The organism is Rhodococcus oryzae (genome assembly GCF_005049235.1).
Lineage (GTDB): Bacteria > Actinomycetota > Actinomycetes > Mycobacteriales > Mycobacteriaceae > Rhodococcus_G > Rhodococcus_G oryzae.
In genome coordinates this window covers 113,920-171,590 of sequence record NZ_SUMD01000002.1, presented here as the reverse complement: position 1 = coordinate 171,590, position 57,671 = coordinate 113,920, and the positions used below count along the sequence as shown (strand labels likewise).

52 protein-coding genes and 1 tRNA gene (2 of these 53 only partly in view) are annotated in these 57,671 nt (G+C 69.1%); 34 read left to right on the top strand and 19 right to left on the bottom strand.

The window, feature by feature from the left end; translation table 11 throughout:
* Positions 1-514, bottom strand: the 5' portion of a protein-coding gene (locus tag FCG67_RS04220) for a YqgE/AlgH family protein (RefSeq protein ID WP_097210777.1). 92 nt of this gene lie to the left of the window's left edge; the window shows 514 of its 606 coding nt (coding positions 1-514); it begins with the start codon at positions 512-514; its stop codon lies off the left edge, out of view.
* Positions 515-577: 63 nt separating this feature from the next.
* Positions 578-1,282 (bottom strand): TetR/AcrR family transcriptional regulator, encoded by a 705-nt coding sequence (locus tag FCG67_RS04215; RefSeq protein WP_136907442.1) that lies wholly within the window; start codon positions 1,280-1,282, stop codon positions 578-580.
* 137 nt (positions 1,283-1,419) lie between these two features.
* On the opposite strand from FCG67_RS04215, the gene FCG67_RS04210 reads away from it, so the two are divergent.
* Both FCG67_RS04210 and FCG67_RS04205 read left to right on the top strand, forming a co-directional pair.
* On the top strand, positions 1,420-2,367 hold the full coding sequence (locus FCG67_RS04210; RefSeq protein WP_136907440.1) for an NAD-dependent epimerase/dehydratase family protein: 948 nt from the start codon (positions 1,420-1,422) through the stop codon (positions 2,365-2,367).
* 99 nt (positions 2,368-2,466) lie between these two features.
* Positions 2,467-3,738: an MFS transporter gene (locus FCG67_RS04205; protein ID WP_136908057.1), complete on the top strand. Its 1,272-nt coding sequence runs from the start codon at positions 2,467-2,469 to the stop codon at positions 3,736-3,738.
* Between the two features lie 19 nt (positions 3,739-3,757).
* Here the strand turns inward: FCG67_RS04205 and FCG67_RS04200 are convergent, their stop codons facing one another.
* A complete protein-coding gene (locus tag FCG67_RS04200) occupies positions 3,758-4,312 on the bottom strand; it encodes a hypothetical protein (protein WP_425467792.1) in 555 nt (184 codons plus the stop codon).
* A gap of 64 nt (positions 4,313-4,376) precedes the next feature.
* Positions 4,377-4,985, bottom strand: a complete 609-nt coding sequence (locus FCG67_RS04195) for a TetR/AcrR family transcriptional regulator (RefSeq protein WP_211243123.1) — start codon at positions 4,983-4,985, stop codon at positions 4,377-4,379.
* A 162-nt stretch (positions 4,986-5,147) separates the two neighbouring features.
* On the opposite strand from FCG67_RS04195, the gene FCG67_RS04190 reads away from it, so the two are divergent.
* A complete protein-coding gene (locus tag FCG67_RS04190) occupies positions 5,148-5,522 on the top strand; it encodes a nitroreductase family deazaflavin-dependent oxidoreductase (RefSeq protein WP_136907434.1) in 375 nt (124 codons plus the stop codon).
* A 20-nt stretch (positions 5,523-5,542) separates the two neighbouring features.
* Here FCG67_RS04190 and FCG67_RS04185 read toward each other — a convergent pair whose 3' ends face one another.
* Genes FCG67_RS04185 through FCG67_RS04175 form a run of 3 tightly spaced genes read right to left on the bottom strand, consistent with a single transcriptional unit; the run spans position 5,543 to position 8,383 of the window.
* Positions 5,543-6,589 (bottom strand): alpha/beta hydrolase family protein, encoded by a 1,047-nt coding sequence (locus tag FCG67_RS04185; protein WP_136907432.1) that lies wholly within the window; start codon positions 6,587-6,589, stop codon positions 5,543-5,545.
* Entirely contained in the window at positions 6,582-7,784 is a 1,203-nt protein-coding gene (locus tag FCG67_RS04180; RefSeq protein WP_211243104.1) for a DUF418 domain-containing protein, read from the bottom strand. Before FCG67_RS04180 ends, FCG67_RS04185 begins: the two co-directional genes overlap by 8 nt.
* Positions 7,781-8,383, bottom strand: a complete 603-nt coding sequence (locus tag FCG67_RS04175) for a TetR/AcrR family transcriptional regulator (protein ID WP_077039947.1) — start codon at positions 8,381-8,383, stop codon at positions 7,781-7,783. Before FCG67_RS04175 ends, FCG67_RS04180 begins: the two co-directional genes overlap by 4 nt.
* A gap of 152 nt (positions 8,384-8,535) precedes the next feature.
* On the opposite strand from FCG67_RS04175, the gene FCG67_RS04170 reads away from it, so the two are divergent.
* A complete protein-coding gene (locus tag FCG67_RS04170; RefSeq protein WP_136907430.1) occupies positions 8,536-10,053 on the top strand; it encodes a glycoside hydrolase family 183 protein in 1,518 nt (505 codons plus the stop codon).
* 18 nt (positions 10,054-10,071) lie between these two features.
* Positions 10,072-10,794, top strand: a complete 723-nt coding sequence (locus FCG67_RS04165) for a hypothetical protein (protein ID WP_136907428.1) — start codon at positions 10,072-10,074, stop codon at positions 10,792-10,794.
* Between the two features lie 3 nt (positions 10,795-10,797).
* Here the strand turns inward: FCG67_RS04165 and FCG67_RS04160 are convergent, their stop codons facing one another.
* Positions 10,798-12,246: a CCA tRNA nucleotidyltransferase gene (locus FCG67_RS04160; protein ID WP_136907426.1), complete on the bottom strand. Its 1,449-nt coding sequence runs from the start codon at positions 12,244-12,246 to the stop codon at positions 10,798-10,800.
* A 93-nt stretch (positions 12,247-12,339) separates the two neighbouring features.
* Here FCG67_RS04160 and FCG67_RS04155 point away from each other — a divergent pair, with 93 nt between their 5' ends.
* The 5 genes from FCG67_RS04155 (at position 12,340) to FCG67_RS04135 (ending at position 20,860) form a co-directional block, all read left to right on the top strand.
* Entirely contained in the window at positions 12,340-12,897 is a 558-nt protein-coding gene (locus tag FCG67_RS04155) for an NUDIX hydrolase (RefSeq protein WP_097210765.1), read from the top strand.
* Complete coding sequence (locus tag FCG67_RS04150; RefSeq protein WP_136907424.1) at positions 12,894-15,284, top strand: glycoprotein; 2,391 nt, start codon at positions 12,894-12,896, stop codon at positions 15,282-15,284. Before FCG67_RS04155 ends, FCG67_RS04150 begins: the two co-directional genes overlap by 4 nt.
* Before the next feature lie 206 nt (positions 15,285-15,490).
* The gene (locus FCG67_RS04145; protein ID WP_136907422.1) at positions 15,491-19,414 is read left to right on the top strand and encodes a murein biosynthesis integral membrane protein MurJ; all 3,924 of its coding nucleotides are present in this window, start codon (positions 15,491-15,493) and stop codon (positions 19,412-19,414) included.
* A gap of 55 nt (positions 19,415-19,469) precedes the next feature.
* A complete protein-coding gene (sigM, locus tag FCG67_RS04140; protein WP_097210762.1) occupies positions 19,470-20,054 on the top strand; it encodes an RNA polymerase sigma factor SigM in 585 nt (194 codons plus the stop codon).
* A 56-nt stretch (positions 20,055-20,110) separates the two neighbouring features.
* Positions 20,111-20,860: a hypothetical protein gene (locus FCG67_RS04135; RefSeq protein ID WP_136907420.1), complete on the top strand. Its 750-nt coding sequence runs from the start codon at positions 20,111-20,113 to the stop codon at positions 20,858-20,860.
* 12 nt (positions 20,861-20,872) lie between these two features.
* On the opposite strand, the gene FCG67_RS04130 is transcribed toward FCG67_RS04135, so the two are convergent.
* The gene (locus tag FCG67_RS04130) at positions 20,873-21,439 is read right to left on the bottom strand and encodes a TetR/AcrR family transcriptional regulator (RefSeq protein ID WP_136907418.1); all 567 of its coding nucleotides are present in this window, start codon (positions 21,437-21,439) and stop codon (positions 20,873-20,875) included.
* Positions 21,440-21,533: 94 nt separating this feature from the next.
* Here FCG67_RS04130 and nox point away from each other — a divergent pair, with 94 nt between their 5' ends.
* Positions 21,534-22,739: a 4,4'-dithiodibutanoate disulfide reductase gene (gene nox, locus FCG67_RS04125; RefSeq protein WP_136907416.1), complete on the top strand. Its 1,206-nt coding sequence runs from the start codon at positions 21,534-21,536 to the stop codon at positions 22,737-22,739.
* 8 nt (positions 22,740-22,747) lie between these two features.
* On the opposite strand, the gene FCG67_RS04120 is transcribed toward nox, so the two are convergent.
* Entirely contained in the window at positions 22,748-23,038 is a 291-nt protein-coding gene (locus FCG67_RS04120) for a hypothetical protein (protein ID WP_136907414.1), read from the bottom strand.
* Positions 23,039-23,318: 280 nt separating this feature from the next.
* On the opposite strand from FCG67_RS04120, the gene FCG67_RS04115 reads away from it, so the two are divergent.
* The 4 genes from FCG67_RS04115 to FCG67_RS04100 all read left to right on the top strand — a co-directional run bounded on the left by FCG67_RS04115 (position 23,319) and on the right by FCG67_RS04100 (position 26,681).
* Positions 23,319-23,939, top strand: a complete 621-nt coding sequence (locus FCG67_RS04115) for a TetR/AcrR family transcriptional regulator (protein ID WP_136907412.1) — start codon at positions 23,319-23,321, stop codon at positions 23,937-23,939.
* Between the two features lie 44 nt (positions 23,940-23,983).
* Complete coding sequence (gene trxB / locus FCG67_RS04110; RefSeq protein ID WP_136907410.1) at positions 23,984-24,973, top strand: thioredoxin-disulfide reductase; 990 nt, start codon at positions 23,984-23,986, stop codon at positions 24,971-24,973.
* Positions 24,974-25,039: 66 nt separating this feature from the next.
* A complete protein-coding gene (trxA, locus tag FCG67_RS04105; protein ID WP_072753054.1) occupies positions 25,040-25,363 on the top strand; it encodes a thioredoxin in 324 nt (107 codons plus the stop codon).
* A 118-nt stretch (positions 25,364-25,481) separates the two neighbouring features.
* Positions 25,482-26,681 (top strand): N-acetylmuramoyl-L-alanine amidase, encoded by a 1,200-nt coding sequence (locus tag FCG67_RS04100; RefSeq protein ID WP_097210756.1) that lies wholly within the window; start codon positions 25,482-25,484, stop codon positions 26,679-26,681.
* Positions 26,682-26,713: 32 nt separating this feature from the next.
* On the opposite strand, the gene FCG67_RS04095 is transcribed toward FCG67_RS04100, so the two are convergent.
* The 4 genes from FCG67_RS04095 to rsmG form a co-directional block, all read right to left on the bottom strand.
* Complete coding sequence (locus FCG67_RS04095) at positions 26,714-27,391, bottom strand: GNAT family N-acetyltransferase (protein WP_136907408.1); 678 nt, start codon at positions 27,389-27,391, stop codon at positions 26,714-26,716.
* A gap of 234 nt (positions 27,392-27,625) precedes the next feature.
* Complete coding sequence (locus tag FCG67_RS04090) at positions 27,626-28,756, bottom strand: ParB/RepB/Spo0J family partition protein (RefSeq protein WP_136907406.1); 1,131 nt, start codon at positions 28,754-28,756, stop codon at positions 27,626-27,628.
* Positions 28,753-29,757: a ParA family protein gene (locus tag FCG67_RS04085; protein WP_136907404.1), complete on the bottom strand. Its 1,005-nt coding sequence runs from the start codon at positions 29,755-29,757 to the stop codon at positions 28,753-28,755. Before FCG67_RS04085 ends, FCG67_RS04090 begins: the two co-directional genes overlap by 4 nt.
* Positions 29,758-29,824: 67 nt before the next feature.
* Positions 29,825-30,496 (bottom strand): 16S rRNA (guanine(527)-N(7))-methyltransferase RsmG, encoded by a 672-nt coding sequence (rsmG, locus tag FCG67_RS04080; RefSeq protein WP_136907402.1) that lies wholly within the window; start codon positions 30,494-30,496, stop codon positions 29,825-29,827.
* A gap of 1,418 nt (positions 30,497-31,914) precedes the next feature.
* Here rsmG and FCG67_RS04075 point away from each other — a divergent pair.
* Together FCG67_RS04075 and FCG67_RS04070 are read left to right on the top strand one after the other, a co-directional pair.
* Entirely contained in the window at positions 31,915-32,118 is a 204-nt protein-coding gene (locus tag FCG67_RS04075) for a hypothetical protein (RefSeq protein WP_136907400.1), read from the top strand.
* Positions 32,119-33,333: 1,215 nt separating this feature from the next.
* The gene (locus tag FCG67_RS04070) at positions 33,334-33,747 is read left to right on the top strand and encodes a hypothetical protein (protein ID WP_136907398.1); all 414 of its coding nucleotides are present in this window, start codon (positions 33,334-33,336) and stop codon (positions 33,745-33,747) included.
* 107 nt (positions 33,748-33,854) lie between these two features.
* Here FCG67_RS04070 and FCG67_RS04065 read toward each other — a convergent pair whose 3' ends face one another.
* From FCG67_RS04065 to rpmH, 5 genes are read right to left on the bottom strand one after another with little or no spacing between them, the layout of a single operon-like run.
* Positions 33,855-34,436 carry a Jag family protein gene (locus FCG67_RS04065; RefSeq protein WP_136907396.1) on the bottom strand — a complete coding sequence of 194 codons (582 nt, stop codon included), beginning with the start codon at positions 34,434-34,436 and terminating at the stop codon, positions 33,855-33,857.
* 20 nt (positions 34,437-34,456) lie between these two features.
* Positions 34,457-35,539: a membrane protein insertase YidC gene (gene yidC, locus FCG67_RS04060; protein ID WP_077039935.1), complete on the bottom strand. Its 1,083-nt coding sequence runs from the start codon at positions 35,537-35,539 to the stop codon at positions 34,457-34,459.
* Between the two features lie 4 nt (positions 35,540-35,543).
* Positions 35,544-35,921, bottom strand: a complete 378-nt coding sequence (yidD, locus tag FCG67_RS04055; protein ID WP_136907394.1) for a membrane protein insertion efficiency factor YidD — start codon at positions 35,919-35,921, stop codon at positions 35,544-35,546.
* Entirely contained in the window at positions 35,918-36,295 is a 378-nt protein-coding gene (gene rnpA / locus FCG67_RS04050; protein ID WP_077039933.1) for a ribonuclease P protein component, read from the bottom strand. The genes yidD and rnpA overlap by 4 nt, the downstream gene beginning before the upstream one ends.
* A gap of 21 nt (positions 36,296-36,316) precedes the next feature.
* Complete coding sequence (gene rpmH / locus FCG67_RS04045) at positions 36,317-36,460, bottom strand: 50S ribosomal protein L34 (protein ID WP_077043345.1); 144 nt, start codon at positions 36,458-36,460, stop codon at positions 36,317-36,319.
* Between the two features lie 592 nt (positions 36,461-37,052).
* Here rpmH and dnaA point away from each other — a divergent pair.
* From dnaA to FCG67_RS25155, 17 genes are all read left to right on the top strand, one after another.
* Positions 37,053-38,633: a chromosomal replication initiator protein DnaA gene (gene dnaA / locus FCG67_RS04040; RefSeq protein ID WP_246044830.1), complete on the top strand. Its 1,581-nt coding sequence runs from the start codon at positions 37,053-37,055 to the stop codon at positions 38,631-38,633.
* 744 nt (positions 38,634-39,377) lie between these two features.
* Positions 39,378-40,562: a DNA polymerase III subunit beta gene (gene dnaN, locus FCG67_RS04035; protein ID WP_136907390.1), complete on the top strand. Its 1,185-nt coding sequence runs from the start codon at positions 39,378-39,380 to the stop codon at positions 40,560-40,562.
* Positions 40,563-40,596: 34 nt separating this feature from the next.
* Positions 40,597-41,508 carry a phosphogluconate dehydrogenase (NAD(+)-dependent, decarboxylating) gene (gene gnd, locus FCG67_RS04030; RefSeq protein ID WP_342775451.1) on the top strand — a complete coding sequence of 304 codons (912 nt, stop codon included), beginning with the start codon at positions 40,597-40,599 and terminating at the stop codon, positions 41,506-41,508.
* Positions 41,509-42,699, top strand: coding sequence for a DNA replication/repair protein RecF (recF, locus tag FCG67_RS04025; RefSeq protein ID WP_136907386.1), 1,191 nt, complete (start codon positions 41,509-41,511; stop codon positions 42,697-42,699).
* Between the two features lie 40 nt (positions 42,700-42,739).
* On the top strand, positions 42,740-43,327 hold the full coding sequence (locus tag FCG67_RS04020) for a DUF721 family protein (protein WP_136907384.1): 588 nt from the start codon (positions 42,740-42,742) through the stop codon (positions 43,325-43,327).
* Between the two features lie 104 nt (positions 43,328-43,431).
* Positions 43,432-44,331 carry a metal-dependent hydrolase gene (locus tag FCG67_RS04015; RefSeq protein WP_136907382.1) on the top strand — a complete coding sequence of 300 codons (900 nt, stop codon included), beginning with the start codon at positions 43,432-43,434 and terminating at the stop codon, positions 44,329-44,331.
* Between the two features lie 7 nt (positions 44,332-44,338).
* Complete coding sequence (locus FCG67_RS04010; protein ID WP_136907380.1) at positions 44,339-45,445, top strand: PDR/VanB family oxidoreductase; 1,107 nt, start codon at positions 44,339-44,341, stop codon at positions 45,443-45,445.
* A 16-nt stretch (positions 45,446-45,461) separates the two neighbouring features.
* Positions 45,462-46,415 (top strand): alpha/beta fold hydrolase, encoded by a 954-nt coding sequence (locus FCG67_RS04005; protein WP_136907378.1) that lies wholly within the window; start codon positions 45,462-45,464, stop codon positions 46,413-46,415.
* Positions 46,416-46,590: 175 nt separating this feature from the next.
* Entirely contained in the window at positions 46,591-48,600 is a 2,010-nt protein-coding gene (gene gyrB / locus FCG67_RS04000) for a DNA topoisomerase (ATP-hydrolyzing) subunit B (protein WP_136907376.1), read from the top strand.
* A 313-nt stretch (positions 48,601-48,913) separates the two neighbouring features.
* Complete coding sequence (locus FCG67_RS03995; protein ID WP_136907374.1) at positions 48,914-51,805, top strand: ATP-binding protein; 2,892 nt, start codon at positions 48,914-48,916, stop codon at positions 51,803-51,805.
* A gap of 38 nt (positions 51,806-51,843) precedes the next feature.
* A complete protein-coding gene (locus FCG67_RS03990) occupies positions 51,844-52,254 on the top strand; it encodes a roadblock/LC7 domain-containing protein (protein WP_077044018.1) in 411 nt (136 codons plus the stop codon).
* Positions 52,255-52,267: 13 nt separating this feature from the next.
* Positions 52,268-52,642: a DUF742 domain-containing protein gene (locus FCG67_RS03985; protein WP_077044017.1), complete on the top strand. Its 375-nt coding sequence runs from the start codon at positions 52,268-52,270 to the stop codon at positions 52,640-52,642.
* Entirely contained in the window at positions 52,623-53,210 is a 588-nt protein-coding gene (locus FCG67_RS03980; RefSeq protein ID WP_097210741.1) for a GTP-binding protein, read from the top strand. The genes FCG67_RS03985 and FCG67_RS03980 overlap by 20 nt, the downstream gene beginning before the upstream one ends.
* 276 nt (positions 53,211-53,486) lie before the next feature.
* Positions 53,487-56,000: a DNA gyrase subunit A gene (gyrA, locus tag FCG67_RS03975; protein WP_136907372.1), complete on the top strand. Its 2,514-nt coding sequence runs from the start codon at positions 53,487-53,489 to the stop codon at positions 55,998-56,000.
* On the top strand, positions 56,000-57,388 hold the full coding sequence (locus tag FCG67_RS03970) for a DUF3566 domain-containing protein (protein WP_136907370.1): 1,389 nt from the start codon (positions 56,000-56,002) through the stop codon (positions 57,386-57,388). Before gyrA ends, FCG67_RS03970 begins: the two co-directional genes overlap by 1 nt.
* Before the next feature lie 112 nt (positions 57,389-57,500).
* Positions 57,501-57,574, top strand: a tRNA-Ile gene (locus tag FCG67_RS03965).
* Between the two features lie 27 nt (positions 57,575-57,601).
* Positions 57,602-57,671: the 5' portion of a DLW-39 family protein gene (locus FCG67_RS25155; protein ID WP_209927981.1), read on the top strand. It continues 41 nt past the right edge of the window; 70 of the gene's 111 nt are visible here — the first part of the coding sequence; it begins with the start codon at positions 57,602-57,604; its stop codon lies off the right edge, out of view.

The following is a 57,671-nucleotide window of genomic DNA, read 5'->3' as shown; positions in this document are numbered from 1 at the left end:
GCGGGCCGATCACGTCGGACGGCAGCGCGGACAGCACGGTCCAGTCGTCGCGCTGCAACTCCGAGTCCAGCTGCCCCATGGTCCAGCCCGAGTACCCCGCGAAGACCCGCACGCCCTCGATGAGCGGGCCGACGGCGTCCGGATCGGAATCGAGGTCGACCATGACCACCCGGCCGTCCACCCGGCGCACCCCGGAGACCCCGTCGATGTTGGCACCGGTACGCAGCGTGGCCAGGCACAGCGCCGAGTCCCGCTTCACCGGGCCGCCGATGAACAGCGCCCGCGGATTGGCGCACAGCTCGGTCCACTGGGGCAGCACCGCCTGCACCGCGGTCTCGCTCGGCCGGTTGATCACCACACCCAGGCTGCCCGCGTCGTTGTGCTCGATGACGTAGACCACGGTGCGGCGGAAGGCCGGCTCGGTGAGCTCGGTCGAGGAGATCAGCAGACTGCCCGGGCGCACGATCGGTTCGGTCGGCGCCATCCGGTCCTCGGGTTCTTCTGCGTGGTCCACCGGACAATCATCGCACCGGCGGACGACACGCGTGCCGGGTAACGCGCCGCCCGACCGGCCGCCTCACTCCGGCGGGGCGAGCCCGACGATCTCGTCCAGCACCGACAGGTGGTGCTCGAACAGCGCCCGCGGGTCCGCGAAGGTGTCCGGCCCGTACTGACCGAACACCTCGAAGTTCACCGCGCCGAACAGCGAGGACCAGGCCAGGACCCCGCGCGCCAGCGCCTCATCGGGCAGGTCGAGACCCAGTTCCGCCCGGATCGCCCGCAGGTTCTCGCGCAGCGACTCACCGATCGGAATTGTCTGCGGGACAACGAGATCACCGGATCGGTTGGCCTCATCGAAGATCCGGACCAGCACGCCGACCACGCGGGTGCCCGGCCCGGTGGTGCGTTCGGCCGGCGCCCGGTAACCCGGCACGGGACTGCCGAACAGCAGCCCGTAGCACGCCGGCTCCGCCAGCGCCCAGTCCCGGACCGCGTGCCCGACGGCGTGCAGCCGGGCCCGCGGATCTCCTGCGGGCACGGCGGCCACCGCCGCGTCCACCGCGTCGCCCAGTTCGGTGTACCCCTCCACGACGAGCAGGGTGAGCAGTTCGTCGCGACTGCCCACGTATCGATACACGGCCGAGGAGACCACCCCGAGGTCCCTCGCGACCGCCCGCAGCGACAGCGCCGCCGCCCCGTCCCTGGCCAGGTGCTCCCGGCCGATCCGGGTGATGTCGGCCAGGGTCTGCTCGCGTGCGCGTTCGCGCGGGGTACCGGTCACCGCCCCAGCCTGACCGGTTTCGTGAGCACTGTCAACAAAAGAGAGCAGTGCTCTTGACATTCCTCCGAAGTCGGCGCACTGTTGCTTCGAGAGCAGTGCTCTCGAAGTTCCGATAACCACACCCAGGAGTGATTGCGATGTCGACAGTGCAGGTAGTGACCGGCGCGGGACCCGTCGGATGGACGGTCGCCGACCAGTTGGCGGCACAGGGACACCGGGTCCGTGTGCTGACCAGGTCCGGCTCCGGGCCCGAGCGCCCCAATGTGGAGCGGCTCCGCGTCGACGTCTCCGTGCCTGGCGCGCTCGACGCCGCGCTCGAGGGCGCCGCTGCGGTGTTCCACTGCACCCACGGCTCGGCGTACTCGGCCGAGGCCTGGCGACGCGAACTGCCCTCCACCGAGCGGGCCGTGCTCGCGGCCGCCGGCCGGGCCGGAGCCGTCGTGGTGTTCCCGGAGAGCCTGTACTCCTACGGGCAGGTCGACGGTCCCATCACCGAGGACACCCCGCGCGAGGCCCGCGACGGCAAGCTGGGCATCCGCACCGAGCTGCTGCGCCAGCGCGAGGCCTCGGACACCGCCACCGTCAGCGTGGCCGCCTCCGACTTCTTCGGGCCTCGGGTGCTGATGGCGCACGCGGGCGAACGGATGGTTCCGATCATCCTGTCGGGCAAGACCGTTCGCGTCATGGGCGGCCTCGACACCCCACACTCGTTCACCTACGTGCCCGACCTCGCGGCGGCCATGATCGCCGCGGCCGCCGACCCCTCGCTGTGGAACTCGGTCCTGCACGCCCCGACCAGCCCCGCGATCACCCAGCGCGCCATGGTGCACGCCTACGCCGCGGCGGCGGGCGTGCCGGACCCGAAGACCGGCGTGCTGCCCGGCTGGCTGCTCCGCGGCGCCGGATTGGTGCACCGCGACAGCCGCGAGCTGGCCGAGATGCTGTACCAGTTCGAGCGTCCGTTCGTGCTGGACTCCGCCCGCAGCGAGCGACTGCTCGGCCTGGCGCCGACCCCGCTGGCCGAGGCGGCCGCCGCCACCGTCGCGTGGTGGCGCGCACGGGAGCTCGCGCCCGCACCGCGATAGGGTCAGCTGGTGGTGAACTCGACGCCGGGAAGCGCGACGCCGGGGGATCCGACGCCATCCGATCCGACCCCGACCGACCCGACGCGCGGGCACGGCGGCCTGCGCTCCGTGCTGCGCCGGTCACCAGGACTCGGCCGACTCACCACCGTCCGCTTCGCGAGCCAGTTCGGCGACGGGCTCTTCCAGGCCGCGCTCGGCGGCGCGATCCTGTTCAATCCCGAACGGGAGACCGATCCCATCGCGATCGCCGCGGGGTTCGCGGTGCTGCTGCTGCCCTACTCGCTGGTCGGCCCCTTCGCAGGCGCCCTGCTCGACCGATGGGACCGGCGCGCGGTCCTGATGTGGGCAAACCTGCTGCGCGGCGGCCTGATCCTGGCGGCCGCGGCCGTGCTCCTGACCGGCGGACCACAGACCCCGTTGCTGCTGCTCGCGCTCGCCGCGGTCGGGGTCAGCCGCTTCGTGCTGGCTGGGGTGTCGGCGTCACTACCGAACGTGGTACGCCAATCCTGGCTGGTGTCAACGAATTCCGTGCTGGCCACCGCGGGGGCCGGGGTCTCCGCCGCGGGCGCCGGGACGGCGGTCGCACTCCTCGGAGTGCTCGGCGAGGGGGATCGGGGCTCCGGCCTCACGGTCGCCCTCGCCTCCGCCGGTTCCGCGATCGGCGCCCTCGCCGCGGCCGGCTTCGCCGCACACCGACTCGGACCGACCGGCGACCTCGCCGAGGCCGGTCCGACCGGCCTCGACGCCGTCCGGGCGGTGCTGGCAGGCCTGCGCACCGGGGCCGCCGCCGTGTGGGGCGCCCCCGGCGTCACCACCGCGATGATCGGAATCGGCGTGCACCGCATCGTGTTCGGGATCAACACGCTGATCATGGTGCTGATCCTCCGGGATCCCTCGTATGCGGGCGCGCTGCCGGGCGGGTTCGCGGGATTCGGGGTCGCGGTCGGCGCCGCGGCGGCGGGCATGCTGCTCGCCGCGGCAGTCACCCCGTTTCTCATCCCACGCATCGGCAGGTCCCCGACCGTCGTGGGCGCGCTGGTATTCGCGACCGCCGTGCAACTGGGGGTGATCTCCGGGCTCACCCAGCCGATGCTGCTGGTCGGCGCGTTCCTGCTCGGCCTCGCCGGGCAGACGATCAAGCTCACCGGGGACGCGGCGATGCAGATCGACATCGACGACGCCCGGCGCGGGCAGGTGTTCGCGTTGCAGGACACCGTGTTCAACATGGCGTTCATCGGCGCGCTGGCCGCCGCGGCGACGGTGGTCGCCCCCGATGGGCACTCACCGGGACTCGTCCTCGCCGGGGCCGCGGCGTACGGGCTCGGCCTGGTGGCGGTGGCGGCGAACTCGCTGCGTCGCGCGTCGCGCTGAGCGCCCGCGCCGCCCGCGATCAACCGGGACCGCGGGCGACGGTGTCCAGCCGGCCGTCGCCGTCGGTATCGGACAGCGTCACGTCCGCGGACCCGTCGGACCGCTCGTCGACCTCGATCGCGACGTAGGGGCCGGCCGGGCCCGACCGGAGCAGGGTGACGTCGACCAGCGAGTCCCCGTCGGTGTCGATCACCACGATGTCGGGGGCGCCGTCGAGATCGAGATCGACCTCCACCGGCAGCGCGTCCTCGCTGCCCGGCACCCTACGGTCCACGCCCCCTGCGTCCGTCCAGCGCAGCTCGTGCCCGGCCTCGGCGGGGGGCGGCGGGACCTCGAGGTCCCAGACCCCGGTACCCGAGGCGTCCTCGAAGTACCGACCCTCGTCACCCACGTCCAGCACCGAACGATCCGCGCCCCCGTCCCCGTCGCTGTCCCACATCGCGTCGTCGAGCAGACCGTCGCCGTCGAAGTCAAGGCTCACCGCGTCCGCGACCCCGATGCCGCCGAGGTCCAGATCCGCCTCGGACGCCCAGTCCCGCGGCGCCCCCTCGCCGGTGCCGAACGAGTACTCCACCAGTCCCATACGTGTTGGACGCGCGAGGGGCGACGCCGGTTCCGACCGCGACTGTCGGGGCGCGCTACCTCCGGGCTTCGAGCGCGTCCAGGATGAGGTCCAGGCCGTAGCCGAACTCGCTCGTGTGGTCGTAGCCCGGCTGCAGGGCGTGGTCGACGATCATCTCGGTGAGGTACGGCAACTCGGCCGCAGGGAGCTGCTCGAGGATGCTGCCCGCCACTTCCTCGACATCGCCCGGCGTCGTCACCGGCAGGTTCGCCTCTTGGAGGACGAACCCGCCGACGTAGCTGTCGACCAGCGAGACGGCGTGCGCGGCCATCGGCAGCGCGAATCCGGCCTCCCGGAGGACGCCGAGGACGGCGTCGTGGTGGCGTAGCGTCGCCGGACCCGGGTTGCGACGGGAGTCCATGAGGCCGAGGGCCCAACTGTGCTGTGACAGGACAGTGCGCGCGGAGGAAGCGCGGACCCGGATCGCGTCGCGCCAGTCGTCGCACCGAGCATCGGGTAGCTCAATCGCCGCGAACACCGCGTCGACCACACCGTCGAGGATCGCGTCCTTGTTCGGTACGTGGTGGTAGAGCGACATCGCCTCCACGCCGAGTTCCTGCGCCACCCGGCGCATCGTGATCGCCTCCACGCCACCGCGATCCGCGACCCGGATCGCGGCTTCCAACACGAGATCTCGGCTGAGTGGTCGCCGTGGCGGCTGCGGTGATGGTGACACGAGGGCTCAACTCCAGGGTGCGGAAATGTTGACAAGCTTACAGGCGTAAGTCAGCCTTACAGGTGTAAGGACTCCCGCCGGGAATCGACCGAACGAGGGAAGGAGAGCCCGATGCCGATGCCGAGGTGGTGGGGCCACGTCAACAAGCGGGTGTTCAACCCTCGCGCGATCGCGGGCGGGAAGTGGCCGGTGCTGACTCACGTGGGTCGCACCTCCGGCGCCACCTACCGCACACCGCTCGACGCGTATCCCGTCGACGGTGGCTACCTGTTCGTTCTGGTGTACGGATCGCGCTCGGACTGGGTGCAGAACGTCCTGGCGGCCGACGGTGCGCGGCTCCGAGTCGACGGGCGGGAGTTCGATCTCGCCGCGCCACGCCTCGTCGGGGAATCCGAGGCGTTCCAGGCCCTCTCCGACGACGTTGCGCGCCCACCGAGGCTGCTCCGCATCAGCGAGTTCCTCCGGATGGACCTGGTCGCGGACTGACGAGAGGTGGGAGCGGTCGATCAGGGCAGGCCGGCGAGGAAGTCACGCTGGGCGTCGAGATAGCCGGGCACGAAGACGTGGCGCGGCGCGAACGTGCCGACCACGACTCCCCACAGCTCCGATTCCTCGATGCCGGATCGGGCAAGGGTGTGCGCGGCGCCGGGAAAGCGCGCCGTGGTGAGCCGGTCACCGAGCAGACGCTCGTAGGCGCTCTTGGTGTCGTCGACGTCGACGTTGCGGTCGTCCTCGCCGAGGACGAGCAGCACCGGGATGTCCCTGCGCCCGAGTTCCCCGAGTGCCGCCGTCGCGTCGGCGGTGTGGTTGCGCAGGACGAAGCCCCAGCGGTCGCGGTCCATGGGCTCGTCGTCGGCCGACGCCTCGAGATACTCCTCGTAGGGGGCGCCCCGATTCAGCAGGGCGCGGACCGCGTCGCTCTCGGCGATCGCGGCCTGACGTTCGGCTCGGCTCGCACCGGTGGCATCGAGTTCGGCCAGCAGGTTGTACCGGCCCTGGTCGAGCCAGTTGACCGCCGGTGACACCGCGATGACGAAGGACACCTCCGGCCGGTCGACCGCGACCTCGGGCAGGACCCAGCCGCCCTGACTCGCTCCCCAGAGCCCGATGCGCCGCGGGTCGATCTCGGGGCGATCGAGCGCCCAGTCGATCATCGACTCGGCCTCGACGGCACGGTCGTGGAGGGACTGTTCGAGCCAATTACCCTGGGAGCCACCGACTCCGGGCTTGCTCATGGACAGCGACGCGTAACCGGCCTCGGCCAGGGCCTCCCAGATGGGCCGATAGAACCCCTCGCTGGTCGCCTCCACCGGCCCGTCCCCGTGCACGAAGACGACGAGTCCGACCGGCCCCTTCGCATCGCGAGGGAGGGCGAGGACGCCGCGGAGCGGGCCCGCGGCGGTCGTGATCGTCACCCGCTCCTCCCGGAGTGCGTAGCTGTTGCCCGCGACGACCGCCAACCCGCCGATCAGGATCAGGACCAGGAGCGCCGCGAGGCCGCCGACGCCACGTCGAAGCCATCGGCGCCGGGGCGACGGCGACCCGCTAGCCACGACGCCGCCAGGGCGGGATCCCCGCGATGGTGATCGCGCGCAGCGCCCACTCCGCCGGACCGTAACGGTGCCCGCGCAGCCACCAGCGGCTGAGGACGAGCTGGGTCCCGAAGATCACCGGCACCGCGGCGAGGACCGCGAGCGGCGGGAGCCGGTCGATCAGGCCGAACCCGTAACCGGTGAACAGCACGCCCAGCACCAGCGACTGGAGCAGGTAGTTGGTGAGCGCGATCGTGCCCATCGGGGCCAGTGCCGCCTCGATCCGCCTGCCGGGGCCGGTACGGAACAGCAGCACCCCGGCCACGACGTAGGACGCGGTGAGCAGCGGCGCCGTCAGCTGCCCGAGCCCGAACGCGAAGACCTCGACGCCGCCGCCCGGCGCGTAGGCCGCGGCCAGCGCGTAGGCGAGCGCGCCGATCAGCCCGACCGGCAACCCGACGACCAGGATCCGCCGCATCAGCGGCCGAAAGCGGTCCGGGTCCGCGAACGCCTGCACCCGGCCGGCGGCGAATCCGAAGAAGAACATGGCCATCGCGCTCGGTGCCTGCAGGGCCACCAGAGCTGAGATGGTCTCCGGCAGGTGCCCGGAATGGAAGCCGAGGGTCGCGGCCGCGTCACCACCGAAGGCCGTCAGCTTGACCGCCGCATCCGATGCGGCGACGCCCTCGCCCCCGCCTTCCGCGAGCGTCAGCAGCCCGAGGAGCATCCACACCACGCCCACCGCCACCACCAGTCCGACGCCGATCTGCACGGCCCGGTGGGGCGAGATGCGCCTGCACGCCAACAGGATCAGGCCGAGGATCGCGTAGGTGGACAGGATCTCGCCGTAATAGAGGACGGCCCCGTGCACGAGGCCGATGGCGAGCAGCCCGCTCTGCCTGCGCAGCATCCGCGGGATGAAGGCCGTTCCTGCCCGCTCGGCCGCCGCCATCTGCAGCGTGAAGCTGTAGCCGAACAGGAACGAGAACAGTAGGTAGAACTTGGTCTCGAAGAGCAGCGAGACCGCGAACCGGACGGCGTGATCGAGCCCGGAATCGAACGCCGGGTTCGATTCCGGCGACGCGTAGTAGGGATCGGCGAACGCCCAGATGTTGACGGCCAGGATCCCGAGCAGCGCGAACCCGCGCAGCGCATCGACATTGCGGAGCCGGTCGGGGGCGACCGGTGCGGAAACGGCGTCGGCGCGCAGGCTCACTCGGTACCACCCACGAGGAGCTGGGTGACGATCCGGCGCAGGATCGGCGCCTGGGCCGAGGGGTCGAAGTCCGGGTCGGCGGCCACGCGGGCGAACATGCCGTCGACGAGCGCGGCCAGCCAGGTCGCGGCGTGCTCCGGGGTGAGATCGGTGGACAGCTGGCCGGCATCCCCTGCGCGTTCCACCAGCGTCGCCAGCCCGCACCGGAAGGTGAGGTCGTTCGCCTTGAACCGGGCCGCGACCTCCTCGTCGCGATGCGCGACGGCCGAGATCTCCAGCGCGAGACCGGAGTACACCGGATCGCCCGCGAGCCCGCAGATCTCGTCGAGGAGCGACAGCAGCGCGGCCAGGGGGTCACCGGCCTGCGCGAGATCGGTCATCGCCTCGCTCGTCTGCTCGCCGTCGCGTTCGACGAGGGCGAGCAGCACATCGTGCTTGGTGGGGAAGTAGTGGAAGAGATTGCCCGAGCTCATGCCCGCGCCGGAACAGATGTCCGCCGTCCTGGTGGCGCTGTAGCCGCGCTCGGCGAAACACCGCGCCGCGGCGTCCATCAGGGCGGTCCGCTTGGCCGCCCTGGCGGCAACGTCGACTGTGCGCATTCGTGCTCCTCGTACTCGGAGTGGCCAATAATACATTGAGTGGTCACTTAATCAATCCCTCGGCGAGTCGTTGCCCACTGCTAAATTCATCTCAACGATCGCGATGGCCGGTCCGGAGGCGGTGGGCGATCGGGAAGGCCTAAGGGGGCTTCGTGATCCGTCGCCTGAGCGCACCACTGCTCGTGCTCACCCTCGCCGCCTCCGGCTCGGTGCTCGCCCCGGCGACCGCGACGGCGGCGCCCGCGCCCACCAACGCCTGCGGGGAGACCGGTTTCGACCCGTCCGCGAAGGAGGAGGCCGCGGAGCCGCCCGGCATCGACATCAGGGTGCCCTGGCCCCAGATAGTCCCGGTCCCGGTGCCCGACCCGCCGCAGGACCTGACCCGCATCCCACAGGACCCGCTGCCAACGGACCCGTGCGCCGATCCCTGCCCGGACATCACCGACACCGCGCCCGAGCCGTCCGAACCCGGTCCTGCGGGCTCGTCCGGGTCCGAGTCGTCCGAGTCCGGTTCCTCATCCTCGGGTTCGGGCTCCTGGGGATCGTCGATACCGCGCTTCTCCATCGCCCCCGACCCCGAACCGATCCCCATCCCGATCCCCGGACCCGGCCTGCCGCTGCCTCCGCCGCCGCCGTTCCCACGGTTCCCACCAGCGGAGCCGGGACCGGTCGACGCCGCCGCAGCGGCACCGGAGGTGGGCGAGGTGACCCTGGTGGCACAGCTGACCGGCCCCGGTTCCATCAACCGCACCGACAAGCGGTGGCAGGTCAACGGCACCGACCTCGGCATCATGTGGGAGAGCAAGCCCGGCGAGGTGGCCATCGCGTTCGGCGACACCTTCGGCCGGGGCTGGGCACCACCGGGCGCGAACGGCCAGGACTGGCGCTCGAATGTGTTGGGGCACAGCACCGACCGCGATCTCTCCGACGGCCTGACCCTCGACTCCATGGTGCAGGACAGCCGGTGCCACGCCACCGAACTGCTCGGCAGCCGCAAGGTCAAGAACTGGGAGACCACCACCATCCCCACCTCCGGCTTCGCCATCGGCGACCGGCAGTACATGAGCTACATGTCGGTCCGACGCTGGAGCACGGTCCCCGGCAGGTGGTACACGAACCGCGGCGGCATCGCCTACTCGGACGACGGCGGCCAGACCTGGACCAAGGACCCATATGCCAAGTGGGAGAACATCTTCGGGATGAACCAGTTCCAGGTCGCGAGCATGGTCCCTGCCGGTGACCACGTCTACATGTTCGGCACCCCGAACGGGCGACTCGGCACCATCGCCCTCGCCCGGGTGGCCACCGATCGGGTGCTCGACAAGTCGGCCTACCAATACTGGGTCCACGGAACCTGGACCCCGGTCGGCGAGCATTCGCCCACCCCCATCCTCGACGGTGTGGCCTCGGAGGTGTCGGTGCGTTACGACGGGTCCCGTGACCTGTGGCAGATGAGCTACCTGGACGCACCGGCCGAGACCATCGTGCTGCGCCAGGCGAACAGCCCGCAGGGCGCGTGGTCGGCGGGCGTCCCGATGGTGAGCAGCGCCGACTACCCGGACCTCTACGGCGGCTTCCTGCATCCGTGGTCCACCGCCGACGATGTGTACTTCACGATGTCGGAGTGGGACAGCTACAACGTCTATCTGATGCATGCGACGCTGCGCTGAGGCCTATCGTTGCCTGTCATGGGCACGGGATGGTCGTTGTCGTCGATCACCACCTCCTGGGTCGACCCGGTGGCGACCCTCGGTGCGGGCACGATGACGGCGCTGGTCCCCGACAGCGTGATGACCGCACTCAGCCTCGGTATCGCGCGCCGGTACGTCGGGCGGGAGGTCACCGTCACCCTGCAGGGCGTGCCGGTCACGGCCCGGCTGGGTTCGTTTCGCGTGCGACGTCAGGGCGCGCATTTCGAGTCACGGGCCCGGCTCACGGGCATCGACTGGGGCGGTCATGCGCTGGAGGAGGTCACGGCGGTCGCCAACGGGGTCCGGCTCGTGCCGGGTGCGCCGACCCGGGTCCGGACCGCACAGATCGATGTCGAGGGCCGCGTCGCACTGTCGGCGCTGGTGGCGCAGGTCAATCTCCAGGAAGGCCTCGACTGGATCCTGTTCGCCGAGGAATCCGGCCTGATCCGCGCCGAGCACCGGCACCGCCGACTGACCGCCGTCGTCGACGCCTCGATCGCCGACGACGTGCTGCGCATCGAGGTGATCCGGGCCCGCTGGCGGGGGCTCCCGGTGCCAGGGCGCTACCTGCCCGCGCCGGTCATCCCGTTGCCGCCGCTGCCCAACGATGCCCGCAACGTCCGCGCCACCCGCGACGGCCACGTCGTCCGATTCACCCTCGAGATCCCGATGCTGAGCAGCTCGTTCGATCTGACTCAGCTGCTCCGGCTGATCGGGTAGCGGCTACTGCTGCTGTGCCCACCACGCGAGCAGCTCGGCCTCGGCCTCTTCCGGACTGAGCGGGCCGCGGTCCAGGCGCAGTTCCTTCAGGAAGGTCCAGGCCTTGCCGACCTCGGGCCCGGCGGGGATGCCGAGCAGCTTCATGATCGCGTTGCCGTCCAGGTCGGGCCGGACCCGGCCCAGGTCCTCCTGCTCGGCGATCCGAGCGATCCGCTGCTCGAGGTCGTCGTAGGTGGCCTGCAGCTTCGCCGCCCGACGCTTGTTCCTGGTGGTGCAGTCCGCGCGGACGAGCTTGTGCAGGCGCGGCAGCAGTTCGCCTGCGTCGGTGACGTAGCGGCGGACCGCGGAATCGGTCCACTGCCCCTCGCCGTAGCCGTGGAAACGCAGGTGCAGGAACACCAGCTGGCCGACGTCGTCGACCATCTGCTTGGAGTACTTGAGCGCACGCATCCGCTTGCGCACCATCTTCGCCCCGACCACCTCGTGGTGGTGGAAACTGACCCCGCCGGCCGGCTCGTTGCGCTTGGTGTCCGGCTTGCCGATGTCGTGCAGCAGCGCGGCCCAGCGCAGCACCAGGTCCGGGTCGCCGTCCTCGAGGTCGATCGCCTGCTGCAGCACCGTCAGCGAATGCTGATAGACGTCCTTGTGCTGGTGATGCTCGTCGATCTCCAGCTTCATCTTCGGGATCTCGGGGATGACCCGATCCGCCAGTCCCGTCTCGCACATCACGTTGATGCCGTCGATCGCGAACTCGCCGAGGATCAGTTTGTCGAGTTCGGCGCGCACCCGCTCGGCCGTGATCCGGTCGATCTGGCCGGCCATGTCCACGATCGCCTGATGGACCCGGGGCGCAAGGGCGAAACCGAGCTGCGAGACGAACCGGGCCGCCCGCAGCATGCGGAGCGGGTCGTCGTTGAAGGAGATCTCCGGCGCGGCGGGGGTGTCGAGCACCCCGTCGAGCAGCGCGTCCATGCCGCCGAGCGGATCGGTGAAGTCCTGCGAGCCGTCCGCGCCGATGCGGACGGCCATCGCGTTGACCGTGAAGTCGCGGCGGACCAGGTCCTCCTCGAGGCTGGTGCCGTACACGACCTCCGGGTTCCTGGTGACCCCGTCGTAGGCGTCGGTGCGGAAGGTGGTGATCTCGATCTGCTGATCGCCCTTGGCGGCGCTGATCGTCCCGAAAGCGATGCCGGTGTCCCACTGGTTGTCGGCCCAGCCCTTGAGGATTGCCTGCACCTGCTCCGGCCGCGCGTCGGTGGTGAAGTCCAGATCGGTGCCCAGCCTGCCGAGCACCGCGTCCCGCACGCTGCCACCCACCAGGTACAGCTCGTGCCCGGCGGCGGCGAAGCGCGCGCCCAAGGGGGTCAGCACGTCCGCGAGGCCCCGCAGGGTCGCGGAGGCATCCTTGAGGAGTCGGGCGCGTCGATCGGCGTCGGGAGTAGGGGAAACCACGAGTACGCAGCTTACCGACGCGCGGGGGACGGCTTGCCGCTCGGCCGGTGTGGGATTCGGGGCAGGTCCCGCTGGGCAACTAGTATTGATTGGGTGTCTGCTGCCGAACGTGCGAATCGCAGTCGCCGCAACCCGCGGCGACGAAGCGGGCACGGCGACCGCTCGAACACGCGCATGCGTACGGTCCGCGAAACGTCGGCGGGCGGACTCGTGGTCGACGGCCTCGACGGCCCCCGCGACGAGCAGTGCGCCGCGCTGATCGGTCGGACCGACCGGCGGGGACGGCTGCTCTGGTCACTGCCCAAGGGGCACATCGAGCAGGGCGAGACCGCCGAGCAGACGGCAATGCGTGAGGTGGCGGAGGAGACCGGGATCCAGGGCACTGTGCTCGCCGAACTGGGCAGCATCGACTACTGGTTCGTGACCGAGGGCAGGCGCGTCCACAAGACCGTGCACCACTATCTGCTCCGCTTCCAGGGCGGCGAGCTCTCCGACGCCGACGTCGAGGTGACCGAGGTGGCGTGGGTTCCATTGGCCGAGTTGGAGTCCCGGCTCGCCTACGCCGACGAACGCCGACTCGCCGGAGTCGCGGGGGAGCTGATCGACCAGATGGCGTCCGCCACCGGCGAAGCGTCCCGAGAGAACGGATGAGGGCCACCCTGCGTCGCTTTGCCGTGACGACCCTGTCCGCCTTGGCGTTGGCCGCCGCCCCGATGGGTGCCGCGGTTGCCGCCGCCGCGCCCACACACGGACCCGACAGCGGCGCCGAGTCCGCCGCCACGGACCCGGCCTCCGCAGGGGTGCGGTCGAACACCGACGAGCGCGAGTTCGTGAGCCTGACCGTCGACAAGGTGACCCCGACCGCCGTCACCACCTCCAGCGAACCGTTCGTCACGGTCACCGGTTCCGTCAGCAACGTCGGCGACCGTCCCGTCCACGACGTGAAGGTCCGGCTCCAGGCCGCACCGGCCGTCTCCGAGTCCGAGCAGCTCAGGTCCATGCTCACGGCCGACCAGGAGGCCTACGACACGGTCGGGGAGTTCACCACCGTCACCGAGAAGCTTCAGGTGGGGCAGTCCAGCCGGTTCACCCTGGCGATGCCGCTGCGGTCGGCCTCCTCGGTGTCGCTCGGCATCACCGAGCCCGGGGTGTACCCGCTGCTGGTCAACGTCAACGGCACACCCGAGTACGGCGGCCAGGCCCGGCTCGACGACGCCCGATTCCTGCTGCCGGTGCTCGGGCTCCCGCGCGACCCCAGCATCCGCGGCGCCGATCGCACCGACGCGGCGGCGGTGCCGCCGAGCATCACCGATCCCGTCGCCGTCACCCTGATGTGGCCGTTCGCCGACAAACCCCGGCTCGCGTCCGGGATCCCGGGATCCTCTGACGAGAAGGTCCGACTCGTCGACGACGAGCTGGCGGACTCGCTGGCGGACGGGGGACGGCTCGAGCAGTTGCTCGCCGCCGCCGAGTTCGCCACCGGCGACAGCGTCGACCGCGACCACAAGCTCGCCGACAGCATGTGCCTGGCCGTCGACCCGGATCTGCTGATCACCGCGAGCAACATGACCAGGGGATACCTGGTGGTCGACGATCCGTCGGATCCGAACGGGTCAGCACACGAGGGAACCGGACAGACCGCGGCCACCGAGTGGCTCGAACGGTTGCGGACGCTGTCCTCCCGACTGTGCACGACCGCCGTGCCGTTCGCGCAGGTCGATCTCGCGGCGTTGCAGAAGACCGACGACCCGACGCTGGTGGAGCGAGCCCTGTCGGCACCGGCGGGGATCGTCGACGGCATCTTGGGGATCACCTCGCGCCGCGGCCTGACCTGGCCGGACGCGGGTGTGCTCAACCCCGAGGCGGCTGGTCTCCGGGGGCTCGGTCCGACCGCGCTGCTGGCCGACAACGCGGTGGCCGAGGAGACCACGAGGTCGACGGTGCCGTTGGCCGGGACGACCGCCGATCGACCGCTGTCCGCGGCGCTGTTCGATGTGCCCGCGGCCACCGCCCTCGCCGCCGTCGGTGCCACCCCGCAGACACCCACCTACACCCCCGCGGATGTTCGATACGACCTGTCCGACGACTCGCGGACCGCCCGACTCCAGGACGCTCTCGGCGCGATCGCCTGGCCGGCACTCACGCCGCCGCCGAACGCCACCCCGAACGCGGACCACGGCCTGCTCGTGGTGCCGCCGCAGAACTGGTCCGTGAACGGTGACGAGGCGCGCACCGTCCTCTCGACGGTGTCGACCCTGATGCGTTCGGGGCTGGCCAACCCGCGCCCGCTCGCCGACCTGCTCGATCGACCGACCGCACAGCCGCCCGTCGACCTCGACTATCCGGCGCAGGCCGCCAAGGACGGCGCGCCGGAGCGGGTGCAGACCGGAGCCGCCGCGGTGGCCCCCGAGATCAATGCGCTCACCGAGACGCTTGTGAACGATCCGCAGTCGGCGCTGACCCCGCGCGGCTACACCGCGCCGCTGAGCGAGGACCTGCTGCGGGCGCTGAGCACGTCCGGAAGGCGCGACCGGGACCGGGGCGCCGCGACGGCCGCCGCCGAGACCCGGGTCAGCGACGTCGAGGAGGCGCTGACCGAGATCTACGCGTCGGTGACGGTGCTTCCCCCCGGCGGCGCCTACACCCTCGCCTCGGAGCAGAGCCCGCTGCTGCTGGTCGCGCGCAACGACCTGCCGGTGGGGATCAACGTGCGGCTGCAGATCTCGGCGCCGCCGGAGATGACGGTCACCGACATCGGCGATCAGCAGCTGCCGCCGCGTGGCAGCCGGACGCTGCAGGTGCCGGCGACCGTCGAGAACGTCGGCAAGCTGGTGGTCGATGTCGCGCTGACCACCACGAACGGCCGTGAACTGGGCGAGCCCACCTCGGTGTCGATCCGGACGAACGCATACGGCAAGGCGCTGGCGATCATCACCGCCTGCGCGGGCGCACTACTGTTGCTACTTGCGGGACGGCGCCTGTGGCACCGATTCCGGGGTCAGCCAGACCCAGCGGATGAAGGGTACGAAGCTCGATGACGGGGAGCACGCGTCGCCCACCGGGCACGGGAGCGGACCCCAGCGGGCGACCCCAGAATCCGGGCGCGGAGCCCGCGCAACGACCCCAGAATCCGGCCCCTCGGCAACCCGAACCGGCGCCGCCCGCCCCGTGGGAGCGGGCCAACCCGGCACCGCACGGACCCGCCGACCCGCGACCGGTACCGCCGCCTGACCAGGCCGGGCGCATGCCGCCGCCCCCCGGCCCGCCCCGGCCGCAGCCGCCGTTCCCGCCGGACCAGCCGCGCCCGTTCCGCCCCGCCCAGCCCCAGACGTACCGACCGCAGCCCGCGCCGCCGCGGGCCGCCCCGCAGCGCCACCTGCCGCCGCCCCCGCATCAGCGCGGGGGACCGCCCACTCAGCCCGTGCCCGGCCCGGCAGGCAACAGGCCTGCGGCTCCCGCGCCGGAGCCGACACCCGAGCAGGAGCCGCAGGAGCAGAGCCCGAACTCGAACTCGAACTCCCGCCTTCTCGCGTCCACCGGCTCCATCGCGGTGGCCACCCTGGTCAGCCGCATCACCGGCTTCCTCAAGCAGGTGCTGCTGCTGACCGTGCTCGGCGCGGCCACCGCAAGCTCGTTCACCGTGGCCAGCCAGCTTCCGACCATGATCTCGGAGCTGGTCCTCGGCGCGGTGCTCACCGCGATCGTGGTGCCGGTCCTGGTGCGTGCCGAGAAGGAGGACGACGACGGCGGCGCGGCCTTCGTGCGCAGGCTGTTCACCATCACCTGCTTGATCCTCGGCGTCGCCTCGGTGGTCGCGGTCGTCGCGGCCCCGCTGCTGACCCGGATCTTCCTCCCGGAGGACGGCAAGGTCGACGCCGAACTGTCCACCTCGTTCGCCTACCTGCTGCTGCCCGCGATCCTCTTCTACGGCCTGTCGGCCCTGTTGACCGCGCTGCTCAACACGAGGGGCGTGTTCAAGCCCGGCGCGTGGGCGCCGGTACTCAACAACCTCGTGGTGCTGTGCGTGCTCGCGGTCTTCTGGCTGGTCACCCGCGGTTCCGACGAGATGAGCACCGGGCGCGTGCTGCTGCTCGGGCTGGGCGTGACGCTCGGCGTGGTGACCCAGGCCGCGACCCTGCTGCCCGCGATCCGGCGCGAGGGCATCAGCCTGAAGCCGCTGTGGGGGATCGACGCCAGGCTGAAGATGTTCGCCGGGATGGGCGTCGCCATCGTCCTGTACGTCCTGATCAGCCAGATCGGCTTCAGCATCGGCACCCGGATCGCCGCAGCCGCGGACGCGGCGGGCCCGGTGATCTACCAGCAGGCCTGGCTGCTGCTGCAGCTGCCGTACGGCATCCTCGGCGTGACGGTGCTCACCGCGATCATGCCGCGGCTCAGTCGCAACGCGGCCGCTGAGGACACCCCGGCCGTCGTCGACGACCTGTCCGTCTCGACCCGGTTGACGATGGTGTCGCTGGTGCCGGTGGTGGTGTTCCTCACCTTCGCGGGCCCGCAGGTCGGCCATGCGCTGTTCGGCTACGGCAACTTCGGTGAGGCCGACGCCGAGCGGCTCGGACACGCCGTCAGCTGGTCCGCGTTCACCCTGATCCCGTACGCCCTCGTCCTCATCCACCTGCGGGTGTTCTACGCCCGCGAGCAGGCCTGGACACCGACCTGGATCATCCTCGGCATCACCGGGGTGAAGGTCGGGCTCTCGATGCTGGCGCCGGTGGTGGCCACCAGCGACGAGCAGGTCGTCAGCCTGCTCGGTGTCGCGAACGGTCTCGGCTTCACCGTCGGCGCGCTGATCGGCGGATACCTGCTCCGGCGCAGCCTCGGTAACCTGCGGATGGCGAATGTCGGCAAGACCGCGTTCCTGGTCGTCGTCGCCTCGGTGGCGGGCGGGATCACGATGCTGACGGCCGAGGAGCTGCTGCGTCTCGACCGTCTCGGCGACCGGTTCGGCGGGCCCGGCGCCTTCGTCCAGGTCGGTATCGGCGCGGTCATCATGCTCGGGCTGACATTCGGGCTGCTGCGTATCGCCCGGGTGCCCGAGGTGGTCGCGGGCACGGTGGCAGTGGGGCGGGTGGTGAACAGACTTCTCGGTCGGTCGGCGCCGGAATCGCGCGTCGATACGCCGAAGGTCGTGCCACTCTATGAGGCGGAGACGGAGTTGATCCCCGTCATCGATGGTGCTCAGATACCCCTCAGCGGCGGGATTGCACTCCCGTACGCTGATCCTCGGCGGTCTGGGGACCAGTTCTCAACAGGAGAGATTTCGGGACAAATGCGCGAAGGAGTGAGGGTGAGCGACGAGAACGTTGCCGACGGCCAGTCCGGCGTGTCCGCTGTTAAGGCGTCCGTGCCCGAATCGGCCCCGCGAAAGATCGAGGCAACGGACGACGGGCCCACCACGGTGACCCCGGACGGCGACGGCGCCAAGGCTGCCGCCAAGGCCGACAAGCCGGCCGTGGAGCGCCCCGAGCGCGACCTGACCGTCGACACCGGTGTCATCCCGATCGGTTCGCCGACGTTGCCCCCGCTGCGGGTGGGCGGCGACTCCACCGGGGCGGCCAAGCCCACGCGCGGCCCCAAGCTGATCCCCGGCGCCTCGGTGGCGGGCGGGCGCTACCGCCTCCTCGCCCCGCACGGCGGTGCCCGCGGACTCAAGTTCTGGCAGGCCCACGACATCAAGCTCGATCGCGAGGTCGCACTGACCTTCGTCGACGCCGACCAGCGCGCGAGTTCCTCGACGTCCGAGTCGGAGGGGCCGCAGGCGGTCCTGTCGCGCACCCTGCGGCTCGGTCGGATCAACTCGCCCGGCCTGGCCCGGGTCCTCGACGTGGTCCGCGGCAGCTCGGGCGGCATCGTCGTCGCCGAGTGGACGCCCGGACGGTCGCTGCGGGAGATGGCCGAGACCGAACCGTCTCCGATCGGCGCGGCCAGGGCGATCCGTGCGCTCGCCTCGGCGGCGGAGGCAGCCCATCGCGGCGGCGGATCGCTGTCGATCGACCATCCGGACCGGATCCGGATCTCCGCGGGTGGCGACGCTGTGCTCGCCTTCCCCGCCACCTTGGCCGACGCCGATCCCAGCTCGGACGTGCGCGGACTCGGCGCCATGCTGTACGCGTTGATCACCGCGCGGTGGCCGCTCGGCGAGCCGGCACCGGCGCCCGAATCCGGTACCCCCGCGGCGGCCCCTCAGACGGGCGCCGACCCGCGCACGCCGCACGCGGCAGGCACCGTTGGCGGGATGAGGCTGGCGGACCGCGCCGACGACGGACTGCCGGTCGAGCCGCGCCGTCTCCGGCCCGAGGTGCCGTTCGAGATCTCCGCCGTCGCCGTCCGCGCCCTCGAGCAGGGCGGCGGGATCCGCACGGCCGCGACCGTCCAGCACGTGCTTGACCAGGCGTCCGTGGTGGACCAGAAGACCGACCTCATGCCCGCACTGCGACTCGGCCAGCGCCCCGCGGGGGCGACCAGCCGCGCCCTTCTCGATCCCGAGGAGGCCGAGGCGAAGCGGGCCAAGGACAACAAGATGATCATCGCGCTGTCCGCGCTCGGTGTCCTCACCGTCGTCGTGTTGGCCCTGGTCGGCTGGTGGCTGGCCAACGTCCTGGCGGGCGGCGGCTCCAGCGAACCGCTGACGGACCAGAACTTCGGCCTCACGACCGCCCCGGCCGAGGCCTCCGTGTCGGCGACCGCCGCACCAGGGCCGGCCCCCGCGGGGGCATCGGTGGTGCCCGCGGGCGCCGCCGTGTACTCGCCGCAGGGCTCACCGGACAACCCGGCAACGGCGAAGCAGGCGATCGACGGCAACCCGGCAACCGCGTGGACCACGGACGGCTACTTCGACCAGTTCCCCACCTTCAAGAACGGTGTCGGCCTGATGATCGACCTGGCCGAACCGAGCGCGCTGCGCGAGGTCTCGATCAACTCGCCGAGTGCAGGCACCTCCGTCGAGATCCGCACCGCCGCAACGGCGAACCCCACCCTCGACCAGACCCAGGTGATCGGTTCGGCGGTCCTCGGGAAGGGCGTCACCACGATTCCGGTGACCGCCGAGGGCAAGACCGGCAAGGTCCTGGTGTGGATCACCAAGCTGGCGAGCGAGGGCGGAAAGAACCAGTCCTCGCTCGCGGAGATCGGCTTCACGAAGGCCCCCTGAACGCCGGTTCAGCCCTCGGAGTGACTCCAGACCTTACGGTCGGTTAGCATTTCTCGTGCGAATCTATAGGGGGGTCGCCGGGGCTGGCATGTCTGATGCCGAGCTCCTGGCAGCGCACGCGTCGGGGGACGCACGCGCGTTTGCTGAGTTGTTGAGCAGACATCAGGACCATTTGTGGCAGACGGCGAAGCGGACCAGCTACACGCCGGAGGACGCGGCTGACGCGCTCCAAGAGGCGTTGCTGTCCGCCCACCGGACGGCGGCGTCGTTCCGGGCGGATGCGGCCGTGCGCAGCTGGCTGCACCGAATCGTGGTGAATGCGTGTCTCGATCGGATCCGCCGCAACCGGGCTCGACCGACCGTGCCACTGGAGGACGACCACCAGGAACCGGCGCGCCCCCGCGACCCGATGGACGACTGCGAGACCGCGATGGCCATCGACGCCGCCCTGTTCACGCTGTCGCCCGAGCAGCGGGCCGCCGTGGTGGCGGTCGACCTGGAGGGGTATTCGGTCACGGAGGCGGCGGCACTACTCGGGGTTCCGGAGGGCACCGTCAAGAGCCGCTGCGCCCGGGCACGGCTGAAGCTGGCCCAGCAGTTGAAATATTTGCAGAATGAGCGGAACCAAATCCATCCTTGAGGGGTCTAATCATAATGACGTGCCCATAAGGCTCGAGGACTCAGCAGGGAGGTGACATGGTCGGTCAGGGTGATGAAGCGCTCCTGCAGCCCCCTTTCGACCCCGAACTGATCGCCGACCTGCACGCAGGGCTGTTCGACCCCCCGTTCGAGGCACGCCTCGGCGCCGCGGTGGCGAGCGACCCGCAGGCCCGACAAGTCCTCGCCGCCCTCGATTCGGTCAGCACCCGGCTCGCCGAGCTTCGTGCGGACGACACCCCCGCACCCCCGGCGCCCCCGGAGGTGCTCGAGCGAATTCACGCGGCGTTGGCAGCCGAGGGCGCCCCGGCCCCGGTCGACACGGTCCCCGTGGTTGCCCTCGCCGACCACCCGCGACGCAGGCGGGCGTGGATCCCCGTCGCCGCGGCCGCCGCGATCCTGCTGCTGGCAGGGGGCATCGCCCTCGGGGCAGGAGTGTTCGACGAGGATCCCGAAGCACCGGCACCGACCATGGCCCAGCCGTTCCTGCCCCGCTCCAACGAGCCGGATCTGGGTGCGGATCTGACCCCCGGCGCCGCCCTCATCATGATGGGACGGTCGTCGCTCGGCCCGTTGTCCACCCCCGACGCACTCGCCGGTTGCCTGCGCGCCAACGGCGTCGATCCGGCCACCCCGTTGCTCGGGTCCGGCCCGGTGCGGATCCGGGGGATCCGCGGCATCCTGATGTTGTTCGCGGGCCCGCGACCGCCGCAGATCACCGCACTGGTGGTCGGTGCCGACTGCACGGAATCGCGCCCGGAAACCTTGGCACGCAGCGACATCGGCTGACGGCCGCGCCAATCACCCCTGCTCGCCCCGCGCGACCGGCAGCAGGATCTGCAGCACCCGCTCCCGCATCTCCTGGGTGTCCTCCTCGACGGCGATCAGCGACAGGAACAGCGCCGCCCCGGCCCCGAGGACCAGAAGTGCGCGCGCATCCAGCTGGTCGCCGGGACCGGAGGACTCGGCGTACAGCGCGCTGCTGGGACCGCTGAAACCCCGCCACAGCGTGTTACGCAGATCCTCCTGATCGCGCAACGTGGCGAGCAGTCCCGGCACCGCCTCCCGCACCTCAGGCCGGCGGAACAGCTCTGAACTCCCGGTCACCACCCACCTGATCCATCCCTCCCGATCGGCCCCCGCGAACGGGGTCAGGTCCGGGGTCACGCCCAGTACCGCGTCGAGCACGAGCTGCGCCTTCGAGTCCCATCGACGGTCGATCGCCGCCCGGCTCACCCCGGCCCTCGCCGCGATCGCGCGCATGCTGAGCTGGTCGAATCCGACGTCGACCAGCAGCTCGCGAGCGGCCGCGAGCACCTCGGCATCGATCTGTGGGTCCCGCGGCCGACCCGATCCGGTTTTAGTCATTGCCCCGAATTCTCTTCCATGTCCGGCCTCGGGGCTATACCGTGTCCTATTACGAGGCCGGTGGCATCGTAATTCTGCGACGCAAGGATCCGACATGACCTCCCCGAACGAGACGCCAAGCGCGACGCGCGTCTTCGAGCCCGCCCGGCTCGGCCCGCTCACCCTGCGCAACCGGATCATCAAGGCCGCCACCTTCGAGGGTGTGATGCCACGCGGGGCCGTCTCCGACGAGCTCATCGAGTTCCACCGAGCGGTGGCCGCAGGGGGAGCGGCGCTCACCACGGTGGCGTACTGCGCGGTGTCTGAGGGCGGCCGAGTCCATCGCAACACTCTGGTCCTCGACGAGTCGAGCCTGCCGGGCCTGACCCGGCTCACCGACGCCGTACACGCCGAGGGCGCGTTGGCCGCCGCCCAGATCGGCCACGCCGGCCTGGTCGCCAACACGCTGTCGAACAAGCAACCGACCCTGGCTCCCTCCACCCGGATCAGCGCTCCCGCAATGGGTCTGGTGCGCGGCGCGACGCCGGACCAGCTGGCGGCGGTGACCGCGGACTTCGAGCGCTCGGCGAAGGTTGCGGTCGAGGCCGGGTTCGACGCCATCGAGGTGCACCTCGGCCACAACTACCTGCTGAGCTCCTTCATGAGCCCCAACCTGAACAAGCGCAAGGACGGCTACGGCGGCAGCGTCGCGAACCGGGCCAGGTTCCCGCGCGAGGTGATCGAACGGGTCCGGGCCGCCGCGGGGGACAAGGTCGCGGTGACCGCGAAGTTCAACATGTCGGATGGGGTACCGAAGGGACTGTGGCTCGACCAGAGCATGCAGATCGCGAAGCTGCTCGAATCCGACGGGCACCTCGACGCGTTGCAGCTGACCGGCGGAAGCTCCCTCCTCAACGGCATGTATTTCTTCCGCGGTGAGGTTCCGATGGCGGAATTCGTTGCGTCGCAACCGAAGCTGGTCGGTCTCGGACTCAAAGTGTACGGGCCGCACCTGTTCCCGACCTACCCTTTCGAGGAGGCCTTCTTCCTCCCGTTCGCCCGCCAATTCCGAGAGATCCTGTCGATGCCGTTGATCCTGCTCGGGGGCATCAATCGGATGGACACCATCGTCGGCGCTCTCGACGAGGGGTTCGAGTTCGTCGCGATGGCACGGGCGCTGCTACGAGAACCCGATCTGATCAACAGGTTTCGTGACGAGACGGCGACCGAGGGCCATTGCATCCACTGCAACAAGTGCATGCCGACCATCTACACGGGCACCCGCTGCGTGGTGCGCGAGGCGCAACAGCTGATCGGTTGAGCGGGCCGTCAGGCCTCGACGATCTTGCAACCGTTGGAGTTGGCTGACTCGACGATCCACTTCGCACTCGTCGGATCGCTGTCAGCCATGGCGTTCGCCCGGTCGGCCTGCAGGTTGCAGTAGGCCTGGTCGCCGGGGTTGTCCGGGGGTTTGCTCACGTACCGAGTGGCGGTCCCCGGCTCCTGCTCGGTGGGGGTGGGGGCGGGCGACGACGGGGTCTGGTCGGTGCCGGACACAGTCGCCCCCGCCCCGCCGCTGCCTGCGACGGTGATAACGATCGCGGCGATGGAGACGAGCACTGCACGAGCTGCGGTCTGGAAAGGAATGACGGACCTCCGGTGACCCTACGAGCGGGCTTCACGATCAGGATGCCCCCGAACCGGGCCTCCTGTACAGAGATCACAGGGTGGAAATCGATGCGACGACGGCGGACGGTCGCGGGCACGGAGGCGACGGCGAGAGGCCGGGTCGCCGGTCGACGCAGGCCTCCGGAGCGGCACGATTACGATGTCCCGCGTAGATCGTGACCGGCTGATGTACGGCCCGCAGCAGCGGACGCACAGGGCGAAGGGAGAACCGGTGCCCCGGATCACCGCGCCCACCGTCGCCGAACACCGCGAGGCACAGGAGCGCGCGCTACTCGACGCCGCCCGGGCGGTGCTCGCCGAGGGGGCCACCGAGATCCCCGGATTTGCCGAGGTCGCGGCCAGGGCCGGGCTGGCCCGCTCGAGCATGTACCAGTACTTCCGGTCCCGTCAGCACCTGCTCACCGCCCTGATCGAGGACGCCTTCCCGCGCTGGTCGGAGCGGGTGGAGGCCGCGATGGCCGAGGCGGGTGCCCCGGACCGGCGGGTGCTCGCCTATGTACGCGCGAACCTCGATCTGGTCGCGGACGGCGAACACGCCATCGCCGCCGCCATCGCCTCGATCGCGCCCCGCGATGTGATCGCGGAGTCCAGCGCCGCGATGCACCGGCAGCTGATCGCCCCGCTGGCCGAAGCCCTCGCCGAACTCGGTGCGCAGGACCCGGCCGCCATGGCAGACCTGATCAACGCGGTGGTGCACGCCGCGACCCGTCAGCTGGAGAAGGGCGCCGACGTGGCGGCCGTCCGCGAGCGCACGGAGGAACTGATCGCGCCGTACGTCGAGCGTGCCGCCGCCCGCGGCATACCCACGAACAGCGGGAACAACACCCCTTAGGCTGTTGTTGACGCACATAACGTCCACTACCTCGGAAGGCCCGCATGACTACTCCGACCTCGGTCCGCGACCTCATCATCGTCGGCTCCGGACCCGCCGGATACACGGCAGGCGTCTACGCCGCTCGAGCGGAGCTCGAACCCCTTCTCTTCGAGGGCACCCAGTTCGGTGGCGCCCTGATGACCACCACCGAGGTGGAGAACTTCCCGGGATTCCGCGAGGGCATCATGGGCCCGGACCTGATGGACGAGATGCGTGAGCAGGCCAAGCGCTTCGGCGCGGACATCCGCACCGAGGACGTCGACGAGATCGATCTCTCCGGCGAGGTCAAGAAGGTCGTCGCCAACGGCGAGACCTACTACGCGCACGCGGTCGTGCTCGCGATGGGCGCCGCGGCCCGCTACCTCGGCATCGAGGGGGAGGAGCGGCTGCTCGGCCGCGGCGTCAGCGCCTGCGCCACCTGCGACGGCTTCTTCTTCAAGGACCAGGACATCGCCGTGGTCGGCGGCGGCGACTCCGCGATGGAGGAGGCCACCTTCCTGACCCGGTTCGCCCGCTCGGTCACCCTGGTGCACCGCCGCGAGGAGTTCCGCGCCTCCCGCATCATGCTCGAGCGCGCCAAGGCAAACGACAAGATCCGCTTCGTCACCAACGCCGAACCGATCGAGGTCGTCGGCGAGAACAGCGTCACCGGCCTGGTCGTGCGCGACACCGTCACCGGCGAACAGTCGACGCTGCCCGTGACCGGCCTGTTCGTCGCGATCGGCCACGACCCGCGCAGCGAGCTGGTCAAGGGCCAGGTCGACATCGACGACGAGGGCTACGTCCGCGTGCAGTCGCCGACCACCGCCACCTCGCTCGAGGGTGTCTTCGCGGCGGGCGACCTGGTCGACCACACCTACCGCCAGGCCATCACCGCGGCGGGCACCGGCGCCTCCGCGGCGATCGACGCCGAGCGCTGGCTCGCCGAGCGCGGCGACATCACCGCGAACACCCTCGAGGCAGCCGGCGTGCCCGTCGCCGTCGAGGCGTGATGTCCCGAGTAGCCCGCGAGGCCTGATTCGCCCGCGTACCCCGACCAGCCACCCGAGGAGACCACCATGTCCAACACGATCACCATCACCGACGACTCCTTCAAGCAGGACGTCCTCGATTCCGAGAAGCCGGTCCTCGTCGACTTCTGGGCGACCTGGTGCGGCCCCTGCAAGATGGTCGCCCCCGTCCTCGAAGAGATCGCGGGCGAGCACGGTGACAAGCTCACCGTCGCCAAGCTCGACATCGACGCGAACCCGGCCGCCGCGCGCGACTTCCAGGTCATGTCGATCCCCACGATGATCCTGTTCCAGGGCGGCAAGCCGGTGAAGCAGATCGTCGGAGCCAAGGGCAAGGCCGCCCTGCTCAAGGACCTGTCCGACGTCCTGTAGGTCACATCGCAGCCCCCGAGATTGACTGTTTCTCGGGGGCTTCTGCGACAATCGATCGACACGTGCGACGCGCGGCGCCTTGGTGCGCCGTCAGGAACTGACGAAAGGGCCGGGAAGAATGCATCGACTCCGTCACGGCGACCACGGTCCCGCCGTTGCTGAGGTTCGAGGCACCCTTTCCACGCTCGGCTTCCTGCACAACGGGGTGTCCATCACCTCCCGTGAGGCGATCAACGGTTCGCAGTGGATCGCGCCCGACGCGGTGTTCGACCACCACCTCGACAGCGCCGTGCGGGCCTTCCAGCAGCAGCGAGGCCTGCTGGTCGACGGAGTGGTCGGCACCGCGACCTACCGGTCGCTCAAGGAGGCCTCGTACCGGCTCGGCGCTCGCACGCTGATCTACCAGCTGTCCGCGCCGCTGTACGGCGACGACGTGGCGGCGCTGCAGACCAAGCTGCAGGACCTCGGCTTCTACCCGGGCCGCGTCGACGGCTACTTCGGCCCGCAGACCCACGAGGGTCTGTCGTCGTTCCAGCGTGAGATCGGCATCGCCTCCGACGGCATCTGCGGCCCGCAGACGCTGCGGTCGCTCGATCTGCTCGGCACCCGGGTCACGGGCGGCTCGCCGCACGCCATCACCGAGGAGGAGCTGGTCCGCCGCTCCGGCCCGCAGCTCAGCGGCAAGCGGATTGTGATCGACCCCGACCTCGGTGGCGGCGAGACCGGCATCGTGCTCGACTCGGCGTTCGGTCCGATCACCGAGTCCGACATCCTCTGGGACCTGGCCAGCCGGCTCGAGGGCCGGATGGCGGCGACCGGCATGGAGACATTCCTGTCCCGCCCACACGACCAGAACCCGTCGCCCGCACAGCGCGCCGAAACGTCCAACACGTTCGAGGCGGACCTGATGATCTCGCTGCGGTGCTCGGCCAGCACCAGCCCGCACGCAAATGGCGTGGCCAGCTTCCACTTCGGGAATTCGCACGGTGCCACCTCGAGGATCGGACAGGTTCTCTCCAGCTTCATCCAGCGCGAGATCGTGGCCCGGACCTCGCTGCAGGACTGCCGGACCCACGGCCGCACCTGGGATCTGTTGCGGCTGACCAACATGCCGACCGTGCAGGTCGACATCGGTTATCTCACAAACGAATCCGATGTCAGCGTGCTCGCCAATCCGCGCAACCGCGACATCATCGCGGAGTCCATCCTGATCGCGGTGAAGCGCCTCTACCTACTCGGGCAGGACGATCAGCCCACCGGCACATTCACCTTCGCCGAACTGCTGGCCGAGGAGCTCTCGAAGGCCGACCAGGCCTAGGGAGTCGCCGTCGCCGTACGTGAGCGACGCGGTCAGAGAACCCCGACGGTCGACTTCTGTTCGATGTCGGTCATGGTCAGCGACGCCACCGCGAGCAGCCGCTCCAATGCCGACTCCACGTCAGCCTTCCACCCATGATCACGGGTGAGTTCCAGCCGCATCCGCGGGTAGCGATGATGCGCGGCAACCACTTCGAATCCCATGTCGGTGAGGAACTCGGCATCGATCATGCAATCGGCAGGGGTGCATTCCTGGCCGCGCCGTCCGGCCACCGGATCGTCCTGCAGATCGCGGATCCCGAATGCCTCGAGAGCACGCACGCCACGACGAACCAGATCGCCCACCACGGCCTGGATGAGACTCGGACCCACCCCGTCCAGCTCCGCGGCCGGTTCGAGCCGCATCGTCGTCAGCAGGACCGCGTCCGGGCTGACGGGGGAGGTGGGGAAGAGCTTGGCGCGCGGCACCACACCGGGCGGCGAGTAGAGCGCGCAGCCGGCGGGGGTGCCGTCGAGGGTGGCGACCTGACCGCAGGATCCCCACTCCAGCATGACCATCGACAGCCAGGCTTCCTTCTCGAACTCGGGATCGGAGAAGTCTCGGGAGCTGCGAACGGCGGCCGGGTCCATCTCCCAGAAGACACACCGCCGGGAATGACGGGGGAGTAGATCGAAACCGTCGAGGGTGAGCGGGCTGATGCGCATCGACACCCTGACTCCGCCTCCAAAACACCTACTGCGGAGGCTGTGAGCCCCCGCGTGACACGTTCTCTGTCATCCAGGATAGGCGATCCGCGTCCGGACGGCGTCCTTCACTGGACGAGATCCCAAAGCTACTTGCACACAAGGGATTTCGGTGGTCCCGGAGTCAGACACCCGCGGCACGGCGGCCGTACTGTCACAGTGACGTATCGCCCGCGGGTGTCTGTACCCGGAGAATCCGACCTATCCGGGCGACTGGGACTCCATCATCTCGACGATCCGCTGGAGATCCTCCACCGAGCCGAATTCGACGACGATCTTGCCCTTCCGCTTGCCCAGGCTCACCGTCACGCGGGTGTCGAAAGAGGAGGAGAGCCGTTCCGCGACATCCTGGAGGCCGGGCATCTGAATCGGCTTGCGCTTGGCGGCGGGTGCCGGCTCCGGCTCGCCCTCCCGGTTCGCGAGCGTGACGGCCTCCTCGGTGGCGCGCACCGACAGGCCCTCCGCCACGATCCGGGCGGCCAGCTGTTCCTGTGCTCCGGGACCCGCCTCGAGGGACAGCAACGCCCGGGCGTGGCCGGCCGAGAGCACCCCGGCGGCGACGCGGCGCTGCACGGGGATCGGCAGCTTCAGGAGCCGGATCATGTTCGTCACCACCGGTCGAGAGCGACCGATCCGGGTGGCCAGCTCGTCGTGGGTGACGTTGAACTCCTCGAGGAGCTGCTGATAGGCAGCGGCCTCTTCGAGCGGGTTCAGCTGCACCCGGTGGATGTTCTCCAGCAGCGCGTCGCGAAGCATCGACCCGTCGTTCGTCTCCCGCACGATGGCGGGGATCCGTTCGAGCCCGGCCTCCTGGCTGGCCCGCCACCGGCGTTCGCCCATGACGAGCTGGTAGCGGTCGGCGGCGACCCGGCGGACCACGATGGGCTGCATCAGGCCGAACTCGCGGATCGAGTGGACGAGCTCGCCGAGGGCTTCCTCGTCGAAGACGTGGCGGGGCTGCTTGGGATTCGGCTCGATCTGGGCCGCATCGATCTCGCGGTACACGGCACCGACGGGGGAGAGGTCGGGTCCGTCCGCCACCTCAGCGCCGTTGACCGGCGGCGTGACCGCAGCATCGGTGGACGGCGTCGCAGTGGTCGGCGGATCCGACTTCTCCTGCTTCGCGGGGGCCTCCTGCTTCGCCGGCGCCTCGGGGGTCTCCGGAGCCTCGGGCGCCTCGATGACCGGCGCCGGCTTCACCGCGATCGGTGCGGTCGCATTGCCGATGATGACGTCGGCGGCCGCGCTTCCGAGGCGCGGTCCCGCCTCAGGACCGGTGGGAATCAGCGCGGCGAGGCCCCGCCCGAGTCCGCCCTTGCTTCTCTGGCTCACTGCTGCTCCTGCGAGTTGGTCGTTGCGGTCCGTGCTGCGAGTTCCCGCCCGGCGTCGAGATAGCTCATTGCGCCCCGCGAACCCGGGTCGTAGTCGAGGACGGTCATCCCGAAACCGGGCGCCTCCGACACCTTCACGCTGCGTGGGATGACGGCGCGCAGGACCCTGTCGCCAAAGTGCCTGCGCACCTCCTCGGCGACCTGATCCGCCAGCTTGGTGCGACCGTCGTACATCGTCAGCAGCACTGTCGACACGTGCAGGTCGGGGTTCAGATGGGACTGCACCAGCTCGATGTTGCGGAGCAACTGACCGACACCCTCGAGTGCGTAGTACTCGCACTGGATGGGGATCAGGACCTCGTTCGCAGCCACGAGGGCGTTGACCGTCAGCAGCCCGAGCGAGGGCGGGCAGTCGATCAGGATAAAGTCGGCATCGATCGCGGCCAGCGCCTTCTCGGACAACGCATTCTTCAGCCGACCCTCGCGCGCGACCATGGAGACCAGTTCGATCTCGGCGCCCGCGAGGTCGATCGTCGCCGGGATGCAGAACAGTCCCTCGTGGTGCGGGCTCTGCTGGATGGCCTCGGCGGCGGTGACCTCACCGATCAGCAGCTCGTAGCTCGACGGGGTGCCCGAGTGGTGCGGTACGCCCAGCGCGGTGCTGGCGTTGCCCTGCGGGTCGAGGTCGACGACGAGAACCCGCAGCCCCTGCACGGCCAGGGCCGACGCCAGGTTCACCGCCGACGTGGTCTTGCCGACCCCACCCTTCTGATTCGCGATGGTGAGCATCCGACGGGTCTTCGGCCGGGGGAGGGTCACCGTGTGCGGATGCAGAACCTGGCTGGCCCGCTGTGCTGCGGCACCGATGGGGGTATCCAGCGGGGAGATGCCTGCGTACGCGGCGGCGGGGGCCGCATACGGATTCTCTTTGTTGTCGGTGGTGGAACTCGAGGCGTCGTGAGCTGTTTCACGTGAAACAGTTGATTCGGGTCCACCCGACATAGATTGCTCCTTCACTGGACTTGCCTGCTGGATCGTCGCATTCGCACACGAGCGCGCGGTGACTCCGTCATCGGCGATGAGATCGCCGGGAGACACGCTCCGCCCGAACCACAGTGGTCGGAGTGGGAAGAAGGTCGACACCGCACTCGACGATCTCTAGCTTGCCAGCACCCATGCGGGTTAGGGAAGCGCGATCCCGGGAAATCTCCTCGGCCGCACTGGAACCCTTCATGGCGAGCATCCGACCACCCTCGTGAATCAACGGAATCGACCACCGCGCAAGCTTCTCCAGGGGAGCGACCGCGCGCGAGGTCACGACATCGGCACCCCCGACCTCCTTGATCACGCCCGGCTGCTCCGCGCGACCGCGCACGACGAGGATGTCCAGCCCGACCGATTCGGCGAACTCGGCGAGATAGACCGATCGTCGCAGGAGCGGCTCGACGAGGGTGATCCGGAGATCGGGGCGCGCAATTGCCAGGGGGATGCCGGGGAGCCCGGCGCCGCTGCCGACGTCCACCACCGACTCACCCTCCTCGATCAGCTCGCCGATCACCGCGCAGTTGAGCAGGTGTCGCTCCCACAGCCGGGGGACCTCCCGAGGGCCGATCAGGCCGCGCTCTACGCCGTCGGTGGCGAGCGAAAGATGGTACTTCGCGGCGAGTTCGAGGCGGTCTCCGAAGATCGTGCGAGCGGCGTCAGGCAGGTCCTCGGACTCGATGTGTTCCACGTGAAACATCCTCCCGTGATGCCCGCGATTCCCCAAACCCTGACGATGTGATTCTGCACCGCATCGGGCGCGAAGGCCGGATTACGCGCCGCCGGAAGCGGGGAGTGCGTCACTCAGGTCCGTCCGGATGTCAGCGCGGCGCCGAATTGGGATTCGGACGACAGCCCCACTGCGCCCCGGAACCGGCACCGCCGATGGGCACACGGCCACCCCGGGCGGGATTCGCGGGGAAGACGCCGAGGATCGGCCCGCCCGGAGACCGGGGGAGGGGAGGGGCGACCTGGCCCGCTCGCAGACGATCACGCGACTGAGGTCATCTCGCCCCGGCGGGATCGACGCCGACACCGCGGCTAGGAGAGTGGCTTCCCAGATCCTCCAAGAGGGCAGAACCACACGCGGACCCGGAATCGGGTTCCGCGTGGGGTTGGGCGGACGGCGCCGGGCACCGGCACGGGGCGGACGGGCCGGGGCGTCTCGCGCGCCCCCCCTGGCGGTCGAGTACGGGGCAGAAGCGCGGATGCGTGCTCGAACCGATCGCGGTTCGAGTGGCGGACACGAGCGCTGATCGCATCCCGGCGATCGATGTGGCGGCGTTCGAGCGACTTGGGGGAGCGGGGCGGTTCGTGTTCTCGGTTCCACTCCGCTGGACGGTTCGAATGTTTCACGTGAATCCGGATCGCCTCGGCCGGGCGCCCGTCACGCTATCCGCGCACGACCACCTGGATGCCTCGCCTCGGGTGGATGCCTCGGGCCCACCCGAGTAGCGGCGACACTGTCCGGCCTCTCGCACCACACTTCGCCCCTCGGCCGGGGAGGATTCCGACCCGTCGGTGGATTCACGTGAAACTTCCGGATGCCGCGACAGGGGGCGTTTAGGGACGCCGCCCGCCCGACGGCCGGCCCACGTGAGGTCAACGACTGCAGCTCAGCCGAACCTCGACTTCGCGGCTGCGAAGCGTGCGGGATTCCATCCAATCTCCCGGCAGCAGTTGCCGACGCGATCTGCCGGGAGATCAGGCGCCCCGGGCATGGAGGACCGGCTGGGACGAATCCGAGCGTCCGGAACCCGGTAGCGCCCGCAACCGAACGACCGAGGCAGGCCGGTCGTGCGCGGATTCACGTGAAACATCGGGCCGGTCGCCAGAACACCAGTCGCTTCGGGTCGGGCGAACATCCACGCTGCTCCCGATTTCTCGATCGCCACGATCCGCCGCCCGGGCGCGACGAGGGTGATCACATCAGTAGACGCCCCGCCCCGGTTTCGCCGGGTGCCGTCGACGACGCGCACGTGCCGGGCGCTCGGTCAACGCGCACCGCAGTGGTCGGGCCATTCGACGATCGGCAGTCGCCATCGTGCGCGGATCGCCCGTCGTTCGCCGCGCGGGACGCAGCTCGTTCGTGGTCCGAATCGGGGCGGAGGGATTCACGTGAAACATCCGCCGCGCGCCTGGCGCGGGATCGGCGACGTCCCGGCGCCGGACGCCCGCGCGGAGGTCACCTCGACCGACCGTCCGCCGACTGGCCGCTCCGGTGAAGAGGCGCGGCGGGGGGACACCCGTCTCGGTTCGTCGCGCGGCGTCACCACATCAGGCCTGGATCCGCGATCGACGCCCGCCTCCCGCACCATCTGACTCACGGGTTCGATCTCGATGTTTCACGTGAACCCGAGCAATCAAGATCTCCGCCGGACCCACGTCTTGTCCGTATTCCGTCACCCGGACACACGCAGGGTCGGGAACGAGCACGCCGGCAGGCGAATTGGACCCACACAGCAATGTCGCCTTGTGGGGCAGCTGCCTGGCAACCAGGAATCGCGCCGAATGCCCGATGCCGCATTCTGACCGAGACCGACGCGCGCTCCGCCGCCCCCGATCCAGCCCTTCGGTCCGGCCCTCACCTCGCGGAGTTACGTACTCCGCATCGCCGATCGGGACCGGTGAGGATTCCATCCCGACCAGTCCCGGGCACGAGGCAGAGTCGATCGCCGACTGGGCGGCTCCCATCGGGCGCGACCGATCGGCACTGCGGACGACACAGCTGTTCCCGCGGCGCGGGGGAGGGGAGTGCTTCCCGCGGCCGGCAGCCGCACGTGTCCCGTCGATCCCGGGGCCAAGGGATGGCCGAGCGAGAGAACCGGGCCGCCCGGCGGCGGTCCCGACACGTCGGGCCCCGGGGAGCCGGAGCCCGGCCTCCCGGTGGGGGAGGGGAGGGGTCCGCTGCCGAACCAACGCGCGGCGCAAGCCCGATTTGCCACCCTCGCGTTTCACGTGAAACGGTCGGCGATCCGGCCGCGGATCACGACATCCTCGGTGCGCGGAAAGGACTGCGACGGCCCGACTCATCGCCGCGCAACCGATCCGCGGCGAGCCCCGGACCACGGGGAACGCAATCCACCAACAGATTGATCCACCGAGTGTGGATAACTTGTGGCACCTCCTACTCGCGGGGTCCGTCAGACCGAATGACCAGACGATCGTCCACCCGCATCGAGGGGCGAAGGGTGCACCGGCCCGCCCCGCAGGACACCGACACGGCGTCACCGGAGCGACCCTCGCCGAGGATCGGATCAGCACCGAACGGGCCCGGAATGCCCGGCGGGGGAGAAGGGGCGAACGGTACCGCCGTGACGAGATTCGTCAGCGTGACGAAAGGGCCGTGGTGGCCGAGACGTGGGATGGAACCCGAAAAATCGACCGCGCGAGCCGAATCATTGCCCACCGCCGGTTGGTGCACGACGGGCGCGCCACCCGAAGCTCGCAATGACGTCAGGTAGATCTTGACAAGCAGCAGTCGCCGATGTCAGGATCATCCTGACATCAGGTACCCGCTCTGGAAGGCGAAAACGGATGAGCGATCTCATCGACAGGGCAGTCACGGCAGACGTCGGGGGCGCCTCCGAGGCGGTGGTCGCAGCCGGCGTCCTGGAGGCCGGTCACCAGGCCGACCTCATCGTGGGGACCGGTCCTCTTCCCGGATCCGACGAGTGGCTGGCGGAGGAGGGGACCGACATCCCCGCCGAGAGGCAACTCGCGTGGCAACTCGCCTGTCTCCGCATCCAGTTGGGCGCCGGGATCGATTCCGTCGAGACGGTGATGAGCCTGCGGCGCTGCGGGGCGACGTGGGCCACCATCGGGCGCGCGACGGGGATGACGCGCCAGTCTGCGCACGAGCGGTGGGGGAAGCACGTCGCCGCGATTCTCGATCCCTACGGGTCCGGTATGCCGCCCGCCGTCCCGGATGATAATCCGGTGGCACCCTAGGGAATTCGGGCGCTCAGCCCGCACCTGGAGGCCGGGAAACGACGATGGGCCCCCGCTCGGAAGCGGGGACCCATCAACGTCAGGCCACATCCATCGATGCGGACCGATCAATCCTTGAGAACGACCACACGGCGCGAGGGCTCGGCGCCCTCGCTCTCGCTGGAGACGCCGTCGATCTTGGCGACGGCGTCGTGCACGATCTTGCGCTCGAAGGGGGTCATCGGCGTCAGCGACTCCGGCTCGCCCGACTCCAGCACCCGCTTCGCCGCCGCGACGCCGATCTCGCTGAGCTCGGTCCGACGGCCCGCACGCCAACCCGCGATGTCGAGCATCAGCCGGCTGCGCTCGCCGGTCACCTGCTGCACAGCAAGGCGGGTCAGTTCCTGCAGTGCGTCGAGGACCTCACCCTTGCGGCCCACCAGCTTCGACAGGTCGTCACCGCCGTCGATGCTGACCATCGCGCGGTCACCCTCGACGTCGAGATCGATGTCGCCATCGAAATCGAGGACATCGAGCAGCTGCTCGAGGTAGTCACCCGCGATCTCGCCCTCCTCGATCAGCTCGTCCTCGGCATCGACTGCCTCCGACTCCACGACCTCGGGCTCCACGACCTCGCGCTCGGTCTCGACCACCACGTCCGACACGACCTCGTCTACCCCGTCCTGTCCGATTTCCGGATCATTCGCCATCGTCGTCTACTTTCCTTGAATCAGCGCTTGCGCTTGGGCTTGGTGGTCTTGCCGCGATTTCCTTGCGGGCGCGCCCCCGGCTTCGGGGCCTGGCCGGGGGCCGCGGCGGTACCGCTACCCGCGTCGGCCTCATCTGCCGGCTCGGTGTCGGGGGAGGACTCGGCCACGGTCGCGGACTTACGCTTCTTCGCCTGGTCCGGTCGTGCACCGGGCTTCGGTGCGTTGTCGGCGCGACGTTCGAGCGCTGCCTTCTTCTTCTCCTCTTCCTCCGCATCGATGCGACGGAAGACCAAGTGCTGCTGCGCGTAGGTCCAGATGTTGTTGGCCACCCAGTACAGCAGGATGGCGATCATCAGGAACGGACCACCGACGAGCACACCGAGCGGGAAGACCCACAGCGCAAGCTTGTTCATGATCGCGGACTGCGGGTTGGCCGCGGCGGCCTCGCTCTGCCGGGCAACCGAGGCACGCGAGTTGAAGTGCGTGGCGATGGACGCGATCACCATCAGCGGGATCGCGACGGCCGCGATGTTGAGCACGGTCGGGACGGTGCCGTACTGACCGAACGTCTCGAGCTGTGCCTGGGGCGTGGTGATGGCCACCGAGATCGGCGCGCCGAACAGTCGGGCCTCGAGGAACGACTGGACGTCTGCGGGGCTGAAGAAGTAGTTCGCGGTGTTGGCGTTCTCCTCCACCGACATGCCGAGCTGGCCGTAGCCGGTGCCGGTGCGGTTGAACGAACGGAGCACGTGGAACAGGCCGATGAAGACGGGGGCCTGTAGCAGTACCGGAAGGCAACCCATGATCGGGTTGAAGCCGTGTTCCTTCTGCAGTTTCTGCATCTCCAGCGCCATCCGCTGGCGATCCTTGGAGTACTTCTTCTGCAGCGCCTTGATCTGGGGCTGCAGCTCCTGCATCTGGCGGGTGGTGCGCACCTGCTTGACGAAGGGCTTGTACAGAATGGCACGCAGCGTGAACACGAGGAACATGACGGACAGCGCCCACGTGATGCCGCTGTTCGGCCCCAGGAACGGGATCGCGCCGAACACCTTGTGCCAGACCCACAGGATCCCGGACACCGGATAGTAGATGAAGTCGAGCACGGCTCTATGTACTCCTCTGTTCGTCCACTTCGATCAGACAGTGGGGTTGCTTGCCAGTATCTCTACCGGATCGCGCGGCACCGACGGTCGCAAGGGTTTCCTCACGACGGGGCCTGCGCGACGGAACAGGATCCCAGCCTCCAGGGTGCCAGGGCGCGCATTTGAGAAGGCGCACCGTGGTCAGTCCGAGGCCGATCACGACTCCGCGCTCACGCAGGGCGTCGACCGCGTACTCGCTGCAGGTGGGGGTGAACCGGCAGGTCGGCAGGCGCAGGGGCGACACATAGCTGCGATACAGCTCGATGACGAAGATGAGTGTTCGCGCGGGGGCACGCCGCACCGCCGTCCACCAGGACGGGGGGCCACCAGAAGCTTCGGTCATACCGAATTACCCACGCTGACAAGAAGGTTGAGTTTACGAAGACCGGACCTCAACTGCCGGTCCAGGTCCGCGGAGGACGCGGTCGCGGCGCCGGGAAGCGCACGGATCACCACGTTGACACCCTCGGGCATCTCGTGCACGAGGCCCGCACAGATATGACGAAGCCGGCGTGCGACTCGATGTCGAATCACCGCCGGCCCGACAGCCTTGCTTACCACCAGTCCGAATCGCGGACCCGGGTCACTCACCAGTGCGTCAGCATTCGCCCCGGCGAGAGCGTGGACAACCACATCTCGCCGGGCCGCCCGCTGACCTCGCCGAACGGTGGACGCGAAGTCCGCCTTCCGACGCAACCGGTGCGGCTCAGGTAGCACCCCGAGCTCCCGAAGTCTGGATCAGGCGGTGAGGGTAGCGCGGCCCTTTTGGCGACGCGCAGAAACGATGGCGCGCCCGGCACGGGTACGCATACGGAGACGGAAGCCGTGAACACGCGCGCGGCGTCGGTTGTTCGGCTGGAACGTCCGCTTGCCCTTGGCCACGGTGAACACTCCTCATAGATAATCGGCGCCGTTCGACGCCATCTGTAACTGAAATTTGGTGGTCCCCGGCGACGAAATCCCGGCGGATGACCAGCAGACCGAGATGGCCAGCAGGCAACCGCCACCTCGACTTCGGGTGACTGTACGAGGGTACGCAGCGCCGGACGCAAGGTCAAACCCGGACGCCCAGGGACACGCCACGCCCCCGAGGATGCTTGTGTTCGACCGCCGAGTGTGCCGTCGACCCGCCCGCCCGAACCGCAACCACCGCGGCCCGGCCCTGTAAGCCAACTAACACGCACGAATCCGCGAATCGGCCCGGACACCGCCCCTCGGCCGAACGACAGGATCGGCCGACCGCGGCCATCGTCGCAGGTGAGGTACGTGCAGTTCAAGATCAACCGCGCAAGGGGCGGCCTCTACTCACAGCCCTGTGCTTTATCCACATCTGTGGATAATTGTGTGGAATTACAGATCAGGTGGCATATTCGTATCTCTGTGCGGGGAAGTTATCCCCAGGGTGGGAGAGCTCGGCCAACATCGTGATGAGCCCTGTATGTCTCCCTCCCACACCGATGTGGGGAGGGACGAGTTGACCGAGGAAGCAATCACCCTGGAACAGGTCTGGGTGGATGTGCTCACCGAGTTGACGTCGGATGAACCCCCCGAAGGCGGGCCGCAGCTGACCAAGGCGCAGAAGGCCATGCTGGCGCTGGTGCGTCCGCTGACCCTGGCACAGGGATTCGCGTTGCTCTCGGTCCCGTCGTCCTTCGTCCAGGAGGCGATCGAGCGCGACCTGCGCGAACCGATCCTGCAGGCACTCAACCGGCACATCGCCGCGGGCGTCGAAGGACTCGGTGTCCGGATCGCGCCGCCGTCGGCCGACCCGGTCGAATCGGTTTCGGTCGCACCCGCCTCCCCGACGCCACCGGTCGCCGAGGAGGCGTCGGGCGAGCCGTCCACCCCCAGCGTGCCGACGTTCCGCCGCCGGCGGCTCAGCGCGGCCGAGTCCGAGTCGTCCGATTCCGAGACGCTGGACTACGAGGAGTTCGACGAGGACCGCGAGGCCATCGCAAGCGTCAACGAATCGTGGCCCTCGTACTTCACCAAGCCGCCCGCCGACGCTCCCGCCGCCTCCGGCGGGAACAGCCTGAACGCGAAGTACACCTTCGACACCTTTGTCATCGGCGCGTCGAACCGGTTTGCCCACGCCGCCGCGGTCGCCATCGCCGAGGCGCCCGCCCGTGCCTACAACCCGCTGTTCGTCTGGGGTGCCTCGGGTCTGGGCAAGACCCACCTGCTGCACGCCGCCGGTCACTACGCGCAGCGGCTGTTCCCCGGGATGCGGGTCAAGTACGTCTCCACCGAGGAATTCACCAACGACTTCATCAACAGCCTCCGTGACGACCGCAAGGTCGCCTTCAAGCGCCGGTACCGCGAGACCGATGTGCTGCTCGTCGATGACATCCAATTCATCGAGGGCAAGGAGGGTATCCAGGAGGAGTTCTTCCACACCTTCAACACCCTCCACAACGCGAACAAGCAGATCGTTGTGTCCTCGGACCGCCCGCCGAAGCAGCTGGCGACCCTGGAAGACCGACTCCGGACCCGGTTCGAGTGGGGCCTCATCACCGATGTCCAGCCGCCCGAGCTCGAGACGCGCATCGCGATCCTCAGCAAGAAGGCGCGGATGGACCGCCTCGACGTGCCGCACGACGTCCTCGAGCTGATCGCCAGCCGGATCGAGCGCAACATCCGCGAACTCGAGGGCGCGCTCATCCGCGTCACCGCGTTCGCGTCGCTGAACCGGCAGCCGCTCGACCTGACCCTGGCCGAGGTGGTCCTCCGCGACCTGATGCCGGATTCGACGAGTCTCGAGATCAACGCGGCGACCATCATGGCGGTGACCGCCGAGTACTTCACCATCAGCATCGAGGACCTGTGCGGTCCCGGCAAGGCCCGCCCGCTCGCCCAGGCCCGACAGATCGCGATGTACCTGTGCCGCGAGCTGACCGACCTCTCGCTACCGAAAATCGGTCAGACCTTCGGCCGCGATCACACCACGGTGATGTACGCGGACAAGAAGATCCGCAAGGAGATGACCGAACGCCGGAAGGTATACGACCAGGTCCAGGAGCTGACGGCCCGGGTCAAACAGCGTTCCAAGCGCTGACGCTCGTCCCGCCACGGCGGCGTCGCGAGCGAAAGCCGGACTACCCGCACGGCACCCGCAGGTAGTCCGGCCGCGGAACAGGTAGTGCACTACGCGTGCGCCCCGCCCCCACGATGACGACCATCGTTATAGGTGGGGCGTGCGCCGCAGGGGGTCGCACGCCCCACACCTTTATCTGCCGGATTCGTGTCACCCGGGCAGTTCCGTGTCGTCGCCGGAATGACAGCCCTCCACCGAACCGGTAATTCAGCCGCCTCGACGCATTCGACCGTTCCCGTGGCCTGTCCTCGGACCCGCCGCGCCCACGACTCGCCGTCTTTTGTGATCTTCATGAAAACTACTCACACCTGTGGACAAACCTGTGGACAACCCCGTGAACCTGTGGATGAACCGGGACCGAGTCGTGAACAACAAAATCTCATCCACAGCGGACCCCCATCTGTCCACGTTTCGTACCTGGACTGATCCCCACGGCGCCACACCGGCGGACCAGCGGATTACACACTTCGTCCACAGAATCCACAGTGCCTATTACTACTGCTGATCTCTACTTGTAATTCGCTCTTTGAAAACAGGTCCTGTGGACCACGGCTGCTCACACCCAACCGAACCGGCCGGCTGACCCCGGTTCCGGCGTGGCTTTCGGCTTTCAACTTCGCCGCGAAGGGCATACGGTGTGCTTCTGCCGTGTCACACTGCTGGCATCCGCAGATATCCATGCCTACGGAGAGGATCAGCCGAGCGATGGAGCTTGGAAGTATGAAGTTTCGTGTCGCTCGGGAGGATTTCGCGGATTCCGTCGCGTGGGTGGCCCGCAGCCTCCCGTCCAGGCCTCCGGTACCTGTTCTCGGTGGTGTGCTGATCGCGGCCGACGACCAGGGTCTGACGATCTCCGGCTTCGACTACGAGGTTTCCGCGCAGGTCCGGATCTCCGCCGAGGTCTCCGTTCCAGGAAAATCCCTGGTCTCCGGAAAGCTGCTCGCAGACATCACCCGCTCGCTGCCTGCGAAGCCGGTCGACGTCACCGTCGACGGCACCCGAGTTCTCATTTCCTGTGGCAGCGCCAAGTTCTCGCTGCCCACAATGCCGGTCGAGGACTACCCCCAGCTGCCTGAACTGCCACAGCAGACCGGATCGTTGCCGGTCGACGTCTTCTCCGAGGCCATCAGCCAGGTCGCGATCGCCGCGGGCAAGGACGACACCCTGCCCATGCTGACCGGCATCCGGGTCGAGATCGAGGGCACCAACGTGGTGCTCGCGGCGACCGACCGGTTCCGTCTCGCGGTCCGGCAGATCGAGTGGACCCCGGCGAACCCCGACACCTCCGCGGCCGTCCTGATCCCGGCGAAAACCCTCTCCGAATCCGCGAAAACCCTTGGTGGAGTCTCGAGTTCGCCCGTTGAGCTGGCATTTGGCGTGGGTTCCTCGGTCGGATCCGAGGGTCTGCTCGGAATTGTCGGCGAGGGCAGGCGCACCACCACCCGCCTACTCGACGCCGAGTTCCCGAAGTTCCGCCAGCTGCTGCCGACGGAGCACACCGCCATCGCCACCGTCGAGGTGACGCCGCTGGTCGAGGCAATCAAGCGTGTGTCCCTCGTCGCCGAGCGGGGTGCCCAGGTCCGGATGCAGTTCTCCGCGGACGGACTGCTGCTCGCCGCCGGTGGCGATGATGCCGGCCGCGCCGAGGAGGCGCTCGAGGCACAGTTCCTGGGCGAACCCCTCACCATCGCCTTCAACCCGGGGTACCTGATCGACGGCCTCGGTTCGCTGCACACCGAACGGGTCTCGTTCGGGTTCACCACTCCCAGCAGGCCCGCGGTGCTGAGACCGGCCCCCGAAGAGGAGCCGGTGCCGAGTGAATCCGGCACGTTCGCTGCGCCCGAAACCGATTACACCTACCTGCTGATGCCCGTCCGCCTGCCCGGCTGACCCGGAAAGGCCGCCGTAGCAGCACCGACCGCGAGTGAAGGGACACCGAACAATGCAGCTGGGACTGGTCGGTCTGGGCAAGATGGGTTTCAACATGCGCGATCGACTGCGCACGCACGGTCACGAGGTGATCGGTTACGACCCCCGTCCCGAGGTGACCGACGTCGAGTCGTTGGCCGCACTGGCCGGCGCGCTGCAGGCACCCAGGGTGGTCTGGGTAATGGTCCCCTCCGGCACGGTGACCCGCGAGACCATCACGGCGCTGGCCACCGTCCTCGACGACGGCGACCTGGTGATCGACGGCGGCAATTCCCGCTTCACCGAAGACAAGATCCATGCCGACCTACTGGCCGAACACGGCATCGGGTACCTCGATTGTGGTGTGTCCGGTGGCATTTGGGGTCTGGAGAACGGATACGGCCTGATGGTCGGCGGCTCGGACGAGGATGTCGCCCGAGTGATGCCGATCTTCGATGCCCTCCGGCCCGAGGGTGAGCGGGCGGATGGATTCGTCCACGCCGGCCCCGTCGGCGCCGGGCATTACTCGAAGATGATCCACAACGGCATCGAGTACGGCCTGATGCATGCCTATGCCGAGGGCTTCGAACTGCTCGAGGCGGAGGACCTGGTCACCGATGTGCACGGCGTCCTGCGGGCCTGGACCAAAGGCACCGTCGTCCGTTCCTGGTTGCTCGATCTCCTGGTCAAGGCACTGGACGAAGACCCCAATTTTGCTGAAATCTCCGGTTACACAGAGGATTCCGGCGAAGGTCGCTGGACCGTCGAGGAAGCGATCAACCATGCCGTGCCTGCCCCGGTGATCTCCGCGGCGCTGTTCGCCCGGTTCGCCTCGCGGCAGTCGGACTCGCCCGCGATGAAGGCCGTCTCGGCGCTGCGCAACCAGTTCGGTGGTCACGCGGTACAGCGGGTGTCGGAATCCGGATAGGTGTTCGTTCGTAAGTTCACGCTCCGGGATTTCCGTTCCTGGGACGCCATCGCGCTGGAACCCGGACCCGGGGTGACCCTGTTCGTCGGGCCGAACGGGCACGGCAAGACCAACCTGCTCGAGGCACTCGGCTACCTGTCCTCGCTGTCCTCGCACCGGGTATCCACCGATGCTCCGCTCATCCGGGCGGGCGCGACCCAGGCCCAGATCGGTGCGGCGGTCGTCAACGACGGCCGCGAGCTGGCGATCGACCTCGAGATCAACGACGGCCGGGCCAACCGCGCGCGGATGAACGGATCGCCGCTGCGGCGTCCGCGCGAGATCCTCGGCGTTCTGCGGAGCGTGCTGTTCGCGCCCGAGGACCTGTCCATGGTGCGGGGCGACCCGGGGGATCGGCGCCGCTATCTCGACGAACTGCTCTGCTCCCGGTTGCCACGGATGGCCGCGGTCAAGGCGGACTACGAGAAGGTGCTGCGGCAGCGATCAGCCCTGCTCAAGACCGCGGGCGGCGCGTTACGGCGCGGCACCCGATCCACCGACGGAGCGAGTGCCCTTGCTACCCTTGATGTTTGGGACGGGCATCTCGCGGCGCACGGGGCCGAACTGCTGGCAGGCCGGTTGCGGTTGGTCGCCGAGTTGGGCCCGCATGTCGCGAGCTCCTATCGCGGCATCGCCCCGGAGTCCCGGCCGGCGGCGATCCGCTACCGCAGCAGCCTCGGCGACTCGATGCCGCCCGAGCTCGTCGATCCGGACCACCACTGGATCAGGGACGACACCGAGTTGCTCGAGGCGAGCTTCCTCAACGAGCTGGCCGTGTCGAGGCAGCGCGAGATCGATCGCGGGGTGTGTCTGGTCGGGCCGCACCGCGACGACCTCGAGCTCCATCTCGGCGATCAGCCGGCCAAGGGCTTCGCCAGTCACGGCGAGTCCTGGTCGTTCGCCCTCTCGCTGCGGCTCGCGGCGTTCGCGTTGTTGCGCGCCGACGGCGCCGATCCGGTGCTGATGCTCGACGATGTCTTCGCCGAGCTCGACCGCACCCGGCGGACCGCGCTGGCCGCGGTGGCGGCGGATGCGGAGCAGGTACTCATCACCGCGGCCGTCGCGGAGGACGTGCCCGCCGAACTGGATGCGCGACGGTTCGGCATCGAGGCGGTCAGCACCGCGGCCGGGAGAATCTCACGACTCGTGTGAGCTGCCCCTATCATCGACGGACGAACGGAGGCGAGCACGGATGACAGACGAGTCGACCCCGGCCGGGGGTGCGGGGCCGGAACCGGCGCAGCCCGCGAGCGCCGAACCGGTGCCCGAGCTGCGCGGAATCGACCTCGCCCGGCGGGCGCTGGAAGAGGCGCGCGCGGCCGCGAAGGCGAGTGGGAAGTCCGTCGGGCAGGGCAGGTCCTCGCCGAAGCCGCGGCTGCGAGCCGGCACCGGTCGACGGGGCTGGTCGGGCGCGGGGCCGGACGGACGGGATCCGCAGCCGTTCGGGGCGTTGACGGGCTTGGTCGCGAAGAACCGGGGCTGGTCGCCGCGGGTGGCCGAGGGCACGGTCCTCGGCCGTTGGCCGCAGGTGGTCGGCGAGGACATCTCGGCGCATGCGGAACCGGTCGCGCTGCGCGAGGGCGTGCTGAGCATTTCCGCCGAGTCGACGGCCTGGGCCACCCAGCTGCGGATGATGCAGTCCCAGATCCTGGCGAAGATCGCCGCTGCGGTCGGCGACGGGATCGTGACGAGCCTGCGGATCACCGGCCCGAGCGCTCCGAGCTGGCGCAAGGGGGAACGGCACATCAAGGGCCGCGGGCCGCGGGACACCTACGGCTGATCGACCCCTAGATGTACGTATAACTCCGTGTTACGGTTACTTCGCCATACAGTGAATGACCCGTGTCACAGGCATCCCGGGATCGGGTGCCGGAGGAGATTCCGATGTCCATCGAGAGCGCGCACCTCACCGAGCCGGATCACATCCTTTTGCAGGCCCGTGATGTGGAGTTCGACTGGTCGGACCTGCCGATGCACTGGATCCCGGGGGATCCGTTCACCACCCACGTCTTCAACGTGTTGCACCTGCTGCTCCCCGCGGGGGAGGACTGGTTCGTCGAGACGTTCAAGGAAGCGCTGCCGCTGATCGAGGACGAGAAGTTGCGGGACGACGTCGCCGGCTTCATCGGCCAGGAGGCCATGCACTCGCAGTCGCATGCAGGCGTCCTCGAGCACCTCAAGAAGCAGGGCCTCGATCCCACCCCCTTCACGTCCCAGATGGAATGGGTGTTCTTCCGGCTGCTCGGACCGCGGCCGTTCACCGCCCGGCGCAAGGAGAACTACCTGATCGAGCGCCTCGCCCTGATCGCGGCGATCGAACACATCACCGCCTTCCTCGGCGACTGGGTGCTCAACGCCAAGGGGTTGGACCGGGCGAATCCGCACCCGACCATGCTCGACCTGCTGCGCTGGCACGGATCGGAGGAGGTCGAGCACCGCAGCGTCGCGTATGACCTGATGCGCTACTTCGACAAGCGTGAATCCCGACGTCTCCGCACCCAGCTCGTGGCCACCCCGGCGATCGTGTACCTCTGGGTTCGGGGCACACGGTTCCTGATGGCGAACGACCCCGAGCTCGCCCAGTGGGCGCCGCACCGGCGCAAGCCGCACCTCTCCGATTACCTGGCCGCGGGCAGGCGAGGCGTCCTGCCCGGCCCGAGGGAGCTCGCCGTGCGGATGGGCCGCTACTTCAGCCGCTCGTACCACCCGTCGCAGGAGGGATCCACCGCGCAGGCCGTCGCCTACCTCGCCTCCTCGCCCGCCGCCCAGACCGCGGCCAAGTAGCGCCGCGATGACGACGATGAGCGCGGAACGGGCACGCAGCATCGAGGGCAGGCCGCGGGACCTGCGCGGACGCGATCGGAACGACCGGGTGATGTCGATCCTCGGTTCGGTCGTGGACAGGTACCTCGGGGTGGTGGCCCGCTTCGACTACAAGCCGGAGCACGCCGGCCACAACCCGGACACCGCGATGACCCTGGTGGTGTCGGACCGGACGATCGTGGCCCAGGACGAGAACGTCGCGGCGCTGACCTTCGCCGCACCGGACGGCGCCGAGCTGCCGGCGTGGCAGCCCGGCTGCCATCTGGACTTCCACCTCCCGTCCGGGCGTCGCAGGCAGTACTCGCTCTGCGGGGACCCGGCGGACCGGACCCATTACCGCATCGCGGTGCGCTCCATTCCGGACGGCGGCGGCGGCTCGATCGAGATGCACGGCCTGCAGCCGGGTACCACGGTGACCGTCCGCGGGCCCCGCAACGGGTTCCCGTTCGTCGGTGAGGGAAAGGCGCTGTTCATCGCGGGCGGCATCGGCATCACACCGATCGTGGCGATGGTGCGGGCCGCACGCGAGATCGGGATGGACTGGCAGTTCGTCTACTCCGGCCGTTCGCGAGAGTCGATGCCTTTCCTGGACGAGATCGAATCATGGGATCCTGCAAGGGTTTTCGTAAGACCGGACGATGAGTACGGAATCCCGACCGAGGAGGATCTGCTGGGTCGTGCGGCCGCGGGCGGGGCCGTCTACTGCTGTGGGCCGACCCCGATGCTCGAGACCGTGCGGAGGGCTTTCGTGAACAGCCCCGCGACCTCGCTGCACTTCGAGAGATTCGGTGCGCCACCGGTTTTGGACGGAACCGAGTTCGAGGTCCAGCTCGCGAGCACGGGCGAGATACTGGCAGTGCCCGCCGACGAATCCGCCCTGTCGGTGATCAAGCAGCGGCTGCCCGGGGTCGGGTACTCGTGCCAGCAGGGTTTCTGCGGCACCTGCAAGGTCCGGGTCATCTCGGGCGAGCCGGACCATCGCGAGACCCGTCTGACCGACGAGGAGCGCGAGGATTCGATGCTGATCTGTGTGTCCCGATCGACCGGGTCCGAGCTCCTGGTCCTCGATCTCTGACGGTAAGGACTACCCAATGACCAACAGTACCAACGACTCTCACTCGATCAGGCCGGCTGTTGCCCGCTCCGTCCGCAGCGGCTCGGTCGAGCTGGCGGTGTTCGAGCAGGGCAATCCGACCGGACCGACGCTGGTGCTGGTGCACGGCTGGCCGGACACCCACCAGCTCTGGCAGCACGTGGTGCCGCACCTGACGGACCGGTTCCGGGTGGTCAGCTACGACACCCGCGGCTCGGGCCGGTCCACGGTGCCGACCGCGGTCGCGGACTACCGGCTGGAATTCCTGGCGCAGGACCTGTTCGCGGTGCTCGATGCCGTCAGCCCCGATCGGCCCGTGCACCTGCTGGCCCATGACTGGGGATCGGTGGAGAGCTGGCAGGCGGTGTGCGAGCCGGGCGCCGAGCGCCGGATCGCGTCGTACACCTCCGTCTCGGGGCCCAACCTCGACCACCTGGGAACCTGGCTGCGGGCCGGATTCACCAACCCCACCCCGCGAGGGGTCTACAAGCGCCTGACCCAGGCCGTCGCCTCGGCCTACACGGTGTTGTTCCAGACGCCGGGGCTCGGACCGCTGCCGTTCCGACTCGGCATATCGCGGATCTGGCCGACCTTCCTGCGGTTCTTCGATGGCCTGGACCCGGCGCTCGTGCATCCCGCACCGACCCTGCGCTCGGACATGATCACTGGACTCAAGCGGTACCGGGCCAACATCCGGCCGAAGCTGCGACACCCGGCGGAGCGGCGCACCACGGTTCCGGTCCAGCTGATCCTGAGCACCCGCGACCGCGCGGTGCGTCCCGTCGGCTACGAGGACATCGATCGGTGGGTGCCGGACCTGCGGCGCCGCGAGATCCCGGCCGGTCACTGGTCCCCGATCTCCCACGCGGCCGATCTCGCCCGGCTGAGCGTGGAGTTCGTCGACGCCGTCATCGCTCGGGACAGCGAGGACGGTACCGCCGCCAACTCCTGATCGCGCCACCCAGCTTCCGACCTACCGAAGAGGTCGAAAATGCGCCCACGGGGACGTCAGGGGTGTCATTGGCGGCCCCGACCACGCACGTGACAGTAAGATGGGCCGGGAACCCCGCGGCCGACGCTCGACAGGTCGCGACCGCCTTGGAGACGAGAAGGAGTGCAACCCGCCCGTGGCTGCCCAGAAATCAGACAAGAGCACTCCCAACAAGGACTACGGCGCTTCCTCCATCACCGTTCTCGAGGGGCTCGAGGCGGTGCGCAAGCGCCCCGGCATGTACATCGGTTCCACCGGTGAGCGGGGCCTGCACCACCTGATCTGGGAGGTCGTCGACAACTCGGTCGACGAGGCGATGGCGGGCTACGCCTCGACGGTCGGCGTCACCCTGATGGCCGATGGTGGCATCCAGGTCGTCGACGACGGCCGTGGCATCCCGGTCGCGATGCACGCCTCCGGTGTCCCCACCGTCGAGGTCGTCATGACCCAGCTGCACGCGGGCGGCAAGTTCGACTCGGACTCGTACGCGGTGTCCGGCGGCCTGCACGGCGTCGGCATCTCGGTGGTCAACGCCCTCTCCAGCAAGGTCGAGTTGGAGATCGCGCGCGACGGCCGCGAGTGGTCGCAGACGTACACCTTGGCGGTGCCAGGGGCCCTGGTCGAGGGCGGCGCGACCAACCGCACCGGCACCACCGTTCGGTTCTGGGCGGACCCGGACATCTTCGAGACCACCACCTACAGCGCGGAAACCGTCGCGCGCAGGCTCCAGGAGATGGCGTTCCTCAACAAGGGACTGACCATCACCCTCACCGACGAGCGGATCACCGACGAGGAGGTCGCGGCCGAGGCCGAGTACGACGCTGACGCGGCGAAGGCACCCGAGGTCCAGTCCGTCCGCACCCGGACGTACCACTACCCCGGCGGCCTCGAGGACTACGTGCGGCACATCAACCGCACCAAGCAGTCGATCCACAACTCGGTGGTCGGCTTCACCGCGAAGGGTACCGGCCACGAGCTCGAGGTCGCGATGCAGTGGAACTCCGGTTACTCGGAGTCCGTGCACACCTTCGCCAACACCATCAACACCCACGAGGGCGGCACCCACGAAGAGGGTTTCCGCGCCGCGCTGACCGCGACGGTGAACAAGTACGCCAAGGAGAAGAAGCTCGTCAAGGAGAAGGACCAGGCGCTCTCCGGCGACGACATCCGCGAGGGTCTGGCGGCGATCATCTCGGTGAAGGTCGGCGAGCCGCAGTTCGAGGGGCAGACCAAGACCAAGCTCGGCAACACCGAGGTCAAGTCGTTCGTGCAGAAGGCGTGCAATGAGCACCTCTCGCACTGGCTCGAGTCCAACCCCGCGGACGCCAAGACGATCGTGAACAAGGCCGTCTCCTCGTCGCAGGCCCGGTTGGCGGCCCGCAAGGCCCGCGAGCTGGTCCGCCGCAAGAGCGCGACCGACCTCGGCGGTCTGCCAGGCAAGCTGGCCGACTGCCGGTCCAACGACCCGAGCAAGTCCGAGATCTACATCGTGGAGGGCGACTCCGCAGGCGGCTCGGCGAAGTCCGGCCGCGACTCGATGTACCAGGCGATCCTCCCGCTGCGCGGCAAGATCATCAACGTCGAGAAGGCCCGGATCGACCGCGTCCTCAAGAACAACGAGGTCCAGTCGATCATCACGGCGTTCGGCACCGGCATCCACGACGAGTTCGACCTCGCGAAGCTGCGGTACCACAAGATCGTGCTGATGGCCGACGCCGACGTCGACGGCCAGCACATCTCGACGCTGCTGATGACGCTGCTGTTCCGCTTCATGCGGCCGCTCATCGAGCACGGCCACGTCTACCTCGCGCAGCCGCCGCTGTACAAGCTGAAGTGGCAGCGGTCCGAGCCGGAATTCGCGTACTCCGACCGTGAGCGCGACGGCCTGCTCGAGGCCGGCATGCAGTCGGGCAAGAAGATCAACAAGGACGACGGCATCCAGCGCTACAAGGGCCTCGGCGAGATGAACGCCAAGGAACTGTGGGAGACCACGATGGACCCGAGCGTCCGGGTGCTCCGTCTCGTGACGCTGGACGACGCAGCCGCCGCCGACGAGTTGTTCAGCGTCCTGATGGGCGAGGACGTCGAGGCCCGGCGCAGCTTCATCACCCGAAATGCGAAGGATGTCCGCTTCCTCGACGTCTGATTTCATCCCATCGGCCGGGTCATGCATAGTGATGTGAGTCACAACGCATGACCCGGCTGATTTGGTTGTGGTGCCAGTGGTGTCAGTGATGCCGGTTGCGCCGCAATTTTCTCGGCTTCAACTACCTGTATAACGAAACGATAACTTCTTGGGAACATTCAAATGTCGACGTGTAACGCTTGGGCATCTACACTTCTGTACCGCCTAGGCGTCTGTCTCGACTCGTACCCCGGCGAACTCGCTTTCCGCGATCGGGCGTACGGCACGAATGCAGGCCGTCGTGCCGGACCTGGGAGGAAAGTGAGTTTGCAACATGAACACTGAGACACCGCCGCCGAACAGGCTGTGGAACCTCGATGGATGGCGCCTGCGTTGGAAGGTCACCGCGGTGGTCGCGATCCCGGTCACCGTCGCCATGGTGCTCGGTGCCCTCCGAGTACAGGAAGAGCTCAGCGCCGCCGACCACTTCAGCGAGGCGGCTGACCAGACCTCCATCGTCGCGCCGCTGCTGGCCATGGACACCGCATTCGGTCTGTACGTCGGCGGTGCCATTTCGCGCACGGGATCCCCGTCCGACGCCGAACAGGTCACCGAGATGATGGCCGCGATGCGCGAGACGGCGGCGAACCCCGACCTGGACCCCGCCGTGGTGGCCAACGTGGAACGGTTGATCGCCGAGACCGAGGCGCTCCGTGGGCAGATCGCGAACATGGGCGTCGAGGAGGTCGCGGCCCGCACCGTCGCGATCCAGGACGACGCTGCCAAGACCGTCTCGGATGTCATCTCCCCCATCGGTGACGACACGATCCTCAAAGAGGGGAACCGGCTCGTCGACGCCTGGGCCGCGCAGCGCCGCCTCTTCGGACAGACGATGGCGATCCTCGCGCTCGTCGAGAACCCGAAGGCCCCCAATACCGCGCTGATCTCGGCCAACGGTTCCGAGTTGGCCCTCATCGACGTCCTGGCCCGCTACTTTCCAGAGGACGACCCGACCCTGACCACGCTGCGTCAGGCGGTCAAGGACCGCACCGACATGGTGTCCGCCGCGCCCGCCGGTCAGCCGCCCCTGTTCGAGCTGCGCGATTCGATGATCGCCAGCCAGCAGATCTACACCAACCTGATCAAGAACTCGACGAGCTCGATCACCAACAAGGTCGCCGCGAAGGCGAACGAGACCCGTTCCGCGGCGATGCGCGACGCCGCCGTGGTGCTCGCAACGCTGCTCGCGACGATCGTGCTCGGCCTGTTGGTGGCCCGATCGCTGATCCGCCCGATCCGCCGACTCCGGCGCGGGGCGCTCCAGGTGGCGAACGAGGACCTTCCGAAGGCGATCGAGCAGATCAAGGTCGGCGACGTCACGGCGGTGACCGAATTCGAACCGATTCCGGTGCACACCAACGAGGAGATCGGACAGCTCGCTCGCGCCGTCGACGACATGCACGGTCAGGCGCTCAAGCTCGCAGGCGAGCAGGCACACCTGCGCCTGCAGATCGGCGACATGTTCGAGACCCTCGCCCGGCGCAGCAAGTCGCTCGTCGACCAGCAGCTCGGTCTGATCGAGAACCTGGAGTTCGAGGAGAAGGACCCCAAGCGGTTGGAGAGCCTGTTCCGGCTCGACCACCTCGCCGCCCGCATGCGCAGGAACGGCGAGAACCTGCTGATCCTCTCGGGCACCAGGACCCGACGCGGCCATTCCGCCCCGGTTCAGGTCGGTGACGTCGTGCGCGCCGCGATGTCCGAGGTCGAGGACTACCAGCGGGTCGAGGTCAAGGCCACGCCGCAGGGCGCGATCAGCGGCGCCGTCGCCATCGACGTCGTGCACCTGCTCGCCGAGCTGCTGGACAACTCGCTGCGGGCGTCCCCGCCGGACAGCAAGGTGACCTTCAACTTCGCGCGTGCCGTCGACGGCGGGCTCCTGCTCGAGATCACGGACCGCGGAATCGGTATCCCCGCGGCGGAGATGGCGGTGATCAACGACCGCCTCGCCTCGGGTGGCGAGGTGAGCCCCGAGACGGCCCGCCACATGGGTCTGTTCGTGGCCAGCCGGCTCGCGGACCACCACGGCCTGACGGTGCGGATGCGACCGACCTTCGACACCGTCCGCAACCAGGGCGTGACGGTCAGTGTGCACGTCCCGCACAGCGCACTCGTCTCGCCGATGTCGATGGGGATGACGGGTCCACAGGGAGCGGTCGATTCCGACGGTTACCCCGTCACCGGGGAACAGCCCGCCGTTGCGGAACCTGCCGTCCCGGTCACCGTCACCGTGGGTCCGGGACCGCTGACCACTGGTCCGATCGGGCTGCCGCAGCGCACTCCGGCCGAGCCGAACGGGCTGCCGCAGCGCACTCCGGCCGAGCCCAATGGCCTGCCGCAGCGCACTCCGGCCGAGCCCAACGGGCTGCCGCAGCGCGCCCCGGCCGAGCCCAACGGGCTGCCGCGGCGGACTCCGGCGATGCTGGGTGTTCTGGCGCAGCGCGCTTCGGCCGCACAGGAGGGTCTGCCTCAGGGCAGCCCGTCCGCACCGAGCCCGTCCGCACCGAGCCCGTCGCCGCAGCCGAGTCCGCTGGCCCCGACCGCCGGTCTCCCGCAACGGACCCCCGGTGCGAGCGGTCTGCCGCAGCGCACTCCCGGTGCGACAACCGGTCTGCCCCAGCTCAATCCGGAGGTGAGCGCTCCGGCTCCGGCTCCTGTGCCCACCCCGGACGTCGAATTTGCGCCCGCCGAACCGGCCGCGAGGGCGGAGGGGATGGAGCCCGCGGGCACCACTCAGCACCGCTACCGCGTCAACCCGCAGAAGACCGCGTCGTTCTTCCAGCCGCGCGCGAATGTCGAGCCGCTGCGCCCGATCCTGCACCCGCAGGAGACCACGCCGATCTTCAGCGGCATGGTCGAGACCGGCATCGTCTCGGACTGGTTGGCGACGCCGACGCCGGGGGAGGGCAGCAAGAACTGGACCTCGGCCGCGGACGAGGGCTGGAACGCCGCACAGCGCGCCAGCGCCCCTCGTGTGGAGGCTCACACCGAGTCCGGACTCCCACAGCGGCAGCCGGGACACCAGTTGGTTCCGGGTGGAGTCAACGGGGCTGACAAGATCACTGCCAAGCTGCGCGACCCGGACGCCATCCGCGAGAAGCTCAGCCGCCACCAAAAGGGCATCCGCGACGGTCGTGCCGCCAGCCATGCCGAACGCAACAGCATCTAAGGAGACAGATGAACATGGATCAGGGATCCGCGCTCAACATGGATCAGGGATCCGCGGGCGGCTACTCGCTCGATTGGTTGGTTTCGAACTTCGCGCGTGAGGTGCCGGGCGTCTCGCACGCCGTGCTGGTGTCGGCGGACGGCCTGCTCATGGCCGGAAGTGCGCACCTGCCGCTGGACCGCGCCGAGCAGCTTGCGGCGGTCACGTCGGGGCTGGCGAGCCTGTCGGCCGGGGTCTCCCGGCTGTTCGAGGGCGGCGGCGTCCTCCAGTCCGTCGTCGAGATGCAGCACGGGTACCTGCTGCTGATGAGCGTCGGCGACGGCTCGCACCTCGCCACGCTGACGTCGTCGGGTTGCGACATCGGCCAGGTCGGTTACGAGATGGCGCTCCTGGTCGATCGCGTCGGCGCCTCGGTGCAGGCGACGCCGCGAGCCGGTATCGGGACCTGATTCCGAGGTGGCCATGGACGAGCAGCACAACGCAGAGACGGGGACCGGGCCCAGCCTGGTCCGGCCGTACTCCCTCACATCAGGGCGCACGAAACCCGCGGTGGAGCTGGCGCTGGAGGCGCTGATCCAGGTTTTGCCCGATCCGGAGAACCGGAACTGGGAGCTGGGCGACATCGAGGCGACCATCGTGGTGTTGTGCGCGCAATCGCCCTCGCTCGCGGAGATCGCCGCCCGGGTTGGCGTCCCCATCGGGGTGGCGCGCGTGCTGGTGGCGGACCTCGTCGAGGCCGGCCACCTGCGAATCCTGGCCACTCTGCAAGAAGACGCGAGCGACAGCGAGCGTCGGGAACTCATCGAAAGGGTCCTCGGTGGACTTCGCCAAATCTAGCGCCCAGCAGAATCGGGTCACCTCGACAAAGATCGTGATCGCCGGCGGATTCGGCGTGGGCAAGACAACCCTGGTCGGGGCCGTCTCCGAGATCGTGCCGCTCCGGACCGAGGCGCTGGTGACGAACGCCTCCGACGGCGTCGACAACCTCACCGGGGTACCGCAGAAGGCCACCACGACCGTCGCGATGGACTTCGGCCGCATCAGCCTGGCCGACGACCTGGTCCTGTACCTGTTCGGGACGCCGGGACAGCACCGGTTCTGGTTCATGTGGGACGACCTGATCCGCGGCGCCATCGGCGCGATCGTGCTGATCGACACCCGCAGGCTCGACGAGAGCTTCGCCGCCGTCGATTTCTTCGAGGCCCGCAAGCTGCCGTTCCTGGTGGCGGTCAACGAGTTCGACGATGCACCGCGGTACCCGCTCGAGGACATCCGGCAGGCGCTCGCGGTGTCGGCCGATGTGCCGATCATGTCCATCGACGCCCGCGATCGGGAGTCGGCCAAGGGCGGATTGGTCGCGATCACCGAGTACGCCCTGCGTCGGCTTGGTCAGCCGGTCGGGTAACACTGTTCTCTCCTGTTTCGGTGCCGCGATGCGCGGCGCCGACCCCGGCCTCCCGTCCTCGACGGGGGGCCGGTTCCGACTTCGGGTGACCCGGCGATCGACCGGTCGACCTGCGGACTCGAGCGCTGTCGCGGTGTGTTCACCGTGGTAACTGCCGACAATCCGCGAGTGATGCCGGGTCTAGCTGACCTGCACCTATAGACTCGGGTGGTTGCGCGACATCCTGCGAGGCGGCCAGTCCGCGAGGAGACGCGAAGCCGAGTAGAAGAGGAGCTCATGACCGACACCACGTTGCCGCCTGAGGGGACGGGGCACGACCGCATCGAGCCCGTCGACATTCAGCAAGAGATGCAGAGCAGCTACATCGACTACGCGATGAGCGTGATCGTGGGCCGTGCTCTGCCGGACGTGCGCGACGGCCTCAAGCCCGTGCACCGCCGCGTGCTCTATGCGATGTACGACAACGGGTACCGCCCGGACCGCGGCTACGTGAAATCCGCGCGACCGGTCGCCGACACGATGGGTAACTACCACCCGCACGGCGACACCTCGATCTACGACACCCTGGTCCGTATGGCCCAGCCGTGGTCGCTGCGTTACCCGCTCGTCGACGGCCAGGGCAACTTCGGCTCCCGTGGCAACGACGGCGCGGCCGCGATGCGTTACACCGAGTGCAGGCTCACGCCGCTCGCGATGGAGATGCTCCGCGAAATCGACCACGACACCGTCGATTTCGCGCCGAACTACGACGGCAAGACGCAAGAGCCGACGGTTCTCCCCAGCCGTATCCCCAACCTGTTGATCAATGGTTCCGGCGGTATCGCCGTCGGTATGGCCACCAACATCCCGCCGCACAACCTGCGCGAGGTCGCGGAGGCCATCTACTGGGCGCTCGAGAACTACGAGGCCGACGAGGAAGCCACCCTGGCGGCGGTGATGGAGCGGATCAAGGGACCGGACTTCCCGACCGCGGGCCTGATCGTCGGCGGCCAGGGCATCAGCGACGCGTACCACACCGGCCGCGGCTCGGTCCGGATGCGCGGCGTGGTGGAGATCGAGGAGGACGCCAAGGGGCGCACCACGATCGTGATCACCGAGCTGCCCTACCAGGTGAACCCGGACAACCTGATCACCTCGATCGCCGAGCAGGTGCGGGACGCGAAGATCGCAGGCATCTCCGACATCCACGACGAGTCCTCGGACCGCGTCGGCATGCGGATCGTCGTCACCGTCAAGCGCGACGCGGTGGCGAAGGTGGTGCTGAACAACCTCTACAAGCACACCCAGCTGCAGACCAGCTTCGGCTGCAACATGCTCTCCATCGTCGACGGGGTGCCGCGCACCCTGCGGCTGGATCAGATGATCCGTCTCTACACCACGCACCAGCTCGAAGTGATCGTCCGGCGCACCAGGTACCTGCTGCGCAAGGCGGAGGAGCGGGCCCACATCCTGCGCGGCCTGGTCAAGGCGCTCGACGCGCTCGACGAGGTCATCGCGCTCATCCGGGCGTCGCAGACCGTCGACATCGCCAGGGCCGGACTGATCGAGCTGCTCACCGTCGACGATATCCAGGCCGACGCCATCCTCGCGATGCAGCTGCGCCGCCTCGCGGCCCTCGAGCGTCAGAAGATCATCGACGAACTCGCCGAGATCGAGCGCGAGATCGCGGACTACCAGGACATCCTGGCCAAGCCGGAGCGTCAGCGAGCGATCGTGCGCGACGAGCTCAAGGAGATCGTCGACAAGTACGGCGACGACCGGCGCACCCGCATCATCGCGGCCGACGGCGACGTCAACGACGAGGACCTGATCGCCCGCGAGGACGTGGTGGTCACCATCACCGAGACCGGTTACGCCAAGCGCACCAAGACCGATCTCTACCGGTCGCAGAAGCGCGGCGGCAAGGGTGTCCAGGGCGCCGGGCTCAAGCAGGACGACATCGTCAAGCACTTCTTCGTCAGCTCGACCCACGACTGGATCCTGTTCTTCACCACGAAGGGCCGGGTGTACCGGGCGAAGGCCTACGAGCTGCCCGAGGCCAGCCGCACCGCACGCGGCCAGCACGTCGCGAACCTGCTCGCCTTCCAGCCGGACGAGCGGATCGCCCAGATCATCCAGATCAAGACCTACGAGGACGCGCCGTACCTGGTGCTCGCCACCCGCAACGGCCTGGTCAAGAAGTCGAAGCTGACCGACTTCGATTCCAACCGCAGCGGTGGCATCGTCGCGGTGAACCTGCGCGGCGAGGACGAGCTGGTCGGTGCCGTGCTCGCCTCCTCGGAGGACGATCTGCTGCTGGTGTCGGCGCAGGGTCAGTCGATCCGCTTCTCCGCCACCGATGAGGCGCTGCGGCCGATGGGTCGCGCCACCTCCGGCGTGCAGGGCATGCGCTTCAACGGCGACGACGAACTGCTCTCGCTGAACGTCGTGCGTGACGGCACCTATCTCCTGGTCGCGACCTCGGGTGGGTACTCGAAGCGCACCGCCATGGAGGACTACCCGGTCCAGGGCCGCGGCGGCAAGGGCGTGCTGACCATTCAGTACGACAAGCGCCGTGGCACCCTGGTCGGAGCGCTCATCGTCGACGACGACGACGAGCTCTACGCCATCACCTCCGGCGGGGGAGTGATCCGCACCGCGGCCAAGCAGGTGCGGAAGGCCGGCCGACAGACCAAGGGCGTGCGGTTGATGAATCTCGGGGACGGTGACACCCTGCTCGCGATCGCGCGCAACGCCGATGAACCCGATGAGTCCGACACCGCCGCGAGTGACGGATCGAAGGAGTCTTAGTGAGCACTCCCAACCAGCCCAGCAGCGACCGGCAGGGGCCACCTGCCGGTCCGGGCGCTCAGCCGCAGGCAGGTAAGCCGGAGGGGGCGAACGGGACTCCGTCACCGGCGCCGTCGACCCCGGCGCCCGCCAAGCCCGACGCACCGGCGCCTGCCAAGCCCGACGCTCCGGCGGCGTCGGCACCGGGACAGCCCGCCGCCCCCGCGCAGCAGGCCCCCGGCAAAGCTCCCGGCCAGGACCGGCCGGCCCCGCCCGCACAGGGCACGGGCCAGACACCGCCGCGCCCGCAGGGGCAGGCGCCGCAGGGGCAGCAGCCGACCGGGCCGTCCCGTCCGGCCCAGGTTCCGCCGTCCGGCACGACACCGGGGACGCCCGCGCAGGGATCGCGGCCCGCAGGTGCTCCGCCGCAGGGCGGTGCCGCCCCGGCCGCGCCGCAGGGTGGTCGGCCGACCCAGGCTCCGACTCAGGCCCCGGGCCAGCGTCCCCAGCAGAACGGCGGCCAGGCCAACGGTGCAGGCACTCGGCCGGGTGCCCCGGCCGGCGCGCCTGGCACCCGTCCGGCGTCGCCCGCCGGTGGTGCCGCGACGCGTCCGGGTGCCCCCGCGGGTGCGCCGGGTACACGCCCGGCATCGCCCACGAGCGGTCCGGGTGCTCGGCCCGCGACGCCCGCAGGTGGTCCGGCAACGCGTCCGGGCGCTTCGGCAGGCGCACCCGCCACGCGTCCGGTCTCGACCCCGAGCGGCCAGGGCGCCCGTCCCGGTGCTCCTGCAGCCGGTAAGCCCGCGGCGGGAGCCCCGTCGGGGGACGACGCGGTGAAGACGGCCCGCAAGGAGGCCGCCAAGGCCAAGTCGGCGGTGATCGACGGCCCCACCCGGCACATCGACCGCTCCGATCTGGCGAAGGACCTGCCGGACCTGTCCGCGGTCAAGCATCCGCTGCCAGGCGACGCCCCCGCGGCGGCAGCAGGCGCGGGCCCCAAGACGGGTGCGCAGCCCGCGCTCGTGGCGGTGCCGATCGATGCGGTCGCGGGCGACCCGTTGCGCGCGACCATCCAGGTGCGCAAGGTCGATCCCTGGTCGACACTCAAGGTGTCCCTGGTGATCTCGGTGGCGCTGTTCTTCGTGTGGATGTTCGCCGTCGGATTCCTGTACGTCGTGCTCGACGGCATGGGTGTCTGGGATCGCCTGAACAACGCCTTCACCGACATCGTGTCGGAGACGGGCGACGAGGGCCTTGTCAGCGCGGGACAGGTGTTCGGCTACGCCGCGCTGATCGGTGCCATCAACGTGGTGCTCTTCACCGCCCTCGCGACCATCGGATCGTTCATCTACAACCTCTGCACGGACCTTGTCGGTGGGGTCGAAGTGACCCTCGCCGACCGCGACTGACCAGGGGTTTCGGTTCCCCGCCGGGCCGGTTTTGGTCGCGGCCGGTCGGTGGGGTAATCTCATGCCTCGGTTCAGGGAGACAAGTTCGATGCGTCCCCCGGACCGAGGTTAAGGGCCTATAGCTCAGGCGGTTAGAGCGCTTCCCTGATAAGGAAGAGGTCGGAGGTTCAAGTCCTCCTAGGCCCACTCCCCGTGCCGACGAAGGGTTCGAGCATGAAGGTACTGCTTCTCGCGGCAGCCGTTGTGACCGTTCTCTTCGGGCTGACGAAGCTGCGGTCGCAGC

Excerpts from the sequence above, each read along its gene's own strand:
- FCG67_RS03990 (WP_077044018.1), top strand. The coding sequence starts at position 51,844 with ATGGATCAGGGATCCGCGGGCGGCTACTCGCTCGATTGGTTGGTTTCG.
- yidD (WP_136907394.1), bottom strand. The coding sequence starts at position 35,921 with ATGACCGAAGCTTCTGGTGGCCCCCCGTCCTGGTGGACGGCGGTGCGG.
- FCG67_RS04175 (WP_077039947.1), bottom strand. The coding sequence starts at position 8,383 with ATGCGCACAGTCGACGTTGCCGCCAGGGCGGCCAAGCGGACCGCCCTG.
- FCG67_RS04065 (WP_136907396.1), bottom strand. The coding sequence starts at position 34,436 with ATGGCGAATGATCCGGAAATCGGACAGGACGGGGTAGACGAGGTCGTG.
- gyrA (WP_136907372.1), top strand. The coding sequence starts at position 53,487 with ATGACCGACACCACGTTGCCGCCTGAGGGGACGGGGCACGACCGCATC.
- FCG67_RS04135 (WP_136907420.1), top strand. The coding sequence starts at position 20,111 with ATGGTCGGTCAGGGTGATGAAGCGCTCCTGCAGCCCCCTTTCGACCCC.
- FCG67_RS03995 (WP_136907374.1), top strand. The coding sequence starts at position 48,914 with ATGAACACTGAGACACCGCCGCCGAACAGGCTGTGGAACCTCGATGGA.
- nox (WP_136907416.1), top strand. The coding sequence starts at position 21,534 with ATGACCTCCCCGAACGAGACGCCAAGCGCGACGCGCGTCTTCGAGCCC.
- FCG67_RS04070 (WP_136907398.1), top strand. The coding sequence starts at position 33,334 with ATGAGCGATCTCATCGACAGGGCAGTCACGGCAGACGTCGGGGGCGCC.
- rsmG (WP_136907402.1), bottom strand. The coding sequence starts at position 30,496 with ATGTTTCACGTGGAACACATCGAGTCCGAGGACCTGCCTGACGCCGCT.
- FCG67_RS04145 (WP_136907422.1), top strand. The coding sequence starts at position 15,491 with ATGCCGCCGCCCCCCGGCCCGCCCCGGCCGCAGCCGCCGTTCCCGCCG.
- FCG67_RS03985 (WP_077044017.1), top strand. The coding sequence starts at position 52,268 with ATGGACGAGCAGCACAACGCAGAGACGGGGACCGGGCCCAGCCTGGTC.
- trxB (WP_136907410.1), top strand. The coding sequence starts at position 23,984 with ATGACTACTCCGACCTCGGTCCGCGACCTCATCATCGTCGGCTCCGGA.
- FCG67_RS04020 (WP_136907384.1), top strand. The coding sequence starts at position 42,740 with ATGACAGACGAGTCGACCCCGGCCGGGGGTGCGGGGCCGGAACCGGCG.
- FCG67_RS04005 (WP_136907378.1), top strand. The coding sequence starts at position 45,462 with ATGACCAACAGTACCAACGACTCTCACTCGATCAGGCCGGCTGTTGCC.
- FCG67_RS04010 (WP_136907380.1), top strand. The coding sequence starts at position 44,339 with ATGACGACGATGAGCGCGGAACGGGCACGCAGCATCGAGGGCAGGCCG.
- FCG67_RS04100 (WP_097210756.1), top strand. The coding sequence starts at position 25,482 with ATGCATCGACTCCGTCACGGCGACCACGGTCCCGCCGTTGCTGAGGTT.
- trxA (WP_072753054.1), top strand. The coding sequence starts at position 25,040 with ATGTCCAACACGATCACCATCACCGACGACTCCTTCAAGCAGGACGTC.
- FCG67_RS04130 (WP_136907418.1), bottom strand. The coding sequence starts at position 21,439 with ATGACTAAAACCGGATCGGGTCGGCCGCGGGACCCACAGATCGATGCC.
- dnaN (WP_136907390.1), top strand. The coding sequence starts at position 39,378 with ATGGAGCTTGGAAGTATGAAGTTTCGTGTCGCTCGGGAGGATTTCGCG.
- FCG67_RS04015 (WP_136907382.1), top strand. The coding sequence starts at position 43,432 with ATGTCCATCGAGAGCGCGCACCTCACCGAGCCGGATCACATCCTTTTG.
- FCG67_RS04085 (WP_136907404.1), bottom strand. The coding sequence starts at position 29,757 with ATGTCGGGTGGACCCGAATCAACTGTTTCACGTGAAACAGCTCACGAC.
- FCG67_RS04210 (WP_136907440.1), top strand. The coding sequence starts at position 1,420 with ATGTCGACAGTGCAGGTAGTGACCGGCGCGGGACCCGTCGGATGGACG.
- FCG67_RS04165 (WP_136907428.1), top strand. The coding sequence starts at position 10,072 with ATGGGCACGGGATGGTCGTTGTCGTCGATCACCACCTCCTGGGTCGAC.
- FCG67_RS04190 (WP_136907434.1), top strand. The coding sequence starts at position 5,148 with ATGCCGATGCCGAGGTGGTGGGGCCACGTCAACAAGCGGGTGTTCAAC.
- FCG67_RS04150 (WP_136907424.1), top strand. The coding sequence starts at position 12,894 with ATGAGGGCCACCCTGCGTCGCTTTGCCGTGACGACCCTGTCCGCCTTG.